We start from the raw sequence: 55,813 nt of genomic DNA, 5'->3' as shown, positions 1-55,813 counted from the left end.
TGACGGGCTTTGAAGTGCGCGTACCATTCTGTGATTACCGACTCGTCGAATATTTATGGAATATCCCGTTCGAGATGAAAAATATCGATGACATCGAGAAGGGCATCCTCCGCAGGGCATTCAAAGGATATTTGCCGGATGATGTGCGGAACAGACGGAAGAGTGCCTATCCTAGTACGAAGGATGATGCGTATCTCGCAGGAGTCCAGAAGTGGATGACCAATATATTAGATGATTCCACCTCCCCGATTCTCCAGTTGATCGATGTAGAAGCTGTCAGAAAGATTGCAGACGGAGAAAGCAGCCTTTCTGATTCTAGTGCAAAAGGTTTATTGGATTATTTAATCCAAGTGAATGGGTGGTTGAAAGAGTACAGCATTAAAGTGGCGATATAATATAGAGGAGCCATGGGACGGTTCCCATGGCTCCTTTTTCTGTTCAGTAGAGCTGAAGCTGCGTCGAATTGTATAAGTATTTATCAATTTCCGGGGAAATAGTTGTAGAAGTATGTAAGATTATTGCCTATCGAATCTCCATCCAGGCTACTTGTAACAGGATTGATTCATTTCCTGAAATTCATCCTCATTTATTTATCTTGCCTATCCTCCCACCAAATGGAATAATATACCTATAACTAAGTGTATTTCCAAGGAGGAATGACCTATCCGCACTGCAACGGAAGTCGAACATTATTTCCACACTACTGAAATCAGCACGTTCACCATTAATGAAAACGAAGACACACTTGTGTTCAGCACGAACCTTAACGGGACCTTTAATCTTTGGGCCATGGATCTTCCCCACTTGTTCCCTTATCGGCTAACGACCATCAATCAAAATAGCAGTCTCATCCATATCCATCAAGATCAAATTGTTGCCACATTCGAGAAGGATGGGGATGAAAATCACCAATTGCAACATTTGCCTAAATCAGGCGGGACCCCAATCCCCTTCCATGAAGAGGAATCCGGTTCCACTTGCTATCACGCCTGCTTTACAGATCAGGAAATGTACTACTCTACCAATCATGAAAACCCATTGTTGAATATTTATAAAACCGATTTACAAACGGGCCATACCACCCTTATCCAACAAGGTGATCATGTTCCGATCGTTGTGGCGGCCGCCTCTTCCGACGGGTCTTATGTCTATACAGAAACGTACTCCAACACCCATGCCACTGCCTTTTACCAGACTGGCGATAGTAAAGTGCCCCTGGTACCGGATGTTCACACCGCTCATACAATCAAGGACATTTGCTTGACCAAGGAGTTTATCTATTTCACAACGAACTATGGAAAAGAATTTTCATACCTTGCTTCTTTTAACCTTTCAACCTATGAATTCCACCCTCTTTTTACATTGGATAAAGAAGAAATCACTTCGATCCGGTTCCATCAACAAACAAATAAGATCGTCATCACAGCGGAAAAAGGCGTAAGGGATCATCTATATATCTATGATTTGTCTACGGATGAGGGAGAGAAAATCGATACCCCCTGCGATGTTATCAAAAAAATAATAGTCACTAACAATGGAAACCTCTATGTGCTTGGAATTTCTGCTGACAAAACGGATACCATTTTCAAAAGGGAAACGAACGGCTGCTGGACACAGGTGACGAATACCAAAGTACTTGGCGTGCCTGAAGGAAACATGATTAAGCCGGACATCGTCCACTACGAAAGCCATGATGGTCTGGAAATTGAAGCCCTGCTGTACAAACCGGAAAATCCCAATGGAATCACCATCCTCTGGCCGCATGGGGGACCTCAGAAAGCAGAGCGTATGATCTATAGACCTGTGCTCCAGTACCTCGTCCAAAGCGGCTATACTTTGTTCGCCCCCAACTTCCGGGGCAGTAAGTGCTACGGGGCAACATTCGAGAAGATGGTGGAACGGAACTGGGGGGACGGACCTCGACATGACTGTGTGGCTGGGTTGGAATGGCTTATACAAGAGGAAATTGCTGAAAAGGGCAAAATCGTGGCGATGGGTGGAAGCTATGGCGGTTATATGAGCCTGCTTCTCGCAGGACGACATCCCGAGTATTTCTGTGGAATTGTCGACATATTTGGCATATCGAATCTATTAACCTTCCTGAAAAATGTTCCGGCAAGTTGGAGAACCCTTATGGATCAACTGGTTGGAAATCTTGAAACAGACTATGAAAAGCTTGTAAGAGACTCACCAATTACCTATATAGACCATATGAATTCTCCTATGTTCATCATACACGGAGAGAACGATCCGAGGGTGAAGACTGAGGAGTCGGAGCGAATCATAGATCATTTAAATCAAAGAGGGATCGATGTTAACTACTTAACATTTGACGATGAAGGACACGGATTCTCGAAGAAACAAAATGAAATGAAGGCCTGTAGGGAAATTCGCGGCTTTTTGGATAGGATTACAAGCGATTCTAGAACTCCAATGGTCTAACAAAAAGGCGGTCAAATCATTAAAAAATATCAGCGTTTCACTAGTGATCATCTTATCTGCTCTACTCTTTATTGGATTAAGCCTTCCCTTCCTTCAGGGAAAGATCAAAATGACTCCCTCTATGGAATTCGTTTCCCTAAATCTTTTAAATCAAAAGAAGCATGGGTGAAAATCAATCGTTTTGGATCCAAACAATTGATTCTCTGGTCGGTTCCTTTGCTCATGTCAGGCATCCTATATCTAGTGATGGCTTCCATTTCAGAACTTTTCACCACCTTTCTAGTCTTTTTGCCATGTTTCACTATTTTGCACCCTGTAGTGATTTCTTACATTTATTCTACTAAAATATAAGAAAGTTATTTGGGGAGTGCCTCCTCTTTTAGAGGTGGCACTCCCCAAACTATTCTTTAATGATAAAACTTAAACACTACACTTCCGACTATATTAGATAGAAAAGAGAACCATCCTGTTTTTCAAAGCATATAATGGAGGGATAAACTTTTTTCAAAAAGGAACGTGATAGATGTGAGAAAAAAAGCATCAAATGCTTCAAAACAAATCTTCCCGCCTGGCTGTCCAGGTCTTTTTCCACGGGGAATATGTACAAACCCTACCATTACACTGGATAAAGTGGGAACAATCAGTTGCGATGCCACGATTAGCGGAAAAGTAAGATGTGATCTTCGTCCTTTGCAGGGAGTGACGGTTAACCTTACCTCACCGTCTGATCTTTTAACATTTCAAAATCCTAACCCTGTAACCAATAGCAGGGGCGAATTCTCCACAACCGTCATTGTCGACCGTAACACCCCCGTTACGCCTAATGTAAGTATCACAGCAAGAGCTGTCGTTGTCGAAGAAACCATCACCGACACCATCACCGCAAGAGTGGAATGCCTCAATTGCTCTAATTTGATTGTAACCACCCCTGAAACGGTACAAGCCTTCGCACCCCAATTACAGGCCGTTACCTGCCAAGGCATCCCAATCGACGGAAGGGTTACCTGTCAAGGGTTGCCGGTACCGAATGTCGAAATCGGATTTGAAGTGGACTCTCCTTCCGGTAAAGTCATCGTAACCCCAAACCCCACACTTACAAATAATGACGGAGTATATGAAGCTACGATCCTCCCATTTCCAGGAGCCCTTGAGATCGTCACAATCGTGACAACCGCTACAATTGGAGGAAATACATTCCGTTCAGAACCCGTAGAATACGAAATCAATTGTCCGGGTTGTGAAAATCTCTCAATCACATTGGACAGCCCCCCTCAAATCAGTTGCAATGGATTTCTGTCAGGCAGGTTGACATGTGACGGGGAGCCTGTGGCTAATGTACCCGTTGCGCTTACAGGATCATCCGTATTGAATATTATTAACCCTAATCCTGTAACCAACGAGAACGGTGAATTCACTTCTCTAGTAACAATCAATTTTGACACAGAAGGACAGGAAGCAGACTATACGGCGTCGGCTACCTTTACGGGTATCGAAGTGACGGCTTCCGGTAATGTGTTTGTCGACTGTGTTCGATGCAATAATCCATTATTAACATTAAATCAGCCATTGTCTCCAATCGGGTGCGACGGAGGGACCATCACCGGCCAATTCACCTGTAATGGTGAACCGATCATCAATACTCCTGTCTTCTTCACGGTCATGTCTTCTGGTACCGTCACGGTGAATCCTAACCCTGCCATCACCAATGCGGATGGCATCTTTAACGCTACCATCCAGCCAGGCCTGAACGTGACAGAGACCATCACCATCCAGGCCTCCTCCATGTTCAGCGGAGAAGAAGTGACCTCGGAACCACGGAATGCCTCTGTGAACTGCGTTTGTGAGAACCCCGTCATCGAATTAGATAACCCTGGGCCGATCAGTTGCAGTGCAGTCATTACCGGCCGTGTCCTTTGCCAGGGACTTCCCGTACCGGGCGTAACCGTGAACTTGAGTAGTCCATTATTGAATTTCGAAACACCCAATCCCGTCACGGGGCCAGATGGATCCTACTCGAGTGTCGTTACGGTCCAGCCGATCACCCCGGTTCAAGAAGGTGTCCCTTATACGGCAGAAGCTGTCGTCTTCGGAATACCTGTATTTAATACGAACTTTGTACGCGCGGAATGTCTCGTTTGCGATGGGCAGTCCCTTACCCTAATACCTCCAGCAGGTACAGTGGGTTGTGATGGAGCCCCATTATCAGGTAGAGTTCTATGCGGAAATATACCCGCCCAAAAGGTAGCGGTATTCTTCTCTGTTGATCCAAGTATTGCGTTTGTATCACCGAACCCTGCCATCACGGATGCAAATGGAAATTATTCTGCTGTTTTGACTCCGAATCAGGGAGCAATCGGGCCAGTGGAGCTCACTGCTACAACAGCCTTAGCTGGAAACGGAATAACTGCAGGACCTTTCCAAGTTAACCTCAACTGTCCGGTCCCACCACCTGAATGTCCATGCCGTTTCAGATTAAATACCCAAGGTGGAGCGCAACCTGGTGCACGTATACGGGTTGTACGATTTGGTCACGTACAAGATTATACGGGACGGTTAAATATTACGGTCGTGCAATGTGGATCAGGTATTCAAGGAATCTGTAACCCTGCCGTCGACAATTTCAACTTTGTATTCAACGCCTCGAACGGTGACAACTTCCAATTCACCCAGGGCCGGAGAACCAGCATCTCCTGCGAGAATAATCTGACGACAGCCATCGTAGAGGGAACCATCAACGGCCGGATCAATAACGGTCCATCCCGATCCTTTGATGCCAAAATCACTGCTGTACTCAATAAAAACAATAACACGATTACGTGGACCATCTTCGCTACAGATAATACGACGACTACTTTTGAGACTCTGGTGCCATTTACCGCTCCAAGTGATCCAACATCGTTTATTATCGGATGCCCTTAACCTATAACTGGCAGCATTATTTGCTGCCAGTTTTTTGTCTTCAATTCATTTTTTCCTGTTGATAAAAAATATTTCTTGCTCTGAAACGCGTTTCATACCTTAGCATTAGATTCCAGAAGCTAAGCAATTGCTTTTCTTCTGATTGGCGTAACGCTTCAAAGGCGGCGTGACAATCTCCTTCAAAAGTGTTCATGAATGTGGACACTTTTTTTCATACTAGTATTATCCTTTCTAGCCATCTGCGTTTTCGTATCCGGATCATTCATCATGATGATGGCCAGCAGAAGTACCCCAGTATTCAGCAATAGTGCCACAAAGGAGTTGCAGTGAGGAAGAAACAGAAGAAATCCTGTATGTCGGAGTCGATTTCGTCAAAATTGGTGCGTCCATGATCATCATGAGCACGATCGGTGCGATCATCGATGTCACAATTTCGATTTCTTCCCCCATGAGGGAAATTGCCTATCACAATCCCGGTATCAGCCGAAAGGATTTATTCACATCGGGAATCAGGCTTGGGAGGGATATATTGGGGACAAGCGCCAATACGCTGTTCTTTGCTTTCTTCGGTGGCCACATGGGGCTCCTGATTTGGTTCAAGGACCTTTCCTACTCCATCGGGGACATCGTGAACTCCAAAGTATTCACCTCTGAAATGATCTTCAATGGCTCAGCAGGACTCGGAGTGGCCCTTGCAATCCCCGTAACCTCTGCCATCACAGCGTATTATCTGGTGAAGGCACGCCAAAGGGACAAATCCCCAGTCCATGACGAATCACCGATCGACAAATGAAAGGTCCGTCCCTCAGGCAGGGACGGACCTTTCATTTTACCCAAAAATGGATATCACTGGAATCCACTTGGGCAAATTGCTTATGATGGATGATAGAAACGATTGAAACCTCTGCTGTGCCCCATCCGTAAAAGTAGATAAGGAGAAACATGAATGGAGGAATACAATGGGTAAAATGAAGATCCACATTAATTGTCAAATCAACTTATCAGATGAATACGAGAACGAACCTGAAAAACTGCAGGAAGAGATCGATTTTATCCTGAACAAGTTCGGCGAAGTGGAAGAGTTGACCAAGGAACAGGATGAAAACACGATAACCCTTAAAAGCCAATTGAAGGCACACGAACTGCAAGTGAACTTATTTGAAAAATGGGGAGAATGGGAATACGCACGGAATCTCTCCAGGGACATGAGGATGAATTTCATCGGATTTGGAGAAGTCGAGGAATGTAACAGCGGCGTGTTCGATTATGAAGCAACGAAGAAGACATTCAAGAATCCTCTGAAATCCTTGCTTTTCTTTGACAAATAGAATGACGATAAACCCCGATTCTTAAATAGAGTCGGGGTTTTCCAGTTAGTTCATTTCATTTTCATATCTTTTGATTTTCATTTGAATTTTCTCTAGGTTGGCTTGCATATCCCTTATCTGCTGTTGGACGTTTTGTTCCTGATCGAGCATCATGTTCATGCGTGCAGGCAAGGTTTGATCCCCCTCCATCGTCCACTGGACAAATTCCTTGATCTTTTTGATCGGCATCCCCGTATTTTTCAGACAGAGGATCATTTCAAGGAACTTAAGGGAGCCTTCATCGAAAGTCCTGTCGCCATTTTCCGTCCGTTTAATAAAGGGTAACAACCCTTGCCGATCATAGTAATGCAGTTGGGATATCGTCATATTGTTCATCTTGGCAACTTGCCCAATCGAATAATCCATTGTGTACCTTCCTTCTACCAAGGAATAATCCCGTCGTTATTAAGGATTTTACCATGATAGTTTGTCTCACTCAAAGCGTATTTCACAATGACTTCTGCTCCTTGGGCCGTCGTTTTCCCGCCAGGGGCATTCCCGTTTAAATCAGTGGAAGTGAAACCAGGCGTGACACCCATGACTTCAGGACCCTCACTCCCCAGTTCTTTACTGAAGGATAATGTCAGTGAATTCACAGCCGTCTTAGAAGAGTTATATCCGAGGATATTGAGGGGATGAACATCCCCATTGTCGAACATGGTCTGGGATGCCATATCCGTCGTAACGTTCACCATCTTACTTCCCTCCGCTTTTTTCAATAAGGGAAGATACGCTTGCATCATTTGAAATGTCCCAAAGAAGTTCACATCAAAAATGTCACGCAGCATTTCGACCTTCACTTCACTCGGTTGAATGTTGAAATCCAATGCGATTCCGGCATTATTGATCAGTAAGTCAAGGTGATCCGTCATTCCCTTAATAGTACGGACTGAGTCCTGAATGGATTGTGAACTGGAGATATCCAATTGAACAAATGTTACATTCGATTTACCAAGGGACTCCGCCGCTTTCTTCCCAAGCTCCTCGTTCCGTGCTCCTAAGAAAACTTCAAACCCATTCTCCGCCAGCTGTCGAACGACCTCATATCCAATTCCTTTATTCGCTCCTGTTACCAAAGCATATTTTGTCATATGTCTTTCCTCCATGTACTTCGTTTTGTTGTTCTAAATTCAGAATAAACCCTGAACCAAGGTTGAGGGCAAGAATATTTTTTTAATAAAATGTTTGAATATTCTATAAATGGTTAGTATAATAGAAAAAAGGTCAAGGAGCTGATTTTCATGAAGAAGTATTTGCTGAACTCACCACAGTCTGATGTAAATCACATGGATTCACTATTTGCAGAAATGATATTGGACGAGGCACTGCTGACATTTCGGAAAGAGCAAATCGCACAAGGGATTGACCAGGCATTATGTAAGCGAAATAAAAAAGAATTCCTGCGGTTGACGGAGGAATTGAAGGAAATTCAGAGTGTGGGATAATTAAATATTACAATAATGATAAGAGGACCGTTCCCAACTGATTTGAAGTAGGGAATGGGTCCTCTTTTATGTTCTAAGTATCGTTTTCTTTTATACAAAATCTACCCTACATGACCTCACGACACATAATCAATCGTCGCCCCGCCAATTTCCGCTTCCCTGCCAAAGAGTCTGGAATAGACACCGGACTGATTCTGAAGAAGTTCAGCGTGTTTTCCTTGCTCTGCAATCCGTCCATCCTCCAGGACGACGATTTGATCCGCAGACAGGACCGTCGATAACCGGTGGGAAACGATGATGATCGTTTGATTCTTCCCGGCCCGCAGTACGGCTTCGTTGATCTTCGTTTCCGTGATGGGATCAAGGGCGGAGCTTGCTTCATCCAGAATAAGAATGGGAGCATCTTTTAAAAGGGCCCTTGCAAGGGACAGACGCTGTTTCTGTCCGCCTGAAAGCAGGCTTCCCCTTTCACCGACCGAAGTATAGAGCCCTTCAGGCAGCGTCTCGATCAGATCACCCAGCCCGCTGTCTTCGAGTGCTTTCAACAGTTCCCCATCCGTCGCATCCTGCTTTCCGATCCGCAGATTATCAGCGAGTGTCCCGCTTCGGAGTATGACATCCTGGGTGACGATGGCCATCTGCGATCGCAGCCACGTTGTATCCCACTCCCTGATATCCCTGCCATCCACTTCGATCCGGCCGACTCCCGTATCATAGAGCTTGAATAAGAGATCGACAATCGTGGATTTACCTGATCCGCTCGGGCCGACCAGTGCCCATTTTTCCCCGGCACCGATTGAAAAGGAGACACCCTTTAGTACATTTTCATCTTTACCAGGATAAGAGAAGGCGACGTCCTGAAGACAGATGCTGCCGATTGCCCGTTCACTGGCGATGCCTTCTGACACCTCAGCTTCCGAAACTTCCTCACCAAGCAAAATTTCTGAACGATCCAACGCCGGACCGGTCCTTCTGACAGATAGCCAGTTTCTCAGCAGGCGCTGCATTTCATTAGCCGCAATCGTCACAAGACCACCGGCAGTAAGCATCTGGCCACTTGTCAGTCCTTGATTCCAGATTAAGAGTGTACTGATTAAATAGACTAGCCCAAGAGCAAACCCGTTATAACTCGCAATGACCACGACCGATTGCATCCTCGCTTTCAGTTCTTTGACCGAGTGCTGCACGAAACTGTCACGGATGGAGATCACACTGTCCACTTCACTGTCCGATACCCCCATGACCCGGGACAAATGGATCCCCGTCACCGATTCTCTCAATCTTTCAAGATATCTCGACGCTTCTTTCCTGGCATCCGCTGACGCCAACCGGGTCCTTGCCCCTACCATATTGGAAGTCCAATAGAAGATCACGCCAAGGACGACGCTTGTGATCATCAGATAAGGATGAATCCAGAGAAGCACCAGGCTGTAAATGGATACTCCCTGCACGCTTGCCATGAAGGTCGAGCCTTCCCATGCGAGGAAATTATGAAGCGTATCCGGATCATCCGACACCCTCGCAAGCATCTCTCCCGTGGAATTATGATGGTAAAAAGAATACGGGACGATTTGCAAATGGCGGAACAGGCGCAGCTTCTGCCAATTCGTCACAGTCTTCGCCGTCTGGTGACAGAAATATTCGTCGATGACCATCATGACCAGATCCAGGACCGCTGAAAGGATTAAGAGCCACATCAGCCCCCAAAGCCAGTTGTAATGTTCATTCGGAATGATCGTATCCACGAGCCAGCTAAGGGCGAGTGTCGGGATCAATGCCGAAAATACCTGGCTGATCGCGATGACGACGGAATCCGCGATGACCCATTTTTTATAAGGACGGAGAAAGCTCAGCACTCTTCTACCGTCGCGATTCTTCTTGGCGCTCATCCGATCAACTCCCTTTCAAGCTCGCTGTATTGAGCCCTGTATAATTCATAATACTTCCCTTGCTTCAGAAGCAGTTCTTCATGAGTGCCTTTTTCCGCCACGACTCCTCCATCGAGAAGAATGATGACATCGGCATTCCTTACGGTGACAAGACGGTGGGCGATGGTGATCGTTGTCCGTCCCGGAATCAGCTTTTCCAAAGAAGCCTGCACTCGCTCTTCCGTCTCCCCGTCAAGGGAAGAAGTCGCTTCATCGAAGATCAGGACAGGAGGCTGTCTCAGAATGGCACGAGCCATGGCCACCCTTTGCCTCTGTCCGCCTGAAAGCTTCAATCCCCTTTCCCCGACGATCGTTTCATACCCTTCCTCTAGTGAAAGGATCAACTCTTTCAACCCTGCCGCTTCTACTGCCTGATCGAGTTCTTCTGGCATCGCATCGGGTTTTCCGTATAACAGATTCTGCCTTAAGGTACTATTCAATAGAAATGTCTCCTGGGACACGACCCCTACCTGCTGGCGGAAACTGTTCCGATTATAGTCGAATAGATTCTTATCATCGATCATCACCGAGCCCTGTTGCGGTTCATAGAGTCCCAGTAATAGCTGGACAAGGGTACTTTTTCCCCCGCCGCTCGTTCCGACGATCCCGATATGATTCCCCTGATTGAGTGACAAAGATACACCTTTTAACACCTGCTTATCACTACCAGGATACGAAAACCATAGATTCTGTAAGTCTATTTTTCCTTTTACAGGACCAAAAGCAGGAAGCTTCTCCTCATGTTCTTCCGGCAGATCGAAATATTCGTAGATCCGCTGCAGGGCCGGAATCGCCTGCTGAATCGTCAAGGCATGCTCTGCCATGGATCTTACCGGTAAAAACATGATGGGGATGAAGCTCAGGCAGGCAACGAGCGTCCCGATGGTGATCGTTCCTTCCCAGATCGCCCAGCCACCGATTAGCATGACGACACCCGGTGCTGCGATATTAAAGAGATTCCCAAGGCGCCAGTTCACCTTGCCGATCAACGCTGCCCGGATCGAGAACTGCTTCCAATCCCTCAGCTTCTTCTCCTGGGTGCCTACTTCCATATCCTGCGTCTGATAGGTCCTGACCAACCTGACACTTTCAATGCTTTCCTGCAGGTGCTGATACATATCCGCACTCATCTCCCGCTGAACCGCACTCATCTTTCGCATTTTTTTCCCCAATGTAAAGGAAGGGATGATATAAATGGCAAAAACAGCAAACATGACGATCGCCGCGGGCCAGAATAAAACAAACACAGTGGAAAAGGCAGCGACCGCTCCCACCACCTGCTGCAGTATCCTTGGTACGACCGTATTATTCAGGTTCTGGATTGATTCCACGTCATGTGTCAAACGGAAGAGCATATCCCCCCTAGGCGTCTTTGAGAAAAACGACATCGGGGTCCGGTGAAGCTTCCTGAATGCCCGGATTTGCATATCTGTGATCACATCAAGCCCTATCTTCACCTGCACATATTCCTGCATCGTTTCAAACAGGGATTTACCGAGATACGCCCCGAGAATCCCGCCAACTACCCATGCAAGAAAATTCAGATCCCCTCCGACAATGACGTCATCCACCAATCGTTTCACGAGAATCGGCGGGACGATGGTAAAGAGACCGCCGATGACGGAAAACAGGAGTGCCACCAAAAGCTTCCTCCAATATGGCTTAAAATGATTTAAAGTTGTTTTTAATAAGTTCATGTTGAACCCCCTCACAAAATTCTATTTTATACCAACGGATGAAAATATTCACTATAATTTGAATTGAGTATAAATTAAGTATATTCACCCTTTCAGTTCTCATCTTCGGTCGTTGGGGCGGATGGGTTCTACGACTTTTGGATGAAGAAAAAGCCGATCCCCGGCGTGGGATCAGCTTTTCTGTGTTCACTCAATATTGCCACTTAGGTTCTTCCCGCGAATATCGTCCCCATTCACCCAATCCTGAAAGTTCACGTCCAGAACCTGCTTGCTCCCGGCAATGGTTGTAAGGATTCTTGATTCATGATAAGAATACGAAAAGGTGTGAAGGGTGCCGAATAAATTCTCGTAATCCGTGAAGAAAATCGGTGATTCGTTGTTTTTAAAATGCTGAAACAGTTGACGATGGGAAAGCTGCTTTTCGTTTAAACTCAGGAGATGTTTATTTCGCTCGAGGGAGCCTTCAATGGATGAACGGTTTTTCCTTTTCATTTGTTCATCCTGAAAATGATTCACACATGACAGAAAAGATTCTCCATACCTGACTACCACCTTCTCAGGGCTCGCTTCCACTTCGGCGATATTTCCATTTCGATCTCCGATGGAAAAGTTATAACAGGCATAGTGCGGAATTTCCTTGAGCAAGGCAACTGCTTCTTCAAGGGAAGAGCAGGTATCCAGAACCATTCTTATGCCAACCCACGGAGAGACTCCTTTTCTGTAGCCGTCATAACTGACAAAGTGCAAACCTGCGACCAAACCATGTTCGTTTACCCCGTCATGCCTCCCCAGGAGTTGAAGATTATAGCCTGCGGATGCAAAGGTCTGTTCCGGTTGCACCAGGCTAAAAACCCCATCATATAAATCCGGAGAAAAGTCATAATTCCGCACATAATAATCCTTTGTAAGAAGGCTGGAACATCCCATCGCTTCTGTCTTTGGGACGTCATAGCCGCTAAACAAAGCCGCTGCTTTATGAAAAGAAATGCTGAATCCTTCTGCAAGGCCATCCAGCTCATCCAGTAGGTGTGGGGCAATCGAGGAATAAATCGATTTCATTTCAGAAAGATCAATCTCTTGTTTGGTGATCGACCCCAGTATCTGTAAGATGGAAGTAGCTCTCATCTTTTCACCTGTATCTACTCCGATAAGATATGAGTTGGCCCTCATTTGAAAGACTTGTATTTTGAATTCCGGCATGTAAATCCCTCCTTCATTCCATCCTATCCTTTCTGATTACTGCTCACCTGTCATGTTGTGCTTGTTTGGGACTGATCGATTGACTTGAATATTCAAGGAAGACGGGATTCATGCGGGTTTTGAGACCTTTCATGCGAGATATGAAATATTCATGCCGAATGACTCAAGATCAAGCGGGATATGAAACATTTCGTGCGGGACTTCAGATAATCATGCCAGCTTGTCGAATTTCATTATCTCTCACAAATAAAAAAGCTGAAGAGACCACCCCTTCAGCTTTACACTACTCTATTCACTTCACACCCTCAACTAGTTCACGCATGGAGTTCAACTGAGCTGTCAGCTCCAGGAACCACTCTTCGTCTCCCGTTTCCAGGGCCAGGTCAATCAAGTATTGGATCTGTTCTTTATTTTTGACATGTGTATCGGGAATTTTGTTTATTTGTCTGTTTAACAAGGGAAGGATCTTCCCTTCGATGGTTTTATTATCGCTGGTCACAATTTTCGCTTTAACAGCTTCTCCTTTGGTGTCCAGGTTCTCAATATAGCCGATGACCAGTTCTCCAGTAAGTAATTTCCCTTTGACCCAGTCTCCAATTTTTAATAGTGTTTGCTCGTTTGACATTCCTTTTCACCTTCCAAACTGTAATGTTATTTGTTACATTTAGTCAAAAAGAAAGCCTTCTACGCTTTCTCCTGATGGATCATCTCGACGATGTCTTTAATCGTATAGTCCTTTAAGTAATCCCCCAGTTTTTCTTCTGCACCGAGGAAAATCTGGAACAGGACATTCTTCATATTGGCGCCGACGAGACACTTATCATTGGTAGCGGTGCATTTTGGCTGAAGGGCGCCCTCTGATGTGATTTTATAAATATCCCACAGATTAATGTCGCTCAGGTCCATGGCAAAGATGAATCCGCCGCCTGTCCCTTCTTTAGACGCAATGAATCCCTGCTTTTTCAGAAGACTGAGGACTTTGCGGATCCGGACCGGATGAACCCCTGCACTTTCCGAGATCGCATCGCTTGTCGACATGCGGTCCGTCTGCAGTGCCAGATACGTCAAACTATGGATGGCTAAGGTAAAGTCGCTATTCATGGACTGCCTCCTTCCCGGATGTTACTGTAATGGTAACTTTTACAGTTCACACTGTCAAGAATCCGGTTTCCCGGTTAATTGGCCAGCTTTTGCAGCTCACTGTATTCGAAGTTACGCACTTTCCTTGGGAGAAAGCTGCGAATTTCTTCGTCGTTATACCCGATCTGCAATCTTTTCTCATCCAGCATGATTGGTCGTTTCAGTATGAGGGGATTTTCCCTGATCAGTTTATATAAATCCTGGAGCGGCAACGAATCAATGTCTACTTTTAACTCCTGGTACGCCTTTGATTGTTTAGAAATGATGTCCTCTGTGCCGTTTTCCGTCAGGCGGAGGATCGATTTGATTTCATCAGGTGTCAATGGTTCTGTCAGCATATTGCGTTCTACGAATTCAATGGAATGTTCCTCAAGCCACGCTCTCGCTTTGCGGCAGGACGTACAGCTCGGTGTCAAAAATAAATTGACCATGTGTTTACACACTCCTTTTTAAATGTAATAAAAAAAGTAACAGTTATGATTAAAATAAATGCACTCCAATCCCGGGTACACTGTAATAATAATATTTACAGTTAAAGATGTCAACTCTTTTTAGAAAACTCTTTTTGACCGTTATGATTATTCCTTACCCGATAAGCTAAATGGATAAACGTAAGATTGATCTCATTGAATTCTTCGAAGTTTTTTGACAAGAAGCTTATATAAACAAAAGAGGCCTTATAAAACTGATAAAAAGAAGAATCCTTCCCCATTAGAGAAGAATTCCTTATACCACTCTATTTTCTTGAAACTGCACCTTTCGCAGAAACGGCGGCGAATGTAATCGTGATGGCACAGACAATCACGATGGCGATGACACCCTGCATCAAATCCCAAAATACCCAACCGTCTATGAGAGCGGTCCGCATGCTTTCAAACACATAGGTCGTCGGGTTGATCGTGGCGGCAATCTTTAACCACTGAGCCTCGATCAATTCAAGTGGAACAAAGGTCGTGCTTAAGAAAATGAGCGGGAAAAAGATGAATGTCCCCGCCTGGGCAGCCTGGGCATTTCTCGTCCGCAGGGCAATCCCGACGGAATACCCGGCAAAGGCAAGTCCCCAGCCAATCGCGATCAAGAGGACAAACAAAACCCCGGCAAATCCTGTTTTGACGTTCAGACCGAGTAAAAAGGCCATTCCAATGATAAGGAGCGTCTGGACGAGTAGCTGCAGCATTCCGGCAATGATCGGACCGAGGACGATGGCAAGGCGCGATGCCGGTGTCAAAAGCAGTCTTGAGAAAAAGCCGGTTTCAATATCCTTTACGATGCTCTGACCCGCTCCCCCTGCTCCACCGATGGCAGCCGATACAATCGATACGGGAAGAATGAAGGCCAGGTAATCGGCACCTTCAAAGGTCGGCAACTGGGATATACCGCTCAGTCCTCCCTCGTACACCAGAAGGAAGAAAGCAGAAATAATCAGATTAGGAATGAATGAAAACGGGTTTCGGATGGTGGTCTTGATGTTCCGGACCGTCATGAGCCAGGTGTCCTTGAATACATTATTCCCCACGGCTCTTCACCCCTTCCTTCGTCTCGCTCGTCAATTTCAGGAAGATATCATCCAGGGTAGGGGAAGACAATTGAATGTCGACAATCCCGATTTCCTCCGTGTCAAGGATTCGGACGACCTCGAGAAGCTGCCTCGTTCCCTCTTCTACATATACGAGGATCTTTTCTTGTTGAGCGAGAACATCGACTCCTTCCATTTGGGTACGAATCAGGTTCACACTGTGTTCGATCACATCACGATCTTTCAAGGTGATGGTAATGAGATCCTGCCCGATCTCAGCCTTCAAGTCCTTCGGAGATCCCATGGCGACGATTTCGCCTTTATTGATGATACCGATCCGGTCTGCAAGGGAATCGGCTTCCTCCAGATACTGCGTTGTGAGAAAAATTGTCGTGCCCTTCTCCTTGTTCAGACGGCGCAGCTCTTTCCAAATCGCTGCCCGGCTGGATGGATCAAGTCCCGTCGTCGGTTCATCCAAGAAAAGAATATTTGGTTCGTTGACCAGGGTGAGAGCAAGATCCAGCCTTCTTCTCATCCCCCCGGAATAACCGCCTATCCTTCGCTCAGATGCTTCTGATAAGTCCACAATTTCCAGAAGCTCCTGTGCCCGGCGTTTCCCTTCTTCTTTCCCGAAGCCGAAAATAAACGCCTGAAGCTCCACCATCTCGCGGCCGGTCAAATCTGGGTCTACCCCCGTCTCCTGAAGGGCGACGCCGATATGTCGGCGGACGTGTTCCGGCTCCCCGATGACATCGTATCCGGCCACCTCCACTTTTCCAGACGAAGCATTGATGAGGGTCGTCAAAATCTGGACCGTCGTTGATTTACCAGCACCATTGGGACCTAAGAAAGCGAAAAACTCCCCTTCCTCGACTCGGAAAGATACATCCTTCACTGCCTGCACATTTCCTTTTTTAAATGTTTTGGTTAGATTCTCCACTTCAATCCTGCCATTCATGAGCATCCCTCCGTTCTATCTATTTCTATTCGAGGAGTGGGTTGGTTTATCCTTTATCGGGTGTGTGCCGATGTGTTGGCATGCCTTGGGGACAGGCACCTTGGCTCATAAGAGTGAACCGGGGTGACTGTCCCTGTGAAACTCATGAATTCATGTGTTAATGCAACCATCTTTTCCGGTTGTTCGAGTATGGTCCAGTGTCCGCTTTCTTCTACTTCTTTCAGGATGACGTTATCCAAATGTATCAAAACATTTGCTTTCATATAGGCATAGGGTAATATATCATGTGATCCTTGAGCAATCATGATGGGGAGGGATCTTAGCACTGGCAAGGACGGTACCAGGTTGTATTGATGGTCAAGTTCTTGCCCAATATGTTTAAGGGCATCCTGGTTGTATGGGATCCTTGTTTTCTTTTTTAATGTGTCATTTGAATACACGTAATATGGGTCGAGGAGTTGTTCAAGCTTCCGGAATGAATCGACACCTAAGAGAGAGGAAAGGGAATAATAACCGAGCAGCATTTTCTTGTGAAATCCGAGTTTTCGAAAAAGGTTTTCTTTGAACTCCCGATAATCCTTAGAGGTTAAGCCTATGGCAGCGGTGAGAATCAGTTTATGGATGCGTTCCGGATGCTTCGCCGCATACGATAAGGCCAGGATGCTCCCCCAGGACTCGCCGAATAGCGTCATTTTCTCCAAGTTGAGAGCTTTTCTGATTTCTTCGAGATTGTTGACTTCATTGTCTATGGAATAGGAATGTCCTGCCTCTACTTCAGATCTTCCGCACCCCGTTTGATCATAAAAAATGATCTGAAAGCTTTCCCCTAAAGGCTCCATGTGAGGAAGGAAATAGTCAGAACTTCCGCCTGGTCCTCCATGAAGGAAAACAATCGACTCTCCCTCTCCTTTTTTAATGATAAAAACGTTCTTTCCATTAATCATGACATGCTTTTCTTCCATCAATCCATAAGCCTCCTATTAATGAATACATACACACCCGTTAAAAGAGTCAACATGACCACCACAAGAATGGTTCCCTCGTAGGGATAATCGATTAAGCTATTGATGATCAAGATCAATCCTAATGGAAGAAAAAAGAAAAGCCCCGTTACCGTTCCTAGCAAAGACTTATTTTTGATCATCTTTTCATTGAAGCCCGCAAGCAGCCAAGTTTGTTTTTTGACACCGACTAAATAAGAAACGAGGACAAGAGCAAGACCGATCACCAGCAAACCGTAGTCCATAGTGATTCCTCCCAATTTTTTATGTTAGTACATGTACGTTTCAGCTCTCGAAAGGTTCCATATTTTTACTAAAAAAAGCCCCATTGGCGTACCAAGGGACCTGTTACTATTATTGATTAAGGCATGGAGCTGACAGCAAAATAGATAAACACGGTTGCCACCATCAAAAACACCATCCAGCCATTTGAAATGGCGAGTCCCCTTCTGATCATCAACTCTTTTTCCAGCTTGATTTGAATCATAAACCCGATTGCTACGATGGCGATCCAAGCCAATATTCCATAGGGTGAGAATAAATATCCTGAATTCATGATCCACAGGATAAAGATGATGAAGTGGATCAATATGAATACGAAAGCCAGCTTCTTCAAACTGTTCCCTCCTGACCTTGCTGGGAATGTTTCGTTGGGATGTGGATTGCTCCCCCCTTACCTTTCACGCGTTTCAACGTTGCCACAATCAAAAAGCTCACAATGACGAGGAGAAGCCATGAGCTGACCTTCCCAAGATGGACAAGGCTCCAGGCTTCGGTCTGGTTCGGGTATTCCCAGGCACCGAAGAAGGTTGCGATGTTTTCAGCGATCCAGATGAAGAAGCCGATGAGGACAAATGATAGGGCGAGGGGCATATGGTAACGTGTCCCACCTACCTCATATTCGACCCACGTCTTCCAAAAGACGACGATGACAAGGCCCGAAAGCCACCAGCGGATGTCGATCCAATAATGGTGGGTGAAAAAATTCAGGTAGATCGCAGCGGCAAGGGCTACGACTGCCCAAAACGGCGGCCACCGGATCAGCTCCACCCTGAGCCTCCTCCACGCCTGGCACAGGTAACTTGCTACACTTGCATACATGAATCCACTATATAAAGGGACCCCGAACAGCTTGGAATAGCCTTCCCCGGGATAGGACCACGAGCCCATATGTACCTTGAACAGTTCAAGGGCAAGGCCGATCAGGTGGAATAGGGTGATGACCTTCAGTTCATCCCGGGTTTCGAGACCCGATTTCACCATTCCCCATTGCATGACAAGGCAGATCAGAAGCAGCCAGTCATACCTCGGCAGGAAGGGAAGCGGAATGATTTGAGTCAACGCCAAGGACGCAAAGATGACCACAGGAAACAAGCAGGACAGGGCCTGCTCCCAGCCGAAAAGAAGGAGTTTTTTGCCCGCTCTCATGATCATGACTCTGCTTCTTCATCCCGTTGATACTCAAGCAAATCTCCCGGCTGACAATCAAGTGCTTTGCAGATCGCGTCTAGCGTGGATAAACGAACCGCCTTTGCCTTCCCGTTTTTCAGGATTGAAAGGTTGGCCATCGTGATTCCCACTTTTTCCGAAAGCTCCGTCACACTCATTTTCCGTTTCGCAAGCATCACATCTATATTGATTATAATTGCCATAATTTCACCTCAGACTGTTAAATCATTTTCAGATTTGATTTCGATGGCATTGTAGAGAAGCTTCTGGAGAACTGCCGCGAATACCGCAATGACGGCTGATCCGAATACAAAGATTAGCCCGATCACGATAATCCCCGGCGCGTCATCCACCTCCGCCAGTACATAAAAGAGCGGCAATCCTGCTACATAGAAGAGACTGATGACGATGGCACACTTCTTGATCACCTTCAACGCCTTCACGGATGCCCCTGAGAAAGCGTTGTTCCGGTCAATCAACATCAATAACTTAAACGCCTGATACAACGCCGTGTAAAAAGGGATCGCCGATGCATACATGACAGCCAGCATTCCATAAACCACATAGGCAACCTTCGAACCCGCCGCTTCCATTGCGATCAGAGGTAATCCAATCAAGCATAAAGCGGCAATGGGAGCCCCGATAAGAAAAAGGGCAATTTTCAAAAAAAGTGTTTCCCGTTTCATTCATAGCACCTCACTTGATAATATAATATGAACTTACCATGTTATTTATTGTTTTACAATAAATTTTTATTACTTTTTAAGATATGTTTATTGATAAATAAAGAGCACCCCCTTATGCGCGGGGATGCTCACCAACCGGAATCCATATGTTCATTTCATATTCATCGCAATCTTCTTTTCCAAACAAATGCCCGTCCACCACTTCAATCTCGGGCATTCCTTTTTCAATGAGATATCCTTCCCGGTCAAAGACCTCCCACAGCTTGTGGTAGGTTGCAGGAATGTTCCTGGCGGGGCCTTTATGGTTGAATACGACGTATTTCTGTTTGGGGAAAAGGTGTACCGTCAAGTCCTTTCCCATTCTTCGGAAAGCTACAGAATCCATCTCCATCCCACAGGTGTAATAGTAGTCATCGCTTCTTGGGGGAAGGCAAACCCCAACTATCTGATCTACCTGATCCGTTGTGATGAATTCCCTCGCTTTCTCCCATAGGCCAGGTATCGGATATGCAAAATCTTCGCCCCAGCTCCCCGGAGCACTGTATCCGACCACAACAAAAGATTCCTTCACCACTTCTTTAAACTTCATTCCTCTCCCACCTCTCATCTCACCTGCACTCTACTAATATAGTTGAAATTCCAGACACCCTCCTGTCCATTCTTGCTCGTGATAGACAGGTGAGGGACGGACCTTTATGGGCGGGAAATCAATAGAGTAAATAGACTTTTTGGAGGTCCGTCCCTCAAAAAAAGAGTCCGGCCATGGCCGGACTCCTTTAAGTGAATCTTATTCATGCGCAAGTACTGTGCGCGATTGTTTTCTTTCCTGGAAGTAGTAGAGTACGAGTGTTGCGGCAACCAGGATTCCCATAATCATGTACAGCGAACGGTAGCCGGTCAAGGGAATCAGGAAGCCAAGTACATAGGGTCCGAATCCAAGGCCAGCATCAAGGGAAATATAATAAGTGGATGTTGCAAGACCCACGCGCTCAGGAGGAACTGCCTTCACGGCAATCGCCTGTGTGACGGATTGCATATTACCGAATCCCAGTCCGATCAGAACTCCCGAAAGAAGCAGAATCATTGTATTACCAGCCGCACTTAATAGGAACAAGCCCGCCGCGAACAGGACAAACGCCGGCAGCATGACGGACTTGGCCCCTTTTGCATCCATCAGTCTACCTGTGAATAGACGCGATACGAGGATCGCAACGGCATAGACGACAAAGAACACGCTCGCTGCTTCTACAAGGTCGATGTCGATGGCATAAAAATTAATGAACGACAGGACACTTGAATAAGCAAGGGAAACAAACAGCACGACAAGCGCGATAGGAAGTGCCTTTGGCTCGATGAAGCTTGACAGGCTCAGGCGCTCTTTCTCCGCTTTTTTCCCTGCCGGTTTCTTGACAACCGGAATTTTCACAAACAGTGTAATGAGGTAGCTGATGACCCCAAGGGCAAGACAGAAGGCAAAGATCGCCTGAAAGCTTGCATGCTGACTTAAGAAAAGACCGAAAAATGGCCCAACAGCGGTTGCGAGTGTGATACTCATACTGTAGTAACCGATTCCTTCCCCTTTCCGGCTCCCAGGGATGATTTCCGCTACGATGGTACCGGTAGCCGTACTGACCATTCCGAGTGCCACCCCGTGAAGAAAACGGGTAAGCAGCAAGAAACTGATGCCACCCTCCACGAAATACAGGCATGAGGTGGCAATGAAAGCAATCATGCCGACAAACAGCATTTTCTTATTTCCGATCGTCGTGATCATCCGACCAAGGAATAGACGTCCGATCAAGGTCCCGATGATGAAGATCCCGGTCACAAGTCCCGCCTGACTTTCCGATGCACCGAATTGATCCACGGCATAGACCGCCATGGTAACAAGCAATAAATAAAAGATTAAATAGATGAAAAAGTTGGCGATGGACATGAGCGTGAAGTCCTTCGTCCATAGCTTTGACTGTGTCTGACTCATCTGTAAAACTCCTTACCTGTTCAAATTCTCTTTGATTTTTTTCATCATTTCCATCATCTCCAGCTGTTTCTCTTCGCTGATTCCTTCCATGATGGACTGTTCAAAACGGTCGATGGTTTTGCGGGCATTCTCATACACTTCGATCCCCGCCTCCGTCAGTTGCATCCGCTTTTCCCGGCGATCCTTCCCGGGAATACGCTCGATATAGCCCGCTTCCTCCAACTGATGAACCGTCCTCGTAATCGTCGGCTTCTCCACACTCTGATAGTTTGAAATCTCCACATTGGAAGCAGGTCCATTATGGTAAAGATTATATAAAATCGTCCACTGAGCCCTATGCAGACCGTGTTCATTCAGCTGAACGTTCAATTGATTCTCAAATGGTCTGTAGAGCCTGATCAGCTCCTGAAAAAACTGTTGCTCCGATTTCATTTGGTGGATCCTCCTTTTTGTATAGTTATCTTAGGTAATTGTTATCTTGGGTAACTATTATATAGTAACAGATGATTGTAGGGTTGTCGAGAAAAGGGAATGCGGAGATTTAACTGGGTGGATTTCTTTTAATTGATGCTGTTTGTCAAAACTTTCTTTGTAGTAAATGGCTGGTGCGATACCACCCTGAGGAAATTTTTTCATTCGCTATAGAGATTTTAAATAGAATAATAGAAAAAAGAAGCAGCTTCTGCTACTCCTTTTTATCAACCTATTAATTTCTAGGATCCACGTAATCCGGATAATCCGTAATAATTGCATCCACGTCCATGTCGAATAAAAAATCTGCCGCTTCATGACTCCTCACTGTCCACGACCCGATTTGCATATCAAGGGAGTGAACATCTTCTACTACTTGTTCTGTGACGATACCATAGCTTGGATTGAACCATTCTGCATACTCAGAGATTTCTTTTAATGCTTCAGATGTCGCTTGCGACTGACTCCAGGCTAAAACTCCAACTGGGACTTTTGGAAGGAGTTGATCCATCTTTTTCATAGAATCAAAATTAAACGATTGAAGAATGATTTTTTCATTTTGCGGTGTATCGAGGTGACGTTCCTTTAATGCATCAGCTACTTGTTCCTCTATACCAGGATAAAGCTCAGGAGACTTCATTTCGATTAAGATCCCCACTTTTCCATGATAGCGATCCAGGACCTCTTCAAATGTCGGGATCTCTTCTCCTGCAAATTGTTCGCCTTTCCAACTGCCTGCATCAAGACTCTTCATTTCCTCGAGTGTCAGATCCCCTACTTTTCCCGATCCATCGGTTGTGCGATCCACTGATGTGTCATGGATGACAACCAATTCACCATCTTTGCTTCGTTGAACATCGATTTCGATATAATCCGCCTTCATATCCACTGCCAGATCATAGCTTGCGATCGTATTTTCAGGTGCATAAGCTGCCGCCCCGCGGTGTGCAATATTCTCTACCTGCTTTTCCTCACCTGCTGATTGCTCTTCTGCAAACGCCTGGCTAAACGGACTCAATAACAATGAAACCGCAATTCCTGTACCAACTAACAACTTTTTGTTCATGTTCTTCATCTCCTATTCCTAATATGTATTCGACTACATTTTAGGGAAGGGATGTTAAGTGGGTATGTAGTTCGGTACCCATCTTAATAAAGGTTGTGTGAAGAAATTTCGATCTATTTCCTTAGGGATTTTTACAAAAAAGGAAAAAGTACTGTGATGTAGTATTATTTGCTTATCATACAGCCTACTTCAAAGCATTCATCTCCCATACTTTCTCCTCTCCGGTTTCCATATCCTTCACCTTAAACTGATTCTTCCGGACCTCCTCTTCTCCTATAACAATCACATTCCGTACCCCTTCTTTATTTGCTTTCTCCAAGAGTTTTCCTAATTTCCGGCTGCTCATCTCAACTTCGACAATATAGCCTTTTTTCCTTAAATCATTTGCCGCCCGTAAAGCTTCCTTCCCGGTACCAAGTGGAATGACGTAATAGTCAACGGTGGCACTTTTCTTCCCATTTTGCTTAGTCGTCATGATCGCTGCATATATGACATCCAATCCAAAGGAGATACCGACGGTCGAGACATTTTCACCTGTTCCCAATAGACCACCGATAGCATTGTCATACCGTCCTCCGCTACCGATGCTTGATGTGATGGACCCATCCGTTAAGAATATTTCATAAATGGTTCCCGTGTAGATTTCCAGACCTCTTGCCAAAAAGGGATTAAACACGCATTGTTCGTTGATTTCCAGGAAGTCAAGATAGGAAGTCAGTTCCTTTAATTCATCCAATCCTTCCCTGATTTGGCCGTTTTGATTGGCGTATGACTCGAAATAGCCCAATCGGCTATTGTCACTGTCTGTTAAAAATTGTTGGATCAAACGGCTAGTGTTGTCCGCAATGGACAGGTCAGAGAGTTCTGAGATGACCGAATCGACACCAATCTTTTCGAGTTTGTCGAGGATCAAAACTGCTTGATTGATTCGATCCGCTTCCACACCGAACACTTCAAGCATCCCTGTCAGCAGTTTCCGGTTATTATATTGAATGGTCACCTTCATATCGAGCTTTCCGAACGCATCCACGGCCATCATCATCAGCTCCGCTTCCGCCACCTGTGATTTGACGCCCACAATATCCACGTCACACTGAGTGAATTCCCGAAACCTTCCCGCCTTGATAGGTCCGTCCCTGAATACTTTTCCGATTTCATAGCGCTTGAACGGCATGGGGATGGTCGGGTTCATGGCCGCCACTTTGGCGAAGGGAATCGTCAGGTCATATCTCAGGGCTAAGTCTCTTTCTCCCCTGTCCGTTAAGGTGTACATCTCTTCCAGGATCTCAGCCCCTCCTGCATATTTCGAGGCGAGTAATTCTGTGTAATTCAGGATCGGGGTCTCGAGGGGTTTGCAGCCGTATTGGATAAAAACGTCCTCCAGCGTCCTCCTGACTTCCCTTCTGATCACTTCCGCCTCCGGTAAATAATCCTGCGTCCCTTTGACATTTTGATAATCCATTTTCTTCATCTTCATCTTTCTTCTCCTCCTTTTTTGTATAAAAAAAGAACCACACTTGATAAGCGAATAACTTAATCAAATGCGGTTCTATGGGAAATAACCTTCCTATGTGCGATTGTTAAAAATCGGATAGCAAGGTTACTCGATATGATGATGGAATTGTGTGAATGAGCGTTGCTTGTTGATGAAAGTCATTTTTATCCACCTCTTATTTTGATATACATTATCACATAAGAAATGTGATTTCAATACTTAATAGCGTCAAGGATGAGAGAAGGGGCAGCTATACGTTCCCCCTGATTTCTAGGATCGTACTTCTTGGAGCGGAAGATGACCCCGTCAGATCCATCCCATTCATGTTGATGAAAATGACCTTTCTCGTCAAAATATTCAAGGAGTCTCACTTCGAATCCAGCCTCTTCAAATAGTGCCGTTAACAATTTATAGTCATAAACAATCTTATGACTGGCTGCAGGATGATCGTCCGGGCCAGGACCTCCTATCTGCACAATACTTTGATAGGTTTCATCAGGAAAACATCCATCCGGCACAGCACATCGAATATACCCAGACGGCTTAAGGTACTTCATGCATATCTTTGCTGCCTGTAACCCTTCTCCGTATGTAAGGTGTTCCCATACATGCTCAGCCAATATTGCGGATATCGAATTTTCTTCGAACATGTTCTGCCACGTCGTTTCATCCAGTAAGTTCAGATCTTCTTCCTGGGTATGCAACCACCCGGGATTATTACGATATTCTCCTGCGCCGATTACGACTTTGAGTTCTGTTTGGACATGATTCATTTTGGTTACCTCACTTTAGTGATTTTCCATTTTATTTCTAAAAATATTTCCTACTTAAAACAACCAGTAATTTGTCGAGAAAACAGCAATAAACAAAATAGTATGAAATCCTGTTTCCATTATCGTATAAGTATATTCTCTATTCTCACTCATCCATTTCTTCTCCATATAGGATTTCCATAATAACCTGCAGATGAAAAAGAAGGCTAAGATTAAAGATGGTTGTAAAAATCTGCTTTCAAAGCTAGTACTAACAACCACTATCAGCCCGGCTATCATTACCACCACTGTTAAATTCCCTATTAGCTTATCTCCTTTTTCATGCTGTTCATTAACCATCTCGTGAGAAGAGAACTTCCTCTTTTTTAAGCCAAGGTATCTGCTAATCACACGGTGGAACAAGAAAACGAGAATGAAATAGATGGCAATGATAATAAATAATTTCAGAATAAAACCCAACATTCTCATCTCCTTTCTTTTGCTTACATACAACAAACTCCCTATCCGAAAGACTCAAAACCAAATCCCTTTTAAAAGCCTTTTCAGTTCAATACTTCAAATCCCTCAAATCAAATCCTTCCTTAATTGAAGGCCACTCCTCATCAATGATCGAATACAGAACGGCATTTCTGACATAGCCACCTGACAGGATCCTTTCTTTTCTCAGGACTCCCTCTTTCACGGCACCTAACCGTTCAATCGCCTTCTGGGAACGGTGGTTTCGTTCATCTGTTTTAAGCTGAACCCGCAACATCCCCAGTTTTTCAAAACAATAACGAAGAATGAGATACTTACAGCTGGAATTCACAAAAGACCTCTGATAATCTTTGCTGTACCACGTAGAACCGAGTTCACACGATCTTTGTGAAAGGTTGATTTCGAACAACCTGGTAGACCCTATGATTCTATTTTGTTCTTTTAACACAACAGCAAAAGGTAAGGCCGTTTGTTGCTCCCGTAGCCGGATGGCGGCTGTTACCCATTGTTCCATTTGTTCAAGGGTTGTAATACCGCTTAACATGAAACGCCATATCTCCGGATCGTTTGCTTCAAGGAGAGCAGCTGAATGGTGAACCTCCAAGGGTATCAATTTAATTTTCTCGTTTTCTAATGACGGTGGGGAATGAAAGATATTGTTTTTCATATGTCCTCCTATTTTTGCATTCAATTTGAGGTCCGTCCCTCACTTTCGCTCGAGTTGAAACTCTTCTATTATCTTCTCGGCAACTTCTTCGAGGCTCATATCCGTATTGTTGATCTTGATATACTTCTCTCTTTCTATTTCCCCTTCGACCGAATTCAGGCGATATGTATCCAAGGAAGCAAGCAAACGCTTTTCGGAGTCTTCAATATTTCGCTTCGACGGCTTATGCTGCAGTCGGTTCGGTGTGATGTTCCGTTTGAGTCGTACTTCTAAATCCGTTTCCAGCTCCACGAAGCAGACTTCTGCCCCGTTGGATTCAAAAATGTCTGTGACCTTCTCGACCCACTTCCAGTCCTTCTCCTCGTTGAATGCCCACATAAAAGTAAAGATCATCCCGTATTGATCTGTTTTGGAGTAGGATTCAAAAATTTCCACTCTCAGCTTGTTGCAGATTCTCCACATTTCTTCCGAGAAACCGAAGAAAGGCTGTAGCAATTCGATGGTCATATGATTGTGGAATAGTTTCAGTTCTGTTCTTTTTTCTAGTTCTTGTCCTACCGTCATTTTGCCGACTGCCTGGGGGCCGAAAAGTAAGATGAGTTTCATTGGAGTGTCCCCTTTTTGGAAATTTGCTAGTAAATTGCTTGATTTTACTCTTTATTAAAGGATCAGCTTTTTTATTTACAAGATTTGTTAATGGTCTTTTCCATCCTCTTTTCTAGCCAACTTTATGTTTTCAAAATGAATACTCTTCATTCCGTCAAAAAAAGAATATTGCTCGCGACAATGGATTTCGAGCTTTTCTCCATCCTGTAAAAGATGATTGATATAGTAGGTTGATTCCTTGAGTCTCTTCATGATCTCATCTGGATCATTTGTTACAGAGCCATGCCCAGGTACATGTACCTGGATATAGTGATTTTCTAGAATCGTTGCTGCCTTTTTCATCGTGTTCTTATAATCTATGTAACTGCTGAAAATGAACGGAAACTCTACATCGGATAGATAGTCACCTGATAAAAAGATACCTAATGGTTCAACGACCGTGAAAAGACCGTCGTGGGTGTGCCCGGGTGATTTGTAAAAACGTAAGGAAAGTGAGCCGAGTTCGAGTCTTTCTCCATCGCGGGATATGGCGTGATCCACTGATGGGTAATGTGGGCAGTAGTCCCTTTTGATATAATACCGCTGGTCAAACTCATTGACCTTCTGCATGATTTCTTCTTTGTGTTCATGAGCTTTCAGTTCTTCTGAAGCAATCACCTTTGCTTCAGGAAATGCCCCGGAACCGATGATATGGTCGAAATCACTGTGCGTGTAGATGATGTAAAGCTGCTTATCACCTAATTCTCTATCCACATACTCCCGAATGGCCTGGACTTCATGGGGCAGCCAATTGGGGTCGGTCATAATCATGACATCATCCGTTTGAATGATGGCTGAGGTGGTTTGATATAGTGAACTTTGAAAAACCGTTAGATTGTCGTTTTTGAAGTGGATCATGGGTAGCCTCCTTCGATAGAATGTTAGTCGTTCTTCAACCGCTTCTTGATCATCCTGATTTGTCCCCGATGGTTCAGTTCATCTTCAAACACGTGGAACCATTTGAAGTGGTTATTGGCAGGAGAATCCCAGCCATAGGGGGTAACCTGTTCTAACCATTCGTCGCTAGATTCAGAAAAGAAATCCAGTGTTTCCGTCCTCGTACTGTCAAGTAAATGCTCATAAAAGGCTAAGTCGTTCCCCTTGATTTCTTGCTTAGCATCTTCGCCAAGAACAATGCCAATGCTTAAACCTTCCCACTCCTCGTCGGTCAAATCCCGGTCTTCAAATGTCATGATTTGAAATGCTTTTTCAAGGCTTGCCAAGTGATACAGAAGCATGCCGATTGAATTGCTTTTCTCATCGAAATGGTAATCAAGTTCTTCCTGTGACAGCCCTTTGATTTCCTCCCATGTGGTATGTCTCGTGTAATCCATCATGGAAACCAGTTTTCCGATTTCTGGAGTAAATCCTTTTTTCTCTTTTATAAAAAGTAATTCCTGTTCCTTGGTTTTCATAGGTTCCTCCTTGTATTTCATTCCACATCACTCGAATACTTCTCCGGCAACAATTCCAACACATTACACTTCACCAATTCTCCCCCATATGAAAGGATCACATCGGTATGTTTCCCATAATCGCTTATCAATTCCCGACACATCCCACAAGGTGCGACGACCCAGCATTTCTCGATGTCTTCGTGTGGATGGGGATGGGCTACTGCAACAATCGTTTCAAATTCGTGGTCTCCTTCAGAGATGGATTTCCCAAGGGCCATCGCTTCGCCGCATACAGTGATCCTGCCGACGTTTGCTTCGACGTGGACAGCTGCATAGACCTTGCCGGATGTTGCTCTGACGGCTGAACCGATGTGATGCCGACCGTACCGATAATTCGTTTCTATGACTCTTTCTGCTTCTTTGATCAGTTCATAGTCTCTTTCTTCTAATGGTTTAACGTTTAACATGTTGCACTTCCTTTTTTCATATTTGTTCTAAAATCATTTCCACTATCTCATCCTGCGTCATTTCATCCGTCAATTGTACTTCTCCATCCACACGGAGGTAGTCCTCTGCATTCCACCAGGCACGTAAAGAATCCTCCCCGAATTCTGTCCTTTTTGAACGGGCGTTATGTCGGCGGACGGTTTCTTGAAACGATAAATCGTAGTAGTAGGTATGGGCTTTTCCGTTATAAAATTGGATCAACTGCCGAAGCACATCCCCGTAGCGTTGTTCAGTGAAGATTCCTTCCACTATGACGTATTCACATTTCCCTCTGCCGTATTCTGTGATCTGCCTGATCAGTTCCATGGATAGGTTGCCGTCCCGGTCCTGTACCTTTAACATGTCGCGGCGGACGACATCTTGGGAAACAAGGAGCGTCCCCTTTCCAAAATGTTCTTGAAGACGTTTGGCGGTCGTTGTCTTTCCGCTGCCGGAATTTCCTCGTATGATAATCAATGTTGATTCCATAGTTCCTCCCAGATGGTTATAGTTCAATATTGTATTTTTCCAGTAAATCTTTTAATGCCGGTCTTTCATTTCCATCCCTGCCCACCACGTGCGTTGCCGTAATCAATGAGTTTAATACTGCTTCTTCCGTTGCTTCTCCGATGGCGCGGAATGCAAGATCGATTTCTTCTTCATGAATCATCGGGACAGACATAAATTGAGACGTTTGGTCATGGGGGATCTTCGTTGCCGTCGAGAATCCAATGACCACTTCCCCGCTCCCGGTTGTGATGATGGAGCCTGTACGGGATAATCCTGTGATCGTCCGCTTGATGATTCGGTTGAGCTGTCTTTCGGACACGGGGAGGTCCGTCCCTGCAATGATGATGATCGAGCCTTTGTCCTGTTCTTCCCGGGATTGGAGGATTCTTTTCTTCAGTTCTTCTCCGACGGCCCTTCCGTTTATGGTCAGGTCGCTTAGTATCCCGAAGTTCGTTAAGACGAGGACACCCATTGTGTAGGTCCCGTGGTCCATTTTCATGATTCGTGAAGCCGTCCCGATTCCGCCTTTCAGGGAATAACAGAGCATGCCGGTTCCGGCTCCGACCGTCCCCTCTTCAACGAATGACGAGGTATTTTCCAGCGCCTGCCGGACATGGTCTTTCGTGATGAACCTTGCTCTGATATCATTTAACAACATGTCATTGCACTCACACACCACAGGATTGACGGTCCCCGTTGTTCTGCCGATCTCAGGATTTTGTTCGAGCATGTAATCGAAGAGGGCATCAGCGGCTGTACCGATGCTCAATGTGTTCGTTAAGAGAATGGGAGTTTCCAATGTTCCTAGTTCATTGATCTGGATCGTTCCCATCGTTTTGCCGAATCCGTTGATGACATGGGTGGAGGCGATGAGCTTCTCTTTGAATAGGTTTCCCTGGTGAGGCAGGATCGCCGTGACGCCCGTTTGCCTATCCTTTTCACTAAGGGTGACATGACCGACCGTTACGCCTTCAACATCAGCAAGAGAATTGTTGGGACCCGTTTCTAACTTTCCTATATTCACTTCGTAGTCCCGGATTCTTTTTTGTGCAGGATTGTTCATCATGGCCTCCCATTAGGTGAATATTCCGAAAAATTCGGTTGTGAAGAATACTAGTAACGTGATGGATAAATAGGCTAGCTGTGAAAGGGTGAATTTATAATCATTGGGATTCTCTGAATGTTTCTTTTCAAAGATGGCCCTGACTGTTTCCGATACCAGGCAAAAACCGAATACCATTATATACGGTTGCAAGTACCATACTCTTCCTTCTTGATCCAGATTGAAAGCATGATAGATGCCTCCAATGACAATGAGGATCAAAAATGTGATTCGAATCATCCAATCCCATTTTTTATGATAATCATTCACATGGTTATACGAGAACCTCTTCTTTCTTTTGACGTTCAGTATTTTCCTCATTCCTGCATTAAATAGGAAGATGGACAAAGCGTAGATTGATAAGAATAGGAAACTCTTTACTAAAAAATGATCCAACTAATCGTTCTCCTCCTAGGTAGTCAGTTACATACCAATTATTCCAAAATATTCATATAAACTCAATCCTTTCTTGGTAAAGACATTCCCTGCCCGGTAATCATGCAAGATCTTAAAAAATCGTGCGGGTTCTGGATTTTTCATGCGGGACTGAAGATAATCGTGCGAGACTGGATTTAATCATGCCGGTTTCGATTGGAATCGAGCAGCTACGTCGAATTTTTTGTGGGAGCCATAGAAAAAACGACTTTGACCAATAAAGGTCTAAGCCGTTTTTCACGTTTCAACACGGGGAAATTCGATAACAAACTCCGTACCGACCCCTTCTTCACTTTCCACGGTGATGCGCCCTTTGAAGGAACGGATGATTTGAAAGCTGACCATTATCCCGAGACCGGTACCCTTTTCTTTGAGAGAATAATAGGGAGAGCCGAGGCGGTCGACTTGTTTCGTGTTCATGCCGATTCCCTGGTCTTTGATGGTGATCCTGATATGTCCGGCATCGGATGAGTGACAGGCGATCCAGACGGTTCCACCATCCGGCATGGATTCCACGGCATTTTTCAGGATATTGATCAGGGACTGGTTCAGCTTCTGAGGGTTTGCTTTAATCCAACAGTCATCCGCTATATCGGATTTGAACTCCACCTGCTGGTTTATGCTGAATGTTTGAATGAGCGTGGTTACACGCTTTAACTGTTCACCGACATTGATGGTCCCAAATGTATTCATGGAAGGCTTGCCGAATGCCAGGAAGTCGTTGATGATTTCATTGGCCCGGTCCAATTCTTCAATGGACACCTTGATATACTCTTTTTTATGATGAGGCAGGTCTGGCTCATCAAGGAGCTGAAGAAAGCCCCGGGTCACCTGCATGGGGTTTCGGATTTCATGGGCAAACACACTGGTCAGCTCACTGATCATCCTGAATTTCTCCGCATCCTGGACCTCTAGCCTCAGCTGATGGGTCTCGCGGATCTTTTCAATCAATACCGTACAGAAACAGGTAACCGCCACTGTAAAAAGAAGATGGATACCCTGTACTTTCAAAACGGGGATTGAGATTCCATTCATTAGACTGAACACCGTCATGCCACAGAGGCAATATAGGAAAGATAATCCCGCTGCAATCATCACTCTTCGATCCTTTTTCTCCCGCATAAACATTCGTTGAACGTATAAAATGACAGGCAGGGTGATGACAAGAACAAGGATTGTCGTATAGAGTCCAATGGTAATTCCCGAGGTCATGCGATAGAAGATAATCAGGGCGGACAGCAATAACCCCGGCCACATCCCGAGGTATAATGTCCCAAGAAGGAGCGGAATAAATCGTAAATCGAGGCGGTCTCCACCCAAATATTCCACCGGGAATGACATACATAACACGATGGACACTCCCCACAATAGGGCTACGAACATCTTGATTGTGCGGTCATTCTTTACTTTTTCCAGAATAAAGGTGAAATAACTGAATATCGGTATGATCATGAGGGTGAGCTGCAGCAGGAAATCTTTCACTATACTCATCTGGGCACCATTCGCCTTCTGTTTATATATGGTTCTATTTTAACAAAAAACAGATGAAGATAGAGAATATTTCAACAATTTACGACATTTTCAGATTCTTTCAATATAGTCTGCCTGTCCGGCCGGATTTTCGTGAAGAAGATAATGATCCTCTGCCAGCCAGTATCTTCTCCTATACTTTTCGACCCTGGCCTGCTCATCCCCTAGATAGGTGTCCCGCCCGATGACTCTTTCGGTTCTGAGTTCGGTGGGACAGTCCAAAAAAATCACAAAGTCGAAGAAATCACGCCATTCCTTCCGCTGGAGGAAGACGCCTTCAATCAGGACCACCCTTACCCCGTCAAGGTGGATGGGTTTCGATACGACTGAGTCCGAACTGGATTCATAGAAAGGTAACGTGATAGAGTTACAGCCCCCATGTAACCTTTGGAAAAGTTCTTTCCTGAGCTGTTCAATATTCCACTGAAGGGCGTAATATTCATACCATTCCTCGTTCCCTGTTCCATACCGTTCGCTCCTTTTCACAATGTAGTCGTCCATATGCAAGATGACCGCGTCACACTTTGCGAGCATGAATTCTTGTTTCACGTTTCGTGCGAGGGTCGTCTTCCCCGATCCACCCAAACCATCGATCCCGACGATGAAGGGACGGTTGATCGAAGGGCGTCTTGAATATTGTGCAAATAATGTTCGGATCACTTGATCAATGGCCATGTCCTTTTTCCTCCATCATTACTTGGGGTCATACACCTTCCCTACATACACGTCATGTTTCCCCAAGATTTCTTCTTCAAACTTCTCACACCACTTCTTCACTTCCTCGAGATCATGTGTTTCGAAAACCTTTTGATCCCAGGGCATTATGGTCGGCCGGTCTTTGTCTGCACGGTACTCATCGAAGAATATGTAATAAGGTTCTTTGTCTTTAGTGAAGCCGGAATACTTTCTGATTTCGTCCCATTCTTCTTGATGTACATCCTTGTAGCGATCTACCTTGCACAAGATCTGTCCGGGATGCAGGAATGAATGACGCTCTGAGATATCCCACAATGGTTGATCTGCTTCACGGAATACCTCTTCGTCTTCGTCTTCCATTACGACATAGCTGTAAATTTCGTAACGTTTTTCCTGCAGTGGTTCCGGCTTTGATGCTTTCTTCATTAAAAAGATGATCAATACTACTATGATGCCAATGATAAAATAAACCATTTCATCCTCCCTTTTTGAATGTTTTCCTCAAGTTCACCACATGATTGGGGCTCTCCTCCCACTGTCTCATGAGTTCGAGCTGCTTCGACTTTAAATCGGCATACGGTTCTTCCAGTACATCGACTTCGTTAAGTTTTCGTTCAAAGATGCCGGCAGCGTTCACTTTTTTATATCCGCCAAATCCTTCCCCATCATTGAGCAGCCACACCACTTTCCTGATTTTAGCGAAAAGGATCCCGCCTGTGCACATGAGACACGGTTCCACAGTAGTGTAGATCGTTAATGGCTCACCTTCTATTTTCGCTTTGAAAATGGACGAACCTGCATTTCGGATCGCGTCCATTTCTGCATGGGCCGTTGCATCCTGATGAGAATGGACACGGTTTCTCCCTGTGGAGATGATGTTCTGATTTTCATCCACAATGATAGCCCCTACCGGATATGTTTGATTGTTTAATGCTTTTTCGGCTTCTTCAAGCGCCAATTCCAGAAAGAATCGATCGTTGCGCATTTTCCCCCTCCTTATCCATCACTCATATACCAATTATTTCAAACCAAGATGAATAACTCAATAATTAACTCAAAGGCTATTTTTTTCATAAAAAAGAGGACTGCCCCCTTCACGCTAATGCTTTAACGTGTCGGTGACAGACCTATTTTCATCTTAGTTTATTCTTCTGAATCGTGATCTTCACGATCTTCCTTTTTGTTATCGTGATGGCCTTTATGGTGGTGTTCACCATTTGTATTCACACCAGGGATACCGGAAATATAGCCGACTCCGCCCGTTTCCATGATGCCTAGCGTATCTTTCATCGCTTGTTCCAATTCGTTTTTATCGACTGCTGTGATTTCCTTCTCATCAAGATCCGCCCCTGGATGTTGATAATTGCTTAGGACATAATTTGAATCTTTCATGGAATCCACCGCTCGTAATCCCGTTGCTTCTGCTCCGACCGGAACTGAAAGGATTCTGGAAAGCTTTTTCGTTTTCACATCATAGGCCCACACGAAGTTGTTCGTGTGCATATCGCTGTCTTCCCCTATGAAGAGGGTATTCAGATCTTCTGAAAAGCTCAGGTTGTCTGGGTTTGCTACTAATTCCGGGTTTGCCGTATTTCCAAGCGCATCCGGAGAAGAGAGGTCCTCTCCTAAAACGAATCCGTTCATGCTTCCTGGAACATAGTCACTGTCGATCTTCTCATCGTCACGATCTGCTTGACCTTCTTGAAGATTCAATTCATATGTGACACCCGATTCAATCTTCGGAAGTTGAATGTCGTCCTGAACGGCTCCATCCTGCTTTTCCATGCTTCCTTCTTGATAAGAGATGGCCATATACGCTTTATGGTCTTCCGCGTTGACAGCAAGACCCTCCATTTTGTTGAACTCTGAAGTCGCTCCAAGGATGGCACCGTAACGGCGAGGTTCTAAGAATGCTGCCGCTTTTTCTTTCCCTGGTTTCACTTTTAGATATTCCACTGAATCATGAGAGTTCGTCTCAACAGCCGTAAATCCTTCTGTTGGTTCTTCCGTTGTTTCAAAAATATCGCTGAATGTCACTCCACCGTCGATTATGTCTTTGATTTCTTTGTCTGTGCCGTGCCCAAGCTTGATCCAGTTTAAATCTCCAGATCCGCCTTTCTCTGTACCGGTTTGGTTGAACTTAGCCGCATATAGAGTTCCTGCTGAGAAATCTTTTGCTTTATCGGCTACATACATGAACATCATCGTATTGCCACCGTCGTCACCGAAAATCGCCGTTTTGTTATCAGGAAGGACTTGCATCATTTCATGAGAGAAGCGCCCAGTGCTGTAATGCTTTACGACAGAAGGCTTTCCGTCATGTGAAACACTGATTTCGGGGATCCATCCGTAATTGTAAGGATTTGCTTTGGATTCATCATGGAAGTAATAGTTGGCAAAGTTGCTTACTTCTTTATACGCATCGGAATCTTTGTTTTGAAATTCTCGTGCATCCGGCTCATATTCCTCTGAACCAAGGTGTGTGCCCCAATCCGTTGTGGATCCGTTACATGGATTCCATAGCCCATTGACACTTGAGAAATCAATCTTATGGGCTTCTTTCACTGAAAGCTTGCCCGTTTTTTTATCATGGTCAAGTTCAGATAGGGTCATGGACGCAGGAAGACCGGAAATCTCCTCGCCGGCATTATTTTGAGAATCGTATTCAAAGTGGGAAACCATGAACGATCTGTTCCCTTTCTTCAAAAAGCTGTTGGAATCCGGAGCGTCCGAGATGAAATAAGAGGGATTCGATGGAACGCTCTCGTCCATGATCGGATCTCCGTTCACGTCGATCGGTGTACCTGCTGGAATCATTTCCCCTTTATTGTCGACGATTTTATCTTTCGACAGATAGAGTTGATCATAGTTAAGAGGCAGTTCTTTCACTGACCCATCTTTATAGGTCACTTTAACGGTTGCTGTTGTATACGTTTTTACCATGTTTTTAATATTTTCAGGAGCTTTCATGGAAGAGAATTCAACACTCTCGATTTTCTTGTGTGAATCTTTCTTTTTACCGTGACCTTCATGGTCGTGAGCCATTGCTGTTAAGGATGAAGATGCGAGTAACGCCATCGATAATCCGATTGATAGTCTTTTTTTCATCTGTAATACCTCCTCAAGTATTTGCTACTATTCTAGTAAAACATGAGATGATTAAGTCAGTATGAATACAAGAGGGGGAAATTAAAGTCTATGTAAATATTTGTTTACGTTACGATATCAATTCATACGTATAAGGTCATGGGTCCATTAGAGGGTTGATGAAGTAGTGGTAAGAGTGGAAGCAACCTCCAGAATATTCCCGTCAGGGTCGATGATATGAAAGACAGCACCTCCTTTAAATCTCTTCACCTTATAATGGCGCGTTTCCAACAGGCGATAGTATTGAAAAATCCGGGACGGGTTCGACTGCTTGATTGCGATTGAGAGTCCCTGGATCAATTGGGGATGGAAGAATTCAGGAACAGGCAGATCTTCCGGAGCGTCATTCAGTTTTTTTCTGGAACGATGAAGAGCTGTCTTGATGGACTCGTCACCGACCCTGAGCATTGCGGCGATTTCCTTAGTCTTATAGTTAAATACATCTTTCAGGGTGAGGAGCATCGCCTGTTGCAGGGGGAGTGCAGCAAGAAGGATCTCAATCAAAGCGTCGAATTCGGTAGGATCGCTTACTTTCCGAATGTCTTCATGAGTAGAAGGAAACTCCTTCTTCTTTCTTTTTTCATCAATGAAAAGGTTTTTGGCCACTTGGTATAGAAAAGAGAAAGTGAACTCCCGACCCGGATCGAACTTTTTCAATCGATAGATTTTCAATAATGTTTCCTGTACAAGATCTTCTGCCTGCCAGGGTGAGCCTGATAGTTTTAAGCAATATCGGTACAGTTTGTTGACCGTTTGTTCCAGCTCATCAAAAATCATTCCAGTCACCTCACATTTTTTGTAACTTTTTCTTCATTATATTCGTTATACATAGGAATTTCATTTATAAGGAGACGATACGATGTTTAAAATTGGAAGTGTGTTTGTCCCTGTCACGAATCTCGAGAAATCATCTGCCTGGTATGAAGAGCATTTAGGGGTGAAGAAAATTGATTCCTGGGAAGGGGGGGCCGGTTTTTACCTCCCAAATGGTTCCACCCAATTTGGGTTGATTGAAGTAGAAACCCCGCAGCCGACGGAGTTTGTCATTAAAGGAAAGCAGAAGAACAGCTATTTCAATTTTGTTGTCAATGATGTGGATGCGATTCATGAAGAATTGAACGGCAAAGGTGTGGTCACAACGGATATTGATGACTTTGGAGGAATGCGTTTTTTTGATTTCCTTGATCCGGACGGAAATCCATTTAGCGTGGTGAACGAGGTGGAAGGATCTCCATTTCACTCGGATCATGTGAAAAAGCTTCAGGAAATGAATCGGTGAAGAAAGAAAGGTGACCGGAACCCGGTCACCTTTTCATTCTGATTCAACGGTCCTTTCGAGTGCGTCGAATGGCTCTTTCTCTTTGGATGTGACCGTATAGACGGTCTTTCCTTCCTGCCACTTCACGACGGTTTCAGGATGTTTCTTGAATCCGTTGATCGTGATCACGCCTTTGTCATCGGGCGCAGGTAAGTAATTCTTTTCTAAATAGTCCACGACTTTCTTCGCCAAGTCCTCTGCCCCTTCATATCCATCAATTTTGTATTGAGGATCTGTCGGGAAATCGACTTTGATCAGCCAGCGACCTTCATTCCAATATAGATACTCGTGACCGGCAGCACCTTCCTGGAGTCCTTTGATTCCATGACCCAGATCGATGTTTGTATGATCGACCTTCTCATATCCTTCAATTTGAGCCGCTGCTTCTTCAGATGAATCATAGTCTTGCTGTTGAATATCCTCGTTTTCACTACTAGTATCATTATCCGTTGCGCTACTCTTATCTCCGTCATCTTCCTCGTTACCACCATCAGCGTTCCTATCCTCACCGGAATTGTCCTCTGAAGTGGTTTTTTCGTTGTTATCCGTGGATGTGTCCGTTTGATTTTCGTCCACCGTCTGATTGGTTTCGTCCTGATCGGATGCAGTCCCGTCTCCGCTGCAGGCTGATAAAAGAAATGCACTGCCTAGAAGGAGGGCTGCAGTATTTATTTTGATCGACATTTCTGCACCACCTTTTAACGTATGTATACCACATAAGAATAGAAATATTCAAGAATTGTTGGTAATGGAGTTATCGATTGGAAGAAGAAGGGTATGGTCAAGGGTAAGCAAAATGAGGTGAAGAAACTATGAGAATGACGAAGGTGGATCTGATGACCTGTTTACTATCCAGGGATCAGCATTCTTTCAAGAGGTTTTATCAGGATTATGAAAGGTTTATGTTCCGGACAGGCTATCGGGTGACGGGATGCAGGACGGAGACGGCACAGTTGATCCTGATGATCGTGAAAAATATCTGGGACCAACCCACTGTCATTTCCAGATCACCGGATCGCCACTTATCCGTTATTTTGCAGAAATTGATGGTAGATCATAAGTAAGACCGTCTCATTAATGGAAGAACAAAAATCCTTGAAGCGAGGAGTAAAGCCAAAGCAAGCCTGCAGAGAGCAGTAACCATCCCCTACCCTTGTGATTTCTCTGAATTTCTTCTATTCCCATAAATCCAAAGGACAGACCAGCCATCAACATCATGAGTTCAACCCATTTAAATTCCTGCATCACCAGTACATAAGTAAACAAGACGAAACTCACCAAAGAGAAAACAGTGCCTAATATCCTTAACAAACCCTCACTCCTCCTTTCCCGTGTAAAAAAATTCAATCTCTTTTAATTGAAGAAAATCTTTCATGATTTCCTCTTATTTTTGTGATACTTCTTCCTCATGCCTTTTGGTCCTTCTATATTCTTGCGCTGAACGTACCAACATAATGGTCATGCCCCCGATCAGATAAAGTGGCTGACTATCGAAATGATCTTCGATGACTATATCCTGGAACAGGATAAAACAGCCATATAGAACCCAAAAGCCGGTGAAGAATATGGAGAACATCCAGAATCTTGGATACACTTTTTCTTTTTTCATGTTATCGCTCCTGTGTTTAAGTGAATATCGATATCCTCATCCTCCAAAGCACCCTGCTTCACGTACCGAATCAGTTTCTCCGTTTCCCCGTGAACACGTTTGACACCAGTTTCACTCCGAAACCAATTATCTTCGTTGGTATTGTCATCATCCACAGCACATAGGGTGAATGAGATCCAGTCCGGCATATACGTTTTTAGTGTCAGGTGCAGCCTTCTCATATGATAGGAAGTCGTCACGACGAGCAGGCGCCGGATATTGTGCAAATGAAATTCCCGATCCAAGACGAGTAGGGAAGCAAGCACATTTTCAAGGGTATGAAGGGAAAGGTCTTCTGTTAAGATATCTTTCTCCGAAACTCCTAATGATATTGCTTCTTTCTTTAATTGAAGTGCTTCCGTATACTCATTTTCCGGCCACTTCACACCACCGGAAAACAAGATCTTACCAGCCCTTCCCTCTTTATAAAGCTCCACCGCTTTCGGTAATCGGTACTTCACTGCTTTGCTACTGCCTGCAACAAAGATACAATCCCCTTTTAATTGATCGTCATGAATAGAAGAGAATAATAGTTGTGACATTTGGTCATCTGTGAGATGTTCATGGTTTAATTTAGAGATGTACATTCCGACCCTCGCTGTCTTCATTATCTTGTTATTTATTTCGATAGACTCTTTTCTTTTTTAATCGTTTGAAGTGTCAAGATCAACCCGGTAAATCCGGCTAAAAATGATGGGGGAAGACTCCACATGAGATATCGCCAATCTCCCGTGTACAAAGAGACGAAGAGAAATAGAATGGGAAACCCGACTAATACGATGAGCGACACAAGTAAAGCCAATGAATTCATGTTTTTCATAGATAACCTCCGTTTTCTTGATTTTAGCACTCTCTATATTTTAACATAATTTTCCTATATGTGATTCTCCCCAACAAAAAAAAGAGGCACTTTTCCAATCCAGAAGTGTGCCCCTTGCTTCATCTTTTAAATAACAGGAAAAGAATAAGGAAAATGATCATTCCCAGAAATAAAAGATAGCCCATCCCCATGCTGTATACAAAATAGACTCTTACATGGAGGATGATGCGGATAATATGAAAGATCAGGATGCATAAGAGCACCATAATGACGATATTGACCTGTCTGTCCCGGTTTCGATGCATAGAAATCAGCTCCATTCAAAGAGCATGGTACAAGATGAGACTTGTACCCTTTGTCTTTCTATATATCTATTTTCCTTTGCACCTCAATATTCATCAAACATCGATCGCTTCCAGCTGCTTACGTAAATCTGAAAGCTCAGTCTCGAGTTCGTCCAGTTTCCTTTGCTGGATATCCGTGTTTCTGCCAAAGGACTCCAGCTTCTCCAAGTCCCCCTGGATGCGGATATAATCTAATTTCACTTCGTTGACTTTGTATTCCAAATCTTCTTTCGTCACGTTGTCTCCCTCCTTTCATCATTTGATTGATCGAATCCTCTTGTATGGATCAAGTAAAATTGCCGTGCCAGAAATGCAGGGGTATATGGCATATCATTGCGAAGCCACGATTCAATGGTTCCGATGATCGCCGCGGCGTCGTACCATATGAAGATCTCCTGCTGGATGCCTGCTTTTTGTACGAAAGACGCCTCCCCCCTGCTTTCAATCCTAGTGACAAGCCAGTCTGTGAAAAAGGTCAGGATCCTCTCTTTGAAAATAGGGATTCTTCTCGTCGCAAGAACCGTCTTATAAAACTTCCCATTCAGTGAGATATGTTCAAGGAATCTCTCCAGCACCTTGATATTTTCTTCATGATCCGGGTGTTCGTCCGTTTCCGGTTCTCCTAACACGCTCGAAATCTCGAGGATCATCTCATCGGCCATCTTATCCAGCATATCCGAAATGTCCTGATAATGCAGGTAAAACGTCACCCGATTGATAGTGGCCGCTTCTGTGAGCCGATTGACGGTTAATTTCTCAAGATCCATCTCTTGCAGCAATTGGACAAAGGCGTCCTTCAGCAGCTGGCGTGTTCGGAGGATCCTCGGATCGGTCTGTTTCTTCTTATTACTCATAGCATCTCTCCTTTCCCCTAGACTAATTGACGATTTCGTTGATTCTGTTTAGTTTCACGGTATTAAACAACAAGGTCTTTCAGAGTGTAAACTAATCAACACAACACACCGTACTGTTCATTGAAAGCTTCCGGGATAGATTCTATAATTTAATTTATGTTTTGTTTAGTATACTACACATTGTAAATTAAGCCTACGAAAGGAAGTGGATAGGATTGAGTACCGCTACAAGCTCCATAAAAAAAGGACCCGTCATGACCATCATGATCCTGGGTGCCTTCTTTACGATATTTAATCAAACCACCATGACCGTCGCCCTACCCACGATCATGGATGTGTTCAGCATTGATGCGTCCACCGGGCAATGGCTGACGACGGGCTACATGCTCGTGAACGGGGTACTGATTCCCGTCACCGGCTTTTTAATGCAGCGCTATACGAATAGGCAGTTATTCCTGAGTGCCATGGTGATCTTTCTGGTGGGTACGATTGTTTCGGCCCTCGCACCCAATTTCCCCGTTTTGCTTACGGGACGGCTGATTCAGGCTGCGTCCACAGGGATCATCATGCCGCTCTTGATGAATGTAGTACTGAAACTCTATCCTCCGGAAAAAAGGGGAACCGCCATGGGAACCGTCGGCCTGGCGATCATTTTCGCTCCGGCGATCGGCCCGACACTGACAGGCTATGTCCTTGATGTGTTCCCTTGGCAGACGTTATTTTATGGAATGATTCCGTTCATTCTGATCATCATCGTGTGCGGATTCATTTTTCTCAGGAATGTGTCGGAAACGATTGAAAGCAAGATGGATATAATCAGCTTGATCCTTTCCACGATTGGATTCGGAGCCCTGCTTTATGGGTTCAGTGAAGCGGGAAGTGAAGGCTGGGGCAGTTTGGAGGTCATTGCCACATTGACTGTCGGGGTTGTGGCCGTCGGGCTCTTTTCATGGAGGCAGCTGGTCACAGAACGACCATTTCTTGATCTTAGAGCATTCCGCTACAATATGTTCACGTTGACCACCCTCATTAATTGCGTGATTACGATGGTCATGTATGCAGATATGATCCTGCTCCCTTTGTATCTTCAAAACGCCCGTGGATTCACCGCGTTAGAAGCGGGATTCCTGATGCTGCCGGGAGCTTTACTGATGGGGCTGTTGAGTCCTGCGGTGGGAAGATTGTTTGACCGTTTCGGGGCAAAATGGCTTTCAGTGATCGGAATCACCATCATACTGGTCACGACGTACGCGTTTACGGATTTATCAGATTCCACGAGCTATATGCATCTGATCCTGATGTACGCCGGACGCCGAATAGGGATGGCCCTCTTCCTGATGCCGTTGCAGACGGCCGGGCTGAACCAGCTCCCATCAAGTCTCCATTCACATGGGACCGCCATTTCCAATACGGCAAGGCAGGTCGCCGGTGCCATTGGGACGTCCCTCCTAGTTACGATCATGACGAGCCGGACGAAAGATCATCTCCAGGACATTATGATGGAAGGCACAGGTGCATCGAAAGCCCATATGATCATGGAAGCATCGATCGGGGGCATCAACGATACTTACTTCGCCATCATGATTATCGGAGCCGTTAGCTTAGTACTATCCTTCTTCATCAAGAAGATAGAACAGGCACCCGAGGAGACACTCATGTCGCGTTCGAGCTAATATGGTGGGAGGCATCATCCTGTGATAGGGTGATGCCTCCCTTTTATTATTCAGAAAAAATATCGAACGTGTACCCTAGCGAAATAAATACAATGAATATAACGAGGCCGAGTAGGGTAATGATGTATTCTTTCTCTCCCGACTTCCATTGCATACAAGCGTTAAATAGGAAAATAACCATGATGATCAACATATTCTTTATCCCTGCTGGAAAAAATACGACGTTCACGAAGAAAATGATCCACAGAATCCGTTTCCCCCATTTATGCAGGGTATTGACTTCCTCCGCTTCAGGCCTCCTCACAATATTCCATTTCTTCCTGACTGTTTTTTCACTAACATAAAAAATCAATATGAATACACCAATATACAAAATAAATTGATAGAGTCCATTCAGGATGCTGTTCATCTGCGCAGGCACTCACTTTCTATGGATTTCATTTCTATAGTTGAATGTGGAACCAATAATAGTAGCTTAATAACGCCACACTGATGACCATGATGAAAGTGTAGTGGCCATTTTTGGCTTTTTTCGTGCCCCCGAAATAAAAATAAAGGGCTCCCAGCAAGAAGACGATGTATAGAATGACTTTTATAAGGAAATCCATATTCTCACCTCTTGCTTAGGATTTTTTCCTACCATGATAGCCTGTCACAATGATCAGTGTAAGTAGATTCAGGTATTCATAAGATTGGTTCGATTCATATTCCAAAGAGTATCTCTTTGAAACCTAGAATCCAGTGTATCTACGAGCTTCTCCGTCGTCTCCTCAACAAACCGTGAAATTTCATCCGGGGTTAAATAGTCAAATGGATAATTCGGATCCAAAGCGAAGGCATACGAGTCGCTAAGATAAAACTCCGTGATCCGCTTGATTTGTCTCGTAATCTGATTTTCCGGAAAGATGTCCAGGTAATCCGGGAAACGATCAATATGTTGGAAAACCCGATGGAAAATCGTTTCCATGTTTTCCTGTAAGTACACAAAGTCCGAGCCATACCAATCCCCTTTTACCTTTTTCGTATATTCAGGCGTTCCGAGAATCATTTGATAAACCGGTTCTTTCTTCTTTTCACGATGCATCCGGCTCCACTCCACATCGGTCACGAGATGAAGATAGTAACCTAAATAAAAAGAAGAGCGGGGATCAGTAAAATCGTCTTCCTCCTGTATGTATTTTTTCAAAAACAAATCAGGATTTATGCTCCCATCATCCTTAAAATGGGTGGCGATTTTGTCAGGATAAAAGATTCCTGTCTCCTGATCAGGCAGACCGCAATCCGGACCTATATTCCCTACGAGAAATTCTTTCTCCGCTACCTTTAAGCCACTATTCAATAGATTCTCTGCTATTCTGAAATGTACCATCCACGTTGCCAATGTGTTCAGCTCCTTTTTCCTTTTTTTTTAAGATCACATACACGATAAACCCCACCACGTACAAGCCGCTCAGCAGCCAAATATAGGTGAACGGGTTCGTCTTTAAGGCAATGAGCACCACATCCACCGGGTAAATATCACTACAGTACTGTACATCCTGGGGGGTAAAAATGAACATCGGTTTGCACTCAGACTGGGGTAAATAGGCGATTTTGCCCGTGATGAAGATGGAATAGACGTATGATATCAACCAAATGGGAATTGACAGCACCCATAGAATCCACCATTTTTTCATCCTATTCCTCCTTACTCTTTACTCCCGAACATATACACATTGGTGGTAGCCGACACGTTATTGATGATGCTCAAGGCGAAGATCGTACCGAGTACGGAACTTCCTCCGTAGCTGAGCATCGGAAGGGGAATCCCGGTGATCGGGACCAGTCCGATGACCATTCCCACATTTTCAAAAATATGAAATGTCAGCATGGAGATGATGCCTGCCCCGATCAGTATTTCATATTGACCTTTATTCCGTAGGACGATGGTGATGATTTTATAAATCAACACGAAATACAGGCACAGGACGATGGACGATCCGACAAACCCGAATTCCTCTCCAATGACCGTGAAGATGAAATCGGAATGGGCTTCAGGCACGGCAACTTGCCCGTCGTTGAATCCTTTTCCCGTCATCTTGCCTGATCCTGACGCAAGAATGGATAATCTCAATTGATAGCCAATCCCCTGGCCGTTTCCGAACGGATCTAGCCAGGAGTAGATTCGATCCAGTTGATACTGACCCATAAACGATAACAATACTTCCGGGCGGTACATGAACAGCCATACCAGTGAAGCGATGCTTGATACCCCAAGAAAGGATAAGAGCATGAGAATATATTTATTGATTCCTGATATAAAGATCATGCCGATCATGATGCACATGATGACCATCCCTGTCCCTGCATCTGGCTGCTTCAGTACAAACGCCAAGGGGATGAAGGTGATGGCCACGACTTTAAACAGTAAAAATCCATCCGAAGATAAGGTCCTCTCCTCAACCGTTTCATTGTGTCGTGAAATGACCTGAGCCAAAAAGAGAATAAGAAAGACCTTCATAAATTCCGAAGGCTGCAATGAACCGAAGCCGGGAATGGAAAACCAAGCTTTCGTTCCTTTTATGATGGGTGCAATGCTTGAAGGGGCCAGCATCAGGAAGGCAAGTAGCAGGATGCCAAATCCGTACAAATAAGGGGATAACCTTCTAAGCTGTTCAAAATCAAAGTAGTACACGATGGAGGTCAAAATAGCCCCGCCGATGAACCATATACATTGCTTCATAGCGAAATTGTCTTCGTAAGGCAAATATTTCTGCGCACTGTAAATCGACACGCAACTGATGATCATAAACACAAACACAAGAAACATTAAATCCAAATCGAACTTTTTCCACTTACTCTCCATAAACCCACCTAACCTGTCCCTGAAAACTCTCTTCTTAATAGACGATTGTAAGGGTGAAGAAGTTTCATGTTCATCCACTCTTTCCCATTTTATTTAAAAATCGTGAAAGAATCATTGAATTATCATGAATAATTTGAAATAATTGGAATTGTTTGGTTTTTTAAGGATGACTTTTTTACCAGAAAAGAGGATACGAGATGTTGAAGAAGATTCCCTTCAGAAGGATACGCTGGCCAGGTTGGGTGGTGTTGGCTGTGGTCGGTATTTCATTCATTTATGGAATGACGCAGCTTGTCGAGGCCATTCGATTCGAGCCTGAGTCAGGCAATGCGTCCCCTCTGACCATTGACTTTAAAACGGAAACCAAGAATGCGGATACATATACGATGTCCATCAAAACACCGAAAATGGAAGATAAGAGCATAAAAAAACCCATCCAAGGATGGATTAACAATGAAAAGAAAGCCTTTTTAGAAAAAGTGAAGGAAAACAAGAGGCAGCTGGGTAATGGCTCACGCGCCCACCTTGTCATTCAGGCAGACAGTGTGAAAGCGAGAGATGATACCTTTCACATACTCTTTCATTCCTATCAGCTGGTGGATGACGTCAGGGGTATAGAACACGTAAAGACGTTTACCATTAATGCTGCTGAAAAGAAGATCGTCAAGCTACCTGACATCATGGAGATAAATAAAGAGGCGAGAAATATGATCCGGAACCGCCTCATGGGACATCCTGAACCTAAAGTGCAAAAGGTGTTACAGGATCCAGCCTCATGGAACTGGTCCCTCAACGAAACAGCACTCACCCTGTACTTTAATGAGATCGATGAATCCGGGCCCACCGAGTTGAACATTCCGATTCATGTCATCCTTCCCTTTCTGGATGAAAAGATTGCGGATTCCTTGGACGTGGCAAAGGCATCAATTGAACCTGGAAAATACGTCGCCCTAACCTTCGATGACGGACCGGACCCCAACGTCACACCACGGATTCTTAAGGTGTTGAAAGACCATGACGTTCATGCCACATTCTTCATGCTCGGCAGTCAGGCAGAGAAATACCCGGAAGTGGCAAAGGGTGTTGCAGAAGCCGGGCATGAAATCGGCAATCATTCTGACCATCACAAAGACTTGACGAAAATCTCTAAGGAGCAAATGACGAAGGAGGTCCTCGCCTCCAGACAGAAGATCATGAGTGCCACGGGTCAGCTCCCCTCAGTCCTGCGCCCTCCTTATGGGGCCATCGATGGAGAGGTCGAACGCCTTGCCCACGATAACGGATCGTCCATCGTCTTATGGTCCGTCGATTCACTTGATTGGAAGAACCAACAGGTGAACGCCATCCACTCTACCGTAGAGAAGGAATTGACTCCCGGGGCCATCATCCTCCTTCATGATGTTCATTCCACTACGGCCGATGCCCTTCCTGGATTATTGACCATGCTTGAGAAAGAAGGGTATGAATTCCTCACTGTCTCCCAGCTTCAGGCGAAACTCGCAGTGGAAGCCGCAAGTCCTTTTTATGGAAATATAAAGAAGGGATAAGCCCTCTGATGCTTCATCGCTTCTTTATTTTCCTGTTTCAAAAGACAGTAGATGAGTAAATCATCAAACTGCCTGCACTTTTTTCTTTAGTCATTCATTCCCTTACCATCCAAAATATGCTGCACATATTTTTCGACCCTCGACTCCCGGGTTTTTGCTTGTTTCGCTTTGGATATATAAAGGATATATGCCCTCTGACGACCCGGCGTCAGGTTTTCAAAAGCCGTTCTCAATTCCGGCATTTCCTCGAATTTCTGCAGTAGTTCATCTGGGACAGGATATTCTTCCGTCTTTTTCAGCTCCACTGTGAGACCTGCTTTTTCCACTTCAATGGCTTCCTGAATATACGCTTTCAGGATCTCTTTCATTTCGATGATTTCCTGAGGATTGGTGAACCGGACCTGGCGGGCTGCCTGCACATTCTCCGTCTGTTGGATCAGAATCCCTTGAGGATCCTTGAGTAACGCCCCTTTGTGAAACAAGAGGGCACAATAGTCTTTGAATCCATGCATCAACACGATGTTTTTTCCCTCTAACGTGTAGCAAGGATGCATCCACTTGATTTCCTCCTCCAGCTCTTCAAAGGAAAGAAGGATGCTTCTCAGTCTTTCATATTCTTCCTGCCACTGCTTCGCTTTTTTAATGAATCCATCAACCTTGCGATTTGGCTTGATCACATGCAACACTCCTTCCCTCTATTTTCGCCAAAATCCAGTGAATTCTACTTTTTCTTGAATATTATAGGTAATCATATCTTCAAGCAGTCTGTAATCGACTGGATTTTTCCACGGAATGCGAAATAAACCTTTGGTCGCACTGTAACCGGCTTCTTTAATGCGGTCGGCGAAATGTGCCATTGTGACTTCTTCCGGCGCTACACTCACATGGTGCTTCGCAGTCGAGATCCCGATGATAAAGGTACCATGATCGGTAAACATCGGGGTATTCCACTTGATGGCTGGTTCCAGTTGTGGGAATGTTTCCTGCACCCAGGTCAGGATTTCCTCCATCCTCGTACGATGATCGGGATGATCAATACCTTCTAAATAGCTTGAAAAGACGTCCATATTAACTCCTCCTTATCTCTGCTTTTCTTCGCAAGACCGTAATAAAACCGTCCAGAATATCATGGGAGATCGTGAAACCCTTTCTCTGATAAAATCCCAGAGCATCATCATTTCCATTCGAGGTGAAGACAAAATAATCCTCGACATCGTCAAACTCTGCCAACCATTCCATCGACATAGTGTACAGTTTCGATCCGATTCCAAATTGTCGATACCCTTCTTTTATGTAAAACTGCGAGAGACACCCTACGTTCTCTCTTTGGACAGTCAAAAGGTCGAAAAACGTGGCAAAGTCATTCGAATCGGCTTCCTTTGGTGAGGTGTTCGTATACACATAGGTGATGATTTCGTCCTGTCGATCGTGATCCTTCACGACCACTAGGTAATTATGTACGGCATTTTCTATAGACGGCAGCATCCGAGTTTCAAAATTCATGCTGTCAAACCGTTCCGGCGCAATGGATGCTTTCGACTTTTGGAAGAGCATCAGTTCATTGCAAAGATCCCGGCAGCATTCGGTCTCTTCTTCAGGAATTACTTCATATTGTAGATTCATCTTTATCATTCCCTTGTTATAAGCTTGCATCATCTCTTATGTAGATATTTCTCGATTGGTTGGCGGTTCTCCTTTATGATCAAGAAGAATCTCCACGAGAAAGTAGTTTTTCGAGGGGCAAATGGCTCTGCTAAACCATGGGGAACGTCCGCTCTCTCCTCATTATTCCAAACCCACGCAAACTACTCAAGAAAATGATCAATAATTTGTTCTACATGAGATTCTTTTTTTAAACGAAAACAAAAAAGCCCTTTGTCGTTCATAGACAAAGAGCTTCCTTTTAATGTCCGACGGCTTTATCAAGTCCGCCCGGCTGATTGTGAACAGACAGCCTGTTCACAAGTTTATTGCTTTCTTCATTCAATCCGATCAAGGTGACCTTCACACCGTTCTGGTGATATTTGATGACCACTTTATCAATGGCCCCTACAGCTGAGTCATCCCAAAGATGGGCATCTGTAAGGTCCAATGTCACTTCCTTCACCTGTTCAGTAAAATCAAATGATTCAACGAACTCCGTTACGGAAGCAAAGAACAATTGACCCGAAACCCGATACACCTTTTTATGCGGTTGATCGGTGGATAGCGTCGTGATCTTCACTTTCGAAATCTTGGAGGCAAAGAATACGGCACTCAAAATGATTCCAACCAGTACCCCTTTTGATAAATCATGTGTAAAGAGCACGGTCACGACCGTCGCCAACATCACGACCGTATCCGTTAATGGCGTTTTGTGAAGATTCTTGATGGAAGCCCAATCGAATGTCCCGATGGAAACCATGAACATCACACCGACTAACGCAGCCATTGGAATGGTGACAAGGAAATCGTTCAATAACAGGATCAAGATCATTAAGAAAACACCGGCTACCAGAGTAGACAAACGTCCTCTCCCGCCTGACTTCACGTTGATGACTGATTGACCGATCATGGCACAACCAGCCATTCCGCCAAAGAAAGCAGAAACGATATTCGCAATCCCTTGTCCCTTTGCTTCCTGGTTCTTATCACTTGTTGTATCCGTCATATCATCCACGATGGATGCGGTCAATAAGGACTCAACCAATCCGACAATCGCAATGGAAAGCGAATAGGGAAAGATAATCTGTAAGGTTTCAAAGGTAAATGGAATATCCGGGATCAGGAAAATCGGTAACGACTGAGTCAGCTGCCCCATGTCACCCACAGTCCGCACATCACTATTGATCAAAACAGCGACCACTGTGATGGCAATGATGGCAACCAATGGTGAAGGAACCGCTTTGGTGAAGCGTGGAAGAATATAAATAATCGCCAACGCTCCGGCAACCATCGCGTACATCACCCATGACTCCCCTACAAAGTGTGGTAATTGCGCCGTAAAGATCAGGATAGCCAAGGCATTGACAAACCCGATCATGACGGAACGCGGAACAAACTTCATTAATCGTCCTAACTTACATACACCCATAATGATCTGAATGACACCGGTCAGAATGGTGGCGGCCAATAGATACTGCAGCCCATGATCGGCCACAAGATTGACCATCACCAGAGCGGTCGCACCGGTCGCGGCGGATATCATGCCGGGACGCCCACCTACAAACGCAATGACCACGGCAATACAGAAGGAAGCGTACAATCCTACCATCGGATCGACACCTGCTATGATCGAGAACGCAATGGCCTCCGGAATCAAAGCCATGGCTACAACCGTTCCTGCCAGGACATCCCCTCGGATGTTTCCAAACCACTGAGATTTAATTGTTGATAAATTCATTATGCACCTCTTTTTCAAAAATTTTGTTGTTGACTTTCAACTCTCATGAAAGTCGGGTCCGTTAAACACAAGGGCCATTATATAACGAATCCTACCTATTGTGAAGCCTCCAATTAAACGTTCACAAACCTCGTTTTCTTTCATTTTCTTATAAATACGTTCATTTTCGACAGGATTCAACCTTCCATTAATTTTACATAAATGAGTGTAAAGGATATTTGATGATGATAGTCGAATACCTTACATATCTCGAAACAACATAGAAAGGAGATTCAATCATGTTCAATAAAATTTTATTAGCAACAGATGGGTCGGACCATTCTATTAGAGCAACTGAAAAAGCCATCGCCCTTGCCTCCTGCCAAAAAAACGGCACCATTGAAGTGGTGTATGTCATTGATGGGAGACAATCAAGAGACGATGTACTGCAGCATTGGGGGACCGATGCCGCTGATCATAGAAAGAAGAAGCTTATACTCATCGAACAGAAAATCAAACATGCGAAGATTAACTATACAACGCATTATTTACACGGGGAACCGGGTCCCACGATCGTCAAGCATGCGAACGAACACCAATTTGATGCAGTGGTTATTGGGAGCAGAGGATTGAACACTCTTCAGGAAATGGTCTTGGGAAGCGTGAGTCATAAAGTAGCGAAGAGAGTGAAGTGTCCCGTGATGATCGTAAAATGACAGAACCCCTTGGGCCCACTGGCCGAAGGGATTCTGTTGTATCGACTATTACCTATCCGTTTTTATTCACCGGTCTCCGCAAAACGATGGATTCTTTCCCCAACCTCATCACGTACGCGCTGAAAGAATGCCCATTTCTCTTCTTCGGTACCTTCCGCCTTTGCAGGATCATCGAATCCCCAATGAACACGTTTCACATGAGGAGGTGTCATTGGACATTTATCCGCTGCATCTCCACATAGTGTGACAACAAGATCAGCGTTATTCAGGATTTCAGGATCGATGATATCAGATGTTTGATTCGTGATATCGATATCGACCTCTTTCATCGCTTTTACCGCATTAGGATTTAAACCGTGCGCTTCGATTCCTGCGCTGTAAACATTCCACTCGTCACCTAAATGTTTTTTCGCCCAGCCTTCCGCCATTTGGCTTCGGCATGAATTCCCTGTACATAAAAAGTAGATGGTTTTCTTTGACATATTGAATCTCTCCTCTAGTGTTTGTTAGATGATTAATAACCAGATATAAAGCCCGACCAGTGTGATGAATAGGGTTGGGATGGTCAGGATGATTCCTGTTTTAAAGTACGTGCCCCAGGAGATTTTCACTCCTTTTAATGAAAGGACATGGAGCCACAATAATGTGGCCAGCGATCCAATCGGGGTGATCTTCGGTCCTAAATCCGAGCCGATGACGTTTGCATAGATCAACGCTTCACGGGTGACACCGGTCGTATCCGTACCGGCAATCGCCAATGCATCGATCATAACTGTCGGCATATTGTTCATGATGGACGATAGGATCGCCGCGATGAATCCCATTCCGACCGTAGCAGCGAATAATCCTTGATCCGCCGTCACCTGGATGACATCTGAAAGCACATCCGTCAGCCCTACATTACGAAGGCCATACACGACCACGTACATGCCGATCGAGAAGAACACAATCGCCCACGGAGCGCCTTTGATGACGGTTTTCGTATTCACCGCTGCACTTCTTCTGGCCATAAATAAGAAGAAAATGGCCACGACCCCTGCAATAATGGATACAGGCAGACCGATGAATTCACTGGCGAAATAGCCGACAAGTAGGATCAAGAGCACCACCCAGGAAAGGCGGAACATCTTGATATCCTTTATGGCATCCACCGGTTTCTTAAGATCGGAGACATCATAATTCTTCGGGATGCTCTTCCGGAAGAAGAGATAAAGGACCAATATACTTGCCCCTAAAGAAAACAGGTTAGGAACGATCATTCGGGATGCAAACTCCACAAATCCGATTCCGAAGAAGTCAGCCGACACAATGTTCACCAGGTTACTCACCACTAAAGGAAGAGATGTTGTATCCGCGATGAATCCGCTGGCTATGATGAACGGAAACACAAGCTTCTCACTAAAATTCAGGTTCCTTACCATCGCAAGCACGATCGGTGTAAGGATCAGAGCCGCTCCATCGTTGGCAAAAAGGGCCGCGACCACAGCTCCTAAAAGTGAAACGTAGACGAACATTCTCACACCGTTACCGTTTGCCGCCCTTGCCATATGCAACGCAGCCCATTCGAAAAATCCGATCTCATCAAGAATGAGAGAAATAATAATGATTGCAATAAATGCCAATGTCGCATTCCAGACGATGCCTGTCACATCGACCACGTCATTGAAATCGACAACCCCCACGATCAATGCCAAGATGGCTCCGCCAATGGCTGACCATCCGATGGAAAGTCCTTTCGGCTGCCAAATGACAAGCACGAGGGTGATGAGAAAAATCACTGATGCTAATATAGTCATAATTCCTTTTTTACCTCCTATTATTCACATGAAATGCGTAAGCCCTGCTCCTCTAATTCCTTCAGTTTGAAGTCCTGATTCGGCAGGTAGTCCAGGAGGCTTTGGATCATCGGAAAGTATTCACTCTCGCGGTTAAGGGAGTAAATGATCCATTGACCGCGCCGCTTTTCCCTTACAATCCCCACGTCCTTTAATTTTCTGACGTGTTGACTGATGGCGGGCTGGCTTGCTTTGAAAATCTCCACAAATTCACAAACACAACAGTCGTTCGTATCCAGTATCTTTACCATGGTTAACCGGGTCTTATCCCCCAGCAACTTTAAAATCGTTGCCGCTTTGTCTAAATCAGCCATCCACTCACCCCCTGAATATAAATGTATGCTTATATAATAGTTCACTTATATGTAGATAACAAGACATTTCTGCATTATTCTAAGGAAAAGGGGGCTTACATGCAAATGAGAATTATAGATGAGATGAAAAAGGATGACTGGAATCAAGTAGCTACCATCTACAAAGAAGGAATCGAGACGGGGAACGCAACATTCCAAAAAGGCATTCCGTCCTGGGAAGAATGGAATGCCAGCCATATAGTAATCGGTCGCATCGTAGCGAGGTCAGGGGATTCCATATTAGGCTGGGCTGCCCTAAGTCCTGTCTCAAGCAGATGTGTATACAAAGAGGTTGCCGAAGTGAGCGTGTACGTTTCAAACCAGCATGCGGGTAAAGGGATTGGCAGTCTTCTTCTCCATAGCTTAGTGAAAGAGAGTGAAAAACACGGCTATTGGACACTGCAGGCAGGAATATTCCCGGAAAATTTGGCAAGCATGAGGCTCCATGAGAAAAATGGCTTTCGTATCGTCGGCCGCAGGGAAAGGATCGGGAAGATGGCGTTTGGCGGGATACGGTTTTGTTGGAGAGGAGGAGTAAAACCGTTGGTGTGGAATGAAAATTCAGGGAACTGTGAATAGTTCCGGCAAGTCTGACTACCAATCTGAACGATTAAAATCAGCTTGCCGACTATTCATTAAGGCTCAATGAGATCTGTATCCGGAGGTATATACCCCAGCTGTCTACCTATTTTCACGATTTGTCCTTTATGATGAAATTCGTGTGTGACAGTATGCGTATACAGCCATAAAGCTGAGATTTCTGCACTATCACCTTCCCCGAAGGATATGTGCATGGTGTAATCCCACTTCCCTTTGAACTCCTCTAGAAATTCATGAAGCAGGTCATCTGTCTTCCTGAAAATGTCACGCATTTCCTCTACAGTGTTTGCGGAATCTGCAGTGATTTTAGGAAGGGACCGACCCAGAGCACGACTTCCCAGCCATACACGATAGCAATCCGCTACGTGAACGTGCAGATTACGGATGGAGTCTCCTCCAAACGATTCAAGTTCTTTTACATAATCCGCTTGGGACATGGTTTCACAATAACGGAATAATAATTCTCTCGTACGGCGGATCCATTCATATTGATTTATAAAAACGTCCATCTTTCGGCCTCCATTTTTGAAAAGTGTATAGGTTAATCATTCTATTTTCGAGCTTATATTTCCTTTATATATGAAAAGATATCTAATAAATCGTCTCAACGTCTAACCAGTAAATAATCAGGAGCTTCTTTCTTTACGAAATGCTTCTCAATGAACGATAGTACTTCCTCATTTCCAGGTAAAGACACAATGCCCACTGCATCTTCAAAGGATAACCATCTATAATCACTATGCTCTTCGTTCAACGCCACTTCCTGATCACCTGGTACGAATCCCACAAACACAGGCGCGATGTATATGTAATTCCCTTCAATGGAATAAATCCGATCAAAGGTGTTGGCAGAATATAAGGAAAGGTTTGTGATGCCTGTCTCTTCTTCCACCTCTCTGTATGCGGCTTCCCAGGCTTTTTCTCCTCCCTCGATCCCTCCGCCGATATAGCACCATTCATTTTTCAAGACAGATTCGGCTCTTTTCACGAGTAATACTTTGTGTTGGTCATCCTCTTTTTTCAGTAATACGACGGCGACTCCTGTACATCTGATTGGTACTTCACTCATGTCATCACCCTCTTCGCTTCTGTCCACAACCGCTGAACCCTTACAAGTTCGTGACCATTAAATTCCATCCGGTAAATATCCGGTTTGGATGTACTGTGCAGGAAATCTAAATCATAGCGGGAGTCATAATGGCCCATCATCAGCGTCATGATGGCTCCGTGTGTGCCGACTGCAATTTTCTTTCCTTCATGTGTATGTAAGAGA

Annotated in this window: 72 protein-coding genes and 1 pseudogene (2 of these 73 cut by a window edge); 13 read left to right on the top strand and 60 right to left on the bottom strand. The window is 44.7% G+C overall.

Translation table 11 applies throughout. The annotated features are described in order from the left end of the window. From asnB to P8596_RS05785, 6 genes and pseudogenes are all read left to right on the top strand, one after another. Positions 1-395 carry the final stretch of an asparagine synthase (glutamine-hydrolyzing) gene (asnB, locus tag P8596_RS05810; RefSeq protein WP_224520827.1) on the top strand. Its footprint begins 1,429 nt before the window's first position, so only the last 395 of its 1,824 coding nucleotides appear in the window; its start codon lies beyond the left edge, outside the window; its stop codon occupies positions 393-395. Between the two features lie 352 nt (positions 396-747). Continuing rightward, positions 748-2,442, top strand: a complete 1,695-nt coding sequence (locus tag P8596_RS05805) for an alpha/beta hydrolase family protein (protein WP_224520828.1) — start codon at positions 748-750, stop codon at positions 2,440-2,442. Between the two features lie 165 nt (positions 2,443-2,607). Beyond that, positions 2,608-2,793 (top strand): hypothetical protein, encoded by a 186-nt coding sequence (locus P8596_RS23875; RefSeq protein ID WP_397545328.1) that lies wholly within the window; start codon positions 2,608-2,610, stop codon positions 2,791-2,793. 174 nt (positions 2,794-2,967) lie between these two features. Further along, entirely contained in the window at positions 2,968-5,361 is a 2,394-nt protein-coding gene (locus P8596_RS05795) for a transthyretin-like family protein (RefSeq protein WP_224520829.1), read from the top strand. Between the two features lie 328 nt (positions 5,362-5,689). After that, positions 5,690-6,154: pseudogene (locus P8596_RS05790) on the top strand (YibE/F family protein); the annotation flags it as partial. Positions 6,155-6,320: 166 nt separating this feature from the next. Further along, a complete protein-coding gene (locus P8596_RS05785) occupies positions 6,321-6,689 on the top strand; it encodes a hypothetical protein (RefSeq protein ID WP_224520830.1) in 369 nt (122 codons plus the stop codon). 45 nt (positions 6,690-6,734) lie between these two features. Here the strand turns inward: P8596_RS05785 and P8596_RS05780 are convergent, their stop codons facing one another. Beyond that, positions 6,735-7,094 carry a MerR family transcriptional regulator gene (locus P8596_RS05780; protein ID WP_224520831.1) on the bottom strand — a complete coding sequence of 120 codons (360 nt, stop codon included), beginning with the start codon at positions 7,092-7,094 and terminating at the stop codon, positions 6,735-6,737. A gap of 14 nt (positions 7,095-7,108) precedes the next feature. Continuing rightward, entirely contained in the window at positions 7,109-7,819 is a 711-nt protein-coding gene (locus P8596_RS05775; RefSeq protein WP_224520832.1) for an SDR family NAD(P)-dependent oxidoreductase, read from the bottom strand. A 150-nt stretch (positions 7,820-7,969) separates the two neighbouring features. On the opposite strand from P8596_RS05775, the gene P8596_RS05770 reads away from it, so the two are divergent. Next, the gene (locus tag P8596_RS05770; RefSeq protein WP_224520833.1) at positions 7,970-8,173 is read left to right on the top strand and encodes an IDEAL domain-containing protein; all 204 of its coding nucleotides are present in this window, start codon (positions 7,970-7,972) and stop codon (positions 8,171-8,173) included. 116 nt (positions 8,174-8,289) lie between these two features. Here P8596_RS05770 and P8596_RS05765 read toward each other — a convergent pair whose 3' ends face one another. The 35 genes from P8596_RS05765 to P8596_RS05595 all read right to left on the bottom strand — a co-directional run bounded on the left by P8596_RS05765 (position 8,290) and on the right by P8596_RS05595 (position 37,403). Continuing rightward, positions 8,290-10,062, bottom strand: coding sequence for an ABC transporter ATP-binding protein (locus P8596_RS05765; protein ID WP_224520834.1), 1,773 nt, complete (start codon positions 10,060-10,062; stop codon positions 8,290-8,292). After that, positions 10,059-11,798 carry an ABC transporter ATP-binding protein gene (locus P8596_RS05760; protein ID WP_279726299.1) on the bottom strand — a complete coding sequence of 580 codons (1,740 nt, stop codon included), beginning with the start codon at positions 11,796-11,798 and terminating at the stop codon, positions 10,059-10,061. Before P8596_RS05760 ends, P8596_RS05765 begins: the two co-directional genes overlap by 4 nt. A gap of 186 nt (positions 11,799-11,984) precedes the next feature. After that, a complete protein-coding gene (locus P8596_RS05755; RefSeq protein WP_224520836.1) occupies positions 11,985-12,998 on the bottom strand; it encodes a C45 family autoproteolytic acyltransferase/hydrolase in 1,014 nt (337 codons plus the stop codon). A 292-nt stretch (positions 12,999-13,290) separates the two neighbouring features. Next, positions 13,291-13,623: an IDEAL domain-containing protein gene (locus tag P8596_RS05750; RefSeq protein ID WP_079531264.1), complete on the bottom strand. Its 333-nt coding sequence runs from the start codon at positions 13,621-13,623 to the stop codon at positions 13,291-13,293. 59 nt (positions 13,624-13,682) lie between these two features. Next, the gene (locus P8596_RS05745) at positions 13,683-14,099 is read right to left on the bottom strand and encodes an RrF2 family transcriptional regulator (protein ID WP_034762217.1); all 417 of its coding nucleotides are present in this window, start codon (positions 14,097-14,099) and stop codon (positions 13,683-13,685) included. A gap of 74 nt (positions 14,100-14,173) precedes the next feature. Further along, positions 14,174-14,569, bottom strand: coding sequence for a transcriptional regulator SpxA (gene spxA, locus P8596_RS05740; RefSeq protein ID WP_034762215.1), 396 nt, complete (start codon positions 14,567-14,569; stop codon positions 14,174-14,176). Positions 14,570-14,874: 305 nt separating this feature from the next. After that, positions 14,875-15,654, bottom strand: coding sequence for an ABC transporter permease (locus P8596_RS05735; protein ID WP_174523023.1), 780 nt, complete (start codon positions 15,652-15,654; stop codon positions 14,875-14,877). After that, positions 15,644-16,612, bottom strand: a complete 969-nt coding sequence (locus P8596_RS05730; protein ID WP_224520837.1) for an ATP-binding cassette domain-containing protein — start codon at positions 16,610-16,612, stop codon at positions 15,644-15,646. The genes P8596_RS05735 and P8596_RS05730 overlap by 11 nt, the downstream gene beginning before the upstream one ends. 53 nt (positions 16,613-16,665) lie before the next feature. Then, the gene (locus P8596_RS05725; protein ID WP_224521141.1) at positions 16,666-17,574 is read right to left on the bottom strand and encodes an alpha/beta fold hydrolase; all 909 of its coding nucleotides are present in this window, start codon (positions 17,572-17,574) and stop codon (positions 16,666-16,668) included. Beyond that, positions 17,574-17,858, bottom strand: a complete 285-nt coding sequence (locus tag P8596_RS05720; protein ID WP_224520838.1) for a DUF3784 domain-containing protein — start codon at positions 17,856-17,858, stop codon at positions 17,574-17,576. The genes P8596_RS05725 and P8596_RS05720 overlap by 1 nt, the downstream gene beginning before the upstream one ends. Positions 17,859-17,974: 116 nt before the next feature. After that, positions 17,975-18,229, bottom strand: coding sequence for a hypothetical protein (locus P8596_RS05715; RefSeq protein ID WP_224520839.1), 255 nt, complete (start codon positions 18,227-18,229; stop codon positions 17,975-17,977). After that, positions 18,226-19,041 (bottom strand): DUF817 domain-containing protein, encoded by an 816-nt coding sequence (locus P8596_RS05710; RefSeq protein ID WP_224521142.1) that lies wholly within the window; start codon positions 19,039-19,041, stop codon positions 18,226-18,228. Before P8596_RS05710 ends, P8596_RS05715 begins: the two co-directional genes overlap by 4 nt. Before the next feature lie 2 nt (positions 19,042-19,043). Beyond that, positions 19,044-19,265 carry a helix-turn-helix domain-containing protein gene (locus P8596_RS05705; protein ID WP_034762209.1) on the bottom strand — a complete coding sequence of 74 codons (222 nt, stop codon included), beginning with the start codon at positions 19,263-19,265 and terminating at the stop codon, positions 19,044-19,046. 9 nt (positions 19,266-19,274) lie between these two features. Next, positions 19,275-19,748, bottom strand: coding sequence for a DUF2975 domain-containing protein (locus P8596_RS05700; protein WP_224520840.1), 474 nt, complete (start codon positions 19,746-19,748; stop codon positions 19,275-19,277). Positions 19,749-19,860: 112 nt separating this feature from the next. Next, the gene (locus P8596_RS05695) at positions 19,861-20,337 is read right to left on the bottom strand and encodes a GyrI-like domain-containing protein (RefSeq protein WP_224520841.1); all 477 of its coding nucleotides are present in this window, start codon (positions 20,335-20,337) and stop codon (positions 19,861-19,863) included. Between the two features lie 198 nt (positions 20,338-20,535). Then, entirely contained in the window at positions 20,536-21,729 is a 1,194-nt protein-coding gene (locus P8596_RS05690; protein WP_279726297.1) for an MFS transporter, read from the bottom strand. A 12-nt stretch (positions 21,730-21,741) separates the two neighbouring features. Then, the gene (locus P8596_RS05685; protein WP_224520843.1) at positions 21,742-22,161 is read right to left on the bottom strand and encodes a MarR family winged helix-turn-helix transcriptional regulator; all 420 of its coding nucleotides are present in this window, start codon (positions 22,159-22,161) and stop codon (positions 21,742-21,744) included. A 274-nt stretch (positions 22,162-22,435) separates the two neighbouring features. Beyond that, positions 22,436-23,266 (bottom strand): glycerophosphodiester phosphodiesterase, encoded by an 831-nt coding sequence (locus P8596_RS05680; protein WP_224520844.1) that lies wholly within the window; start codon positions 23,264-23,266, stop codon positions 22,436-22,438. A 184-nt stretch (positions 23,267-23,450) separates the two neighbouring features. After that, on the bottom strand, positions 23,451-24,737 hold the full coding sequence (locus P8596_RS05675) for a histidine--tRNA ligase (RefSeq protein WP_224520845.1): 1,287 nt from the start codon (positions 24,735-24,737) through the stop codon (positions 23,451-23,453). A gap of 236 nt (positions 24,738-24,973) precedes the next feature. Continuing rightward, positions 24,974-25,534 carry a class I SAM-dependent methyltransferase gene (locus P8596_RS05670; RefSeq protein ID WP_224520846.1) on the bottom strand — a complete coding sequence of 187 codons (561 nt, stop codon included), beginning with the start codon at positions 25,532-25,534 and terminating at the stop codon, positions 24,974-24,976. A 54-nt stretch (positions 25,535-25,588) separates the two neighbouring features. Beyond that, on the bottom strand, positions 25,589-25,996 hold the full coding sequence (locus tag P8596_RS05665; protein ID WP_224520847.1) for a DUF4181 domain-containing protein: 408 nt from the start codon (positions 25,994-25,996) through the stop codon (positions 25,589-25,591). 85 nt (positions 25,997-26,081) lie between these two features. Next, positions 26,082-26,678, bottom strand: a complete 597-nt coding sequence (locus tag P8596_RS05660; protein WP_224520848.1) for a GNAT family N-acetyltransferase — start codon at positions 26,676-26,678, stop codon at positions 26,082-26,084. Positions 26,679-26,717: 39 nt separating this feature from the next. Beyond that, the gene (locus P8596_RS05655; RefSeq protein WP_224520849.1) at positions 26,718-27,284 is read right to left on the bottom strand and encodes a DEAD/DEAH box helicase family protein; all 567 of its coding nucleotides are present in this window, start codon (positions 27,282-27,284) and stop codon (positions 26,718-26,720) included. Between the two features lie 87 nt (positions 27,285-27,371). After that, a complete protein-coding gene (locus P8596_RS05650; RefSeq protein WP_279726295.1) occupies positions 27,372-28,181 on the bottom strand; it encodes an MBL fold metallo-hydrolase in 810 nt (269 codons plus the stop codon). A 23-nt stretch (positions 28,182-28,204) separates the two neighbouring features. Then, a complete protein-coding gene (locus tag P8596_RS05645) occupies positions 28,205-28,738 on the bottom strand; it encodes a DinB family protein (protein WP_397545329.1) in 534 nt (177 codons plus the stop codon). A gap of 17 nt (positions 28,739-28,755) precedes the next feature. Beyond that, on the bottom strand, positions 28,756-29,187 hold the full coding sequence (locus P8596_RS05640; RefSeq protein ID WP_224520851.1) for a cytidine deaminase: 432 nt from the start codon (positions 29,185-29,187) through the stop codon (positions 28,756-28,758). A gap of 16 nt (positions 29,188-29,203) precedes the next feature. Beyond that, positions 29,204-29,695 carry a kinase gene (locus tag P8596_RS05635; RefSeq protein ID WP_224520852.1) on the bottom strand — a complete coding sequence of 164 codons (492 nt, stop codon included), beginning with the start codon at positions 29,693-29,695 and terminating at the stop codon, positions 29,204-29,206. Between the two features lie 16 nt (positions 29,696-29,711). Beyond that, the gene (locus P8596_RS05630) at positions 29,712-30,779 is read right to left on the bottom strand and encodes a DmpA family aminopeptidase (protein WP_224520853.1); all 1,068 of its coding nucleotides are present in this window, start codon (positions 30,777-30,779) and stop codon (positions 29,712-29,714) included. Between the two features lie 12 nt (positions 30,780-30,791). Continuing rightward, positions 30,792-31,214: a DUF4181 domain-containing protein gene (locus P8596_RS05625; RefSeq protein WP_224520854.1), complete on the bottom strand. Its 423-nt coding sequence runs from the start codon at positions 31,212-31,214 to the stop codon at positions 30,792-30,794. 276 nt (positions 31,215-31,490) lie between these two features. After that, positions 31,491-32,744 (bottom strand): ATP-binding protein, encoded by a 1,254-nt coding sequence (locus P8596_RS05620; protein WP_224520855.1) that lies wholly within the window; start codon positions 32,742-32,744, stop codon positions 31,491-31,493. Positions 32,745-32,834: 90 nt separating this feature from the next. After that, a complete protein-coding gene (locus P8596_RS05615) occupies positions 32,835-33,458 on the bottom strand; it encodes a kinase (RefSeq protein ID WP_224520856.1) in 624 nt (207 codons plus the stop codon). Positions 33,459-33,476: 18 nt separating this feature from the next. Next, entirely contained in the window at positions 33,477-33,953 is a 477-nt protein-coding gene (locus P8596_RS05610; protein ID WP_224520857.1) for a hypothetical protein, read from the bottom strand. 1 nt (position 33,954) lies between these two features. After that, complete coding sequence (locus tag P8596_RS05605; RefSeq protein ID WP_224520858.1) at positions 33,955-34,464, bottom strand: nucleoside deaminase; 510 nt, start codon at positions 34,462-34,464, stop codon at positions 33,955-33,957. Positions 34,465-34,622: 158 nt separating this feature from the next. Further along, on the bottom strand, positions 34,623-36,587 hold the full coding sequence (locus tag P8596_RS05600; protein ID WP_224520859.1) for a PhoX family protein: 1,965 nt from the start codon (positions 36,585-36,587) through the stop codon (positions 34,623-34,625). Between the two features lie 147 nt (positions 36,588-36,734). After that, positions 36,735-37,403 (bottom strand): RNA polymerase sigma factor, encoded by a 669-nt coding sequence (locus tag P8596_RS05595; RefSeq protein ID WP_224520860.1) that lies wholly within the window; start codon positions 37,401-37,403, stop codon positions 36,735-36,737. Positions 37,404-37,485: 82 nt separating this feature from the next. Here P8596_RS05595 and P8596_RS05590 point away from each other — a divergent pair, with 82 nt between their 5' ends. Continuing rightward, complete coding sequence (locus tag P8596_RS05590) at positions 37,486-37,905, top strand: VOC family protein (RefSeq protein WP_224520861.1); 420 nt, start codon at positions 37,486-37,488, stop codon at positions 37,903-37,905. Positions 37,906-37,938: 33 nt separating this feature from the next. On the opposite strand, the gene P8596_RS05585 is transcribed toward P8596_RS05590, so the two are convergent. After that, a complete protein-coding gene (locus P8596_RS05585; RefSeq protein ID WP_224520862.1) occupies positions 37,939-38,628 on the bottom strand; it encodes a hypothetical protein in 690 nt (229 codons plus the stop codon). A gap of 128 nt (positions 38,629-38,756) precedes the next feature. On the opposite strand from P8596_RS05585, the gene P8596_RS05580 reads away from it, so the two are divergent. Next, entirely contained in the window at positions 38,757-39,008 is a 252-nt protein-coding gene (locus P8596_RS05580; protein WP_159361500.1) for a hypothetical protein, read from the top strand. Positions 39,009-39,018: 10 nt separating this feature from the next. Here P8596_RS05580 and P8596_RS05575 read toward each other — a convergent pair whose 3' ends face one another. The 7 genes from P8596_RS05575 to P8596_RS05545 all read right to left on the bottom strand — a co-directional run bounded on the left by P8596_RS05575 (position 39,019) and on the right by P8596_RS05545 (position 41,610). Beyond that, positions 39,019-39,255 carry a hypothetical protein gene (locus tag P8596_RS05575; protein WP_224520863.1) on the bottom strand — a complete coding sequence of 79 codons (237 nt, stop codon included), beginning with the start codon at positions 39,253-39,255 and terminating at the stop codon, positions 39,019-39,021. A gap of 73 nt (positions 39,256-39,328) precedes the next feature. Further along, positions 39,329-39,553: a hypothetical protein gene (locus P8596_RS05570; RefSeq protein ID WP_224520864.1), complete on the bottom strand. Its 225-nt coding sequence runs from the start codon at positions 39,551-39,553 to the stop codon at positions 39,329-39,331. Further along, the gene (locus P8596_RS05565) at positions 39,550-40,179 is read right to left on the bottom strand and encodes a YdcF family protein (RefSeq protein WP_224520865.1); all 630 of its coding nucleotides are present in this window, start codon (positions 40,177-40,179) and stop codon (positions 39,550-39,552) included. The genes P8596_RS05570 and P8596_RS05565 overlap by 4 nt, the downstream gene beginning before the upstream one ends. A 32-nt stretch (positions 40,180-40,211) precedes the next feature. Next, positions 40,212-40,412 carry a hypothetical protein gene (locus P8596_RS05560; protein WP_224520866.1) on the bottom strand — a complete coding sequence of 67 codons (201 nt, stop codon included), beginning with the start codon at positions 40,410-40,412 and terminating at the stop codon, positions 40,212-40,214. A 119-nt stretch (positions 40,413-40,531) separates the two neighbouring features. Beyond that, positions 40,532-40,717: a hypothetical protein gene (locus P8596_RS05555; RefSeq protein ID WP_224520867.1), complete on the bottom strand. Its 186-nt coding sequence runs from the start codon at positions 40,715-40,717 to the stop codon at positions 40,532-40,534. A gap of 93 nt (positions 40,718-40,810) precedes the next feature. Further along, positions 40,811-40,993 carry an SE1832 family protein gene (locus P8596_RS05550; RefSeq protein WP_224520868.1) on the bottom strand — a complete coding sequence of 61 codons (183 nt, stop codon included), beginning with the start codon at positions 40,991-40,993 and terminating at the stop codon, positions 40,811-40,813. After that, entirely contained in the window at positions 40,990-41,610 is a 621-nt protein-coding gene (locus P8596_RS05545; RefSeq protein ID WP_224520869.1) for a TetR/AcrR family transcriptional regulator, read from the bottom strand. Before P8596_RS05545 ends, P8596_RS05550 begins: the two co-directional genes overlap by 4 nt. Before the next feature lie 254 nt (positions 41,611-41,864). Here P8596_RS05545 and P8596_RS05540 point away from each other — a divergent pair, with 254 nt between their 5' ends. Beyond that, positions 41,865-43,283, top strand: coding sequence for a DHA2 family efflux MFS transporter permease subunit (locus tag P8596_RS05540; protein ID WP_224521144.1), 1,419 nt, complete (start codon positions 41,865-41,867; stop codon positions 43,281-43,283). A 46-nt stretch (positions 43,284-43,329) separates the two neighbouring features. On the opposite strand, the gene P8596_RS05535 is transcribed toward P8596_RS05540, so the two are convergent. From P8596_RS05535 to P8596_RS05515, 5 genes are all read right to left on the bottom strand, one after another. After that, a complete protein-coding gene (locus tag P8596_RS05535; protein ID WP_224520870.1) occupies positions 43,330-43,635 on the bottom strand; it encodes a DUF4181 domain-containing protein in 306 nt (101 codons plus the stop codon). Positions 43,636-43,726: 91 nt separating this feature from the next. Further along, positions 43,727-43,891 (bottom strand): hypothetical protein, encoded by a 165-nt coding sequence (locus tag P8596_RS05530; RefSeq protein WP_224520871.1) that lies wholly within the window; start codon positions 43,889-43,891, stop codon positions 43,727-43,729. A 68-nt stretch (positions 43,892-43,959) separates the two neighbouring features. Beyond that, entirely contained in the window at positions 43,960-44,664 is a 705-nt protein-coding gene (locus P8596_RS05525; RefSeq protein WP_279726293.1) for a zinc dependent phospholipase C family protein, read from the bottom strand. Then, entirely contained in the window at positions 44,615-44,959 is a 345-nt protein-coding gene (locus P8596_RS05520) for a DUF4306 domain-containing protein (protein WP_224520873.1), read from the bottom strand. Before P8596_RS05520 ends, P8596_RS05525 begins: the two co-directional genes overlap by 50 nt. An 11-nt stretch (positions 44,960-44,970) precedes the next feature. Then, a complete protein-coding gene (locus P8596_RS05515; protein WP_224520874.1) occupies positions 44,971-46,128 on the bottom strand; it encodes an FtsW/RodA/SpoVE family cell cycle protein in 1,158 nt (385 codons plus the stop codon). Positions 46,129-46,325: 197 nt separating this feature from the next. Between P8596_RS05515 and P8596_RS05510 the strand changes: the two genes are divergently transcribed. Beyond that, on the top strand, positions 46,326-47,675 hold the full coding sequence (locus P8596_RS05510) for a polysaccharide deacetylase family protein (protein ID WP_224520875.1): 1,350 nt from the start codon (positions 46,326-46,328) through the stop codon (positions 47,673-47,675). 86 nt (positions 47,676-47,761) lie between these two features. Here P8596_RS05510 and P8596_RS05505 read toward each other — a convergent pair whose 3' ends face one another. The 4 genes from P8596_RS05505 to P8596_RS05490 form a co-directional block, all read right to left on the bottom strand. Next, positions 47,762-48,352: a YdeI/OmpD-associated family protein gene (locus tag P8596_RS05505; protein WP_397545330.1), complete on the bottom strand. Its 591-nt coding sequence runs from the start codon at positions 48,350-48,352 to the stop codon at positions 47,762-47,764. 18 nt (positions 48,353-48,370) lie between these two features. Continuing rightward, the gene (locus tag P8596_RS05500) at positions 48,371-48,742 is read right to left on the bottom strand and encodes an iron chaperone (protein ID WP_224520877.1); all 372 of its coding nucleotides are present in this window, start codon (positions 48,740-48,742) and stop codon (positions 48,371-48,373) included. Between the two features lies 1 nt (position 48,743). Continuing rightward, the gene (locus P8596_RS05495) at positions 48,744-49,298 is read right to left on the bottom strand and encodes a GNAT family N-acetyltransferase (RefSeq protein WP_224520878.1); all 555 of its coding nucleotides are present in this window, start codon (positions 49,296-49,298) and stop codon (positions 48,744-48,746) included. Between the two features lie 280 nt (positions 49,299-49,578). Beyond that, positions 49,579-51,057, bottom strand: coding sequence for a SulP family inorganic anion transporter (locus tag P8596_RS05490; protein WP_224520879.1), 1,479 nt, complete (start codon positions 51,055-51,057; stop codon positions 49,579-49,581). 278 nt (positions 51,058-51,335) lie between these two features. Here P8596_RS05490 and P8596_RS05485 point away from each other — a divergent pair, with 278 nt between their 5' ends. Beyond that, positions 51,336-51,752 (top strand): universal stress protein, encoded by a 417-nt coding sequence (locus tag P8596_RS05485; protein WP_224520880.1) that lies wholly within the window; start codon positions 51,336-51,338, stop codon positions 51,750-51,752. Positions 51,753-51,814: 62 nt separating this feature from the next. Here P8596_RS05485 and arsC read toward each other — a convergent pair whose 3' ends face one another. Genes arsC through P8596_RS05470 form a run of 3 tightly spaced genes read right to left on the bottom strand, consistent with a single transcriptional unit; the run spans position 51,815 to position 53,901 of the window. After that, a complete protein-coding gene (gene arsC / locus P8596_RS05480) occupies positions 51,815-52,234 on the bottom strand; it encodes an arsenate reductase (thioredoxin) (RefSeq protein ID WP_034762123.1) in 420 nt (139 codons plus the stop codon). 24 nt (positions 52,235-52,258) lie between these two features. Next, complete coding sequence (locus P8596_RS05475; protein WP_224520881.1) at positions 52,259-53,548, bottom strand: arsenic transporter; 1,290 nt, start codon at positions 53,546-53,548, stop codon at positions 52,259-52,261. Between the two features lie 20 nt (positions 53,549-53,568). Beyond that, positions 53,569-53,901 (bottom strand): ArsR/SmtB family transcription factor, encoded by a 333-nt coding sequence (locus P8596_RS05470; protein ID WP_224520882.1) that lies wholly within the window; start codon positions 53,899-53,901, stop codon positions 53,569-53,571. Between the two features lie 99 nt (positions 53,902-54,000). Between P8596_RS05470 and P8596_RS05465 the strand changes: the two genes are divergently transcribed. Beyond that, the gene (locus tag P8596_RS05465) at positions 54,001-54,519 is read left to right on the top strand and encodes a GNAT family N-acetyltransferase (RefSeq protein ID WP_318020781.1); all 519 of its coding nucleotides are present in this window, start codon (positions 54,001-54,003) and stop codon (positions 54,517-54,519) included. Positions 54,520-54,575: 56 nt separating this feature from the next. Here the strand turns inward: P8596_RS05465 and P8596_RS05460 are convergent, their stop codons facing one another. The 3 genes from P8596_RS05460 to P8596_RS05450 all read right to left on the bottom strand — a co-directional run. Next, positions 54,576-55,049 (bottom strand): DinB family protein, encoded by a 474-nt coding sequence (locus P8596_RS05460; RefSeq protein ID WP_224520883.1) that lies wholly within the window; start codon positions 55,047-55,049, stop codon positions 54,576-54,578. Positions 55,050-55,144: 95 nt separating this feature from the next. Next, entirely contained in the window at positions 55,145-55,609 is a 465-nt protein-coding gene (locus tag P8596_RS05455; protein WP_224520884.1) for an NUDIX domain-containing protein, read from the bottom strand. Then, on the bottom strand, positions 55,606-55,813 hold the 3' end of the coding sequence (locus P8596_RS05450; RefSeq protein WP_224520885.1) for a histidine phosphatase family protein. It continues 380 nt past the right edge of the window; 208 of the gene's 588 nt are visible here — the last part of the coding sequence; its start codon lies beyond the right edge, outside the window; its stop codon occupies positions 55,606-55,608. Before P8596_RS05450 ends, P8596_RS05455 begins: the two co-directional genes overlap by 4 nt.

The organism is Rossellomorea sp. DA94 (assembly GCF_029834455.1).
GTDB classification, from domain to species: Bacteria; Bacillota; Bacilli; order Bacillales; family Bacillaceae_B; genus Rossellomorea; species Rossellomorea vietnamensis.
The sequence above is the reverse complement of the archived record's forward strand: the minus strand, read 5'-3'. Positions and strand labels throughout refer to the sequence as shown.

Coding starts and splice junctions, on each gene's coding strand:
- arsC (WP_034762123.1), bottom strand. CDS start 52,234: ATGTCAAAGAAAACCATCTACTTTTTATGTACAGGGAATTCATGCCGA.
- P8596_RS05720 (WP_224520838.1), bottom strand. CDS start 17,858: ATGGACTACGGTTTGCTGGTGATCGGTCTTGCTCTTGTCCTCGTTTCT.
- P8596_RS05590 (WP_224520861.1), top strand. CDS start 37,486: ATGTTTAAAATTGGAAGTGTGTTTGTCCCTGTCACGAATCTCGAGAAA.
- P8596_RS05460 (WP_224520883.1), bottom strand. CDS start 55,049: ATGGACGTTTTTATAAATCAATATGAATGGATCCGCCGTACGAGAGAA.
- P8596_RS05630 (WP_224520853.1), bottom strand. CDS start 30,779: ATGAACAATCCTGCACAAAAAAGAATCCGGGACTACGAAGTGAATATA.
- P8596_RS05500 (WP_224520877.1), bottom strand. CDS start 48,742: ATGGACGTCTTTTCAAGCTATTTAGAAGGTATTGATCATCCCGATCAT.
- P8596_RS05595 (WP_224520860.1), bottom strand. CDS start 37,403: ATGATTTTTGATGAGCTGGAACAAACGGTCAACAAACTGTACCGATAT.
- P8596_RS05615 (WP_224520856.1), bottom strand. CDS start 33,458: ATGGCCATTGATCAAGTGATCCGAACATTATTTGCACAATATTCAAGA.
- P8596_RS05780 (WP_224520831.1), bottom strand. CDS start 7,094: ATGGATTATTCGATTGGGCAAGTTGCCAAGATGAACAATATGACGATA.
- P8596_RS05490 (WP_224520879.1), bottom strand. CDS start 51,057: ATGAATTTATCAACAATTAAATCTCAGTGGTTTGGAAACATCCGAGGG.
- P8596_RS05705 (WP_034762209.1), bottom strand. CDS start 19,265: ATGGCAATTATAATCAATATAGATGTGATGCTTGCGAAACGGAAAATG.
- P8596_RS05675 (WP_224520845.1), bottom strand. CDS start 24,737: ATGAAGAAAATGGATTATCAAAATGTCAAAGGGACGCAGGATTATTTA.
- spxA (WP_034762215.1), bottom strand. CDS start 14,569: ATGGTCAATTTATTTTTGACACCGAGCTGTACGTCCTGCCGCAAAGCG.
- P8596_RS05530 (WP_224520871.1), bottom strand. CDS start 43,891: ATGGATTTCCTTATAAAAGTCATTCTATACATCGTCTTCTTGCTGGGA.
- P8596_RS05755 (WP_224520836.1), bottom strand. CDS start 12,998: ATGCCGGAATTCAAAATACAAGTCTTTCAAATGAGGGCCAACTCATAT.
- P8596_RS05695 (WP_224520841.1), bottom strand. CDS start 20,337: ATGAAGTTTAAAGAAGTGGTGAAGGAATCTTTTGTTGTGGTCGGATAC.
- P8596_RS05680 (WP_224520844.1), bottom strand. CDS start 23,266: ATGAACAAAAAGTTGTTAGTTGGTACAGGAATTGCGGTTTCATTGTTA.
- P8596_RS05520 (WP_224520873.1), bottom strand. CDS start 44,959: ATGAAAAAATGGTGGATTCTATGGGTGCTGTCAATTCCCATTTGGTTG.
- P8596_RS05650 (WP_279726295.1), bottom strand. CDS start 28,181: ATGATCCACTTCAAAAACGACAATCTAACGGTTTTTCAAAGTTCACTA.
- P8596_RS05455 (WP_224520884.1), bottom strand. CDS start 55,609: ATGAGTGAAGTACCAATCAGATGTACAGGAGTCGCCGTCGTATTACTG.
- P8596_RS05685 (WP_224520843.1), bottom strand. CDS start 22,161: ATGAAATCGGAGCAACAGTTTTTTCAGGAGCTGATCAGGCTCTACAGA.
- P8596_RS05770 (WP_224520833.1), top strand. CDS start 7,970: ATGAAGAAGTATTTGCTGAACTCACCACAGTCTGATGTAAATCACATG.
- P8596_RS05730 (WP_224520837.1), bottom strand. CDS start 16,612: ATGAATGGCAGGATTGAAGTGGAGAATCTAACCAAAACATTTAAAAAA.
- P8596_RS05775 (WP_224520832.1), bottom strand. CDS start 7,819: ATGACAAAATATGCTTTGGTAACAGGAGCGAATAAAGGAATTGGATAT.
- P8596_RS05690 (WP_279726297.1), bottom strand. CDS start 21,729: ATGAGTCAGACACAGTCAAAGCTATGGACGAAGGACTTCACGCTCATG.
- P8596_RS05560 (WP_224520866.1), bottom strand. CDS start 40,412: ATGAAAAACATGAATTCATTGGCTTTACTTGTGTCGCTCATCGTATTA.
- P8596_RS05610 (WP_224520857.1), bottom strand. CDS start 33,953: ATGGTTTATTTTATCATTGGCATCATAGTAGTATTGATCATCTTTTTA.
- P8596_RS05465 (WP_318020781.1), top strand. CDS start 54,001: ATGCAAATGAGAATTATAGATGAGATGAAAAAGGATGACTGGAATCAA.
- P8596_RS05785 (WP_224520830.1), top strand. CDS start 6,321: ATGGGTAAAATGAAGATCCACATTAATTGTCAAATCAACTTATCAGAT.
- P8596_RS05495 (WP_224520878.1), bottom strand. CDS start 49,298: ATGAATCTACAATATGAAGTAATTCCTGAAGAAGAGACCGAATGCTGC.
- P8596_RS05710 (WP_224521142.1), bottom strand. CDS start 19,041: ATGAGAGCGGGCAAAAAACTCCTTCTTTTCGGCTGGGAGCAGGCCCTG.
- P8596_RS05605 (WP_224520858.1), bottom strand. CDS start 34,464: ATGCGCAACGATCGATTCTTTCTGGAATTGGCGCTTGAAGAAGCCGAA.
- P8596_RS05485 (WP_224520880.1), top strand. CDS start 51,336: ATGTTCAATAAAATTTTATTAGCAACAGATGGGTCGGACCATTCTATT.
- P8596_RS05470 (WP_224520882.1), bottom strand. CDS start 53,901: ATGGCTGATTTAGACAAAGCGGCAACGATTTTAAAGTTGCTGGGGGAT.
- P8596_RS05765 (WP_224520834.1), bottom strand. CDS start 10,062: ATGAGCGCCAAGAAGAATCGCGACGGTAGAAGAGTGCTGAGCTTTCTC.
- P8596_RS05635 (WP_224520852.1), bottom strand. CDS start 29,695: ATGGAATCAACATTGATTATCATACGAGGAAATTCCGGCAGCGGAAAG.
- P8596_RS05620 (WP_224520855.1), bottom strand. CDS start 32,744: ATGAGTATAGTGAAAGATTTCCTGCTGCAGCTCACCCTCATGATCATA.
- P8596_RS05640 (WP_224520851.1), bottom strand. CDS start 29,187: ATGTTAAACGTTAAACCATTAGAAGAAAGAGACTATGAACTGATCAAA.
- P8596_RS05540 (WP_224521144.1), top strand. CDS start 41,865: ATGACCATCATGATCCTGGGTGCCTTCTTTACGATATTTAATCAAACC.
- P8596_RS05555 (WP_224520867.1), bottom strand. CDS start 40,717: ATGCATCGAAACCGGGACAGACAGGTCAATATCGTCATTATGGTGCTC.
- P8596_RS05660 (WP_224520848.1), bottom strand. CDS start 26,678: ATGAAAAACAATATCTTTCATTCCCCACCGTCATTAGAAAACGAGAAA.
- P8596_RS05510 (WP_224520875.1), top strand. CDS start 46,326: ATGTTGAAGAAGATTCCCTTCAGAAGGATACGCTGGCCAGGTTGGGTG.
- P8596_RS05760 (WP_279726299.1), bottom strand. CDS start 11,798: ATGAACTTATTAAAAACAACTTTAAATCATTTTAAGCCATATTGGAGG.
- P8596_RS05725 (WP_224521141.1), bottom strand. CDS start 17,574: ATGGAAGAAAAGCATGTCATGATTAATGGAAAGAACGTTTTTATCATT.
- P8596_RS05670 (WP_224520846.1), bottom strand. CDS start 25,534: ATGAATCATGTCCAAACAGAACTCAAAGTCGTAATCGGCGCAGGAGAA.
- P8596_RS05475 (WP_224520881.1), bottom strand. CDS start 53,548: ATGACTATATTAGCATCAGTGATTTTTCTCATCACCCTCGTGCTTGTC.
- P8596_RS05655 (WP_224520849.1), bottom strand. CDS start 27,284: ATGAAACTCATCTTACTTTTCGGCCCCCAGGCAGTCGGCAAAATGACG.
- P8596_RS05745 (WP_034762217.1), bottom strand. CDS start 14,099: ATGAATAGCGACTTTACCTTAGCCATCCATAGTTTGACGTATCTGGCA.
- P8596_RS05700 (WP_224520840.1), bottom strand. CDS start 19,748: ATGAAACGGGAAACACTTTTTTTGAAAATTGCCCTTTTTCTTATCGGG.
- P8596_RS05570 (WP_224520864.1), bottom strand. CDS start 39,553: ATGAAAAAAGAAAAAGTGTATCCAAGATTCTGGATGTTCTCCATATTC.
- P8596_RS05580 (WP_159361500.1), top strand. CDS start 38,757: ATGAGAATGACGAAGGTGGATCTGATGACCTGTTTACTATCCAGGGAT.
- P8596_RS05565 (WP_224520865.1), bottom strand. CDS start 40,179: ATGTACATCTCTAAATTAAACCATGAACATCTCACAGATGACCAAATG.
- P8596_RS05645 (WP_397545329.1), bottom strand. CDS start 28,738: ATGAAAACCAAGGAACAGGAATTACTTTTTATAAAAGAGAAAAAAGGA.
- P8596_RS05515 (WP_224520874.1), bottom strand. CDS start 46,128: ATGGAGAGTAAGTGGAAAAAGTTCGATTTGGATTTAATGTTTCTTGTG.
- P8596_RS05585 (WP_224520862.1), bottom strand. CDS start 38,628: ATGTCGATCAAAATAAATACTGCAGCCCTCCTTCTAGGCAGTGCATTT.
- P8596_RS05600 (WP_224520859.1), bottom strand. CDS start 36,587: ATGAAAAAAAGACTATCAATCGGATTATCGATGGCGTTACTCGCATCT.
- P8596_RS05750 (WP_079531264.1), bottom strand. CDS start 13,623: ATGTCAAACGAGCAAACACTATTAAAAATTGGAGACTGGGTCAAAGGG.
- P8596_RS05665 (WP_224520847.1), bottom strand. CDS start 25,996: ATGTTGGGTTTTATTCTGAAATTATTTATTATCATTGCCATCTATTTC.
- P8596_RS05545 (WP_224520869.1), bottom strand. CDS start 41,610: ATGAGTAATAAGAAGAAACAGACCGATCCGAGGATCCTCCGAACACGC.